Origin of the sequence: Caballeronia sp. GAWG1-1, assembly GCF_023631465.1 — a bacterium.
Taxonomy (GTDB): domain Bacteria; phylum Pseudomonadota; class Gammaproteobacteria; order Burkholderiales; family Burkholderiaceae; genus Caballeronia.
Map to the genome: position 1 here is coordinate 1 of NZ_JALQDB010000019.1, position 51063 is coordinate 51063.

The 51063-nt window shown below is 62.1% G+C and carries 49 protein-coding genes; 32 read left to right on the top strand and 17 right to left on the bottom strand.

Translation table 11 applies throughout. From position 1 onward, the window contains the following. Positions 1-118: 118 nt before the first annotated feature. On the bottom strand, positions 119-895 hold the full coding sequence (locus NCT03_RS12190) for an enoyl-CoA hydratase (protein ID WP_250465743.1): 777 nt from the start codon (positions 893-895) through the stop codon (positions 119-121). A 139-nt stretch (positions 896-1034) separates the two neighbouring features. Between NCT03_RS12190 and paaN the strand changes: the two genes are divergently transcribed. The 4 genes from paaN to paaK all read left to right on the top strand — a co-directional run bounded on the left by paaN (position 1035) and on the right by paaK (position 5452). Beyond that, entirely contained in the window at positions 1035-2744 is a 1710-nt protein-coding gene (gene paaN, locus NCT03_RS12195; protein WP_250465745.1) for a phenylacetic acid degradation protein PaaN, read from the top strand. Positions 2745-2846: 102 nt separating this feature from the next. After that, complete coding sequence (gene paaG, locus NCT03_RS12200) at positions 2847-3638, top strand: 2-(1,2-epoxy-1,2-dihydrophenyl)acetyl-CoA isomerase PaaG (RefSeq protein ID WP_250465747.1); 792 nt, start codon at positions 2847-2849, stop codon at positions 3636-3638. A gap of 58 nt (positions 3639-3696) precedes the next feature. Further along, the gene (paaI, locus tag NCT03_RS12205; protein ID WP_250465788.1) at positions 3697-4083 is read left to right on the top strand and encodes a hydroxyphenylacetyl-CoA thioesterase PaaI; all 387 of its coding nucleotides are present in this window, start codon (positions 3697-3699) and stop codon (positions 4081-4083) included. Positions 4084-4153: 70 nt separating this feature from the next. Further along, positions 4154-5452, top strand: coding sequence for a phenylacetate--CoA ligase PaaK (paaK, locus tag NCT03_RS12210; RefSeq protein WP_250492742.1), 1299 nt, complete (start codon positions 4154-4156; stop codon positions 5450-5452). Here the strand turns inward: paaK and mltA are convergent. Beyond that, positions 5449-6612, bottom strand: coding sequence for a murein transglycosylase A (gene mltA, locus NCT03_RS12215; RefSeq protein ID WP_284503191.1), 1164 nt, complete (start codon positions 6610-6612; stop codon positions 5449-5451). The two genes, paaK and mltA, sit on opposite strands and share 4 nt — an antisense overlap. Between mltA and NCT03_RS34385 the strand changes: the two genes are divergently transcribed. After that, positions 6611-6760, top strand: a complete 150-nt coding sequence (locus NCT03_RS34385) for a hypothetical protein (RefSeq protein ID WP_284503192.1) — start codon at positions 6611-6613, stop codon at positions 6758-6760. The two genes, mltA and NCT03_RS34385, sit on opposite strands and share 2 nt — an antisense overlap. A gap of 20 nt (positions 6761-6780) precedes the next feature. Here NCT03_RS34385 and apaG read toward each other — a convergent pair whose 3' ends face one another. Continuing rightward, the gene (gene apaG, locus NCT03_RS12220; protein ID WP_244826321.1) at positions 6781-7155 is read right to left on the bottom strand and encodes a Co2+/Mg2+ efflux facilitator ApaG/CorD; all 375 of its coding nucleotides are present in this window, start codon (positions 7153-7155) and stop codon (positions 6781-6783) included. Positions 7156-7450: 295 nt separating this feature from the next. Here apaG and rpe point away from each other — a divergent pair, with 295 nt between their 5' ends. The 8 genes from rpe to NCT03_RS12260 all read left to right on the top strand — a co-directional run bounded on the left by rpe (position 7451) and on the right by NCT03_RS12260 (position 14638). Further along, positions 7451-8140, top strand: a complete 690-nt coding sequence (rpe, locus tag NCT03_RS12225; RefSeq protein WP_250492743.1) for a ribulose-phosphate 3-epimerase — start codon at positions 7451-7453, stop codon at positions 8138-8140. Then, the gene (locus NCT03_RS12230) at positions 8137-8877 is read left to right on the top strand and encodes a phosphoglycolate phosphatase (RefSeq protein WP_244826323.1); all 741 of its coding nucleotides are present in this window, start codon (positions 8137-8139) and stop codon (positions 8875-8877) included. The genes rpe and NCT03_RS12230 overlap by 4 nt, the downstream gene beginning before the upstream one ends. 385 nt (positions 8878-9262) lie before the next feature. Further along, a complete protein-coding gene (gene trpE, locus NCT03_RS12235; protein ID WP_250465751.1) occupies positions 9263-10759 on the top strand; it encodes an anthranilate synthase component I in 1497 nt (498 codons plus the stop codon). A gap of 12 nt (positions 10760-10771) precedes the next feature. Beyond that, a complete protein-coding gene (locus tag NCT03_RS12240; RefSeq protein WP_244826325.1) occupies positions 10772-11356 on the top strand; it encodes an aminodeoxychorismate/anthranilate synthase component II in 585 nt (194 codons plus the stop codon). Between the two features lie 5 nt (positions 11357-11361). Further along, the gene (trpD, locus tag NCT03_RS12245) at positions 11362-12393 is read left to right on the top strand and encodes an anthranilate phosphoribosyltransferase (protein ID WP_244826326.1); all 1032 of its coding nucleotides are present in this window, start codon (positions 11362-11364) and stop codon (positions 12391-12393) included. A gap of 11 nt (positions 12394-12404) precedes the next feature. Beyond that, positions 12405-13190 (top strand): indole-3-glycerol phosphate synthase TrpC, encoded by a 786-nt coding sequence (gene trpC, locus NCT03_RS12250; protein ID WP_250465752.1) that lies wholly within the window; start codon positions 12405-12407, stop codon positions 13188-13190. A gap of 21 nt (positions 13191-13211) precedes the next feature. Continuing rightward, positions 13212-13865 carry a CYTH domain-containing protein gene (locus NCT03_RS12255; RefSeq protein WP_250465754.1) on the top strand — a complete coding sequence of 218 codons (654 nt, stop codon included), beginning with the start codon at positions 13212-13214 and terminating at the stop codon, positions 13863-13865. Continuing rightward, on the top strand, positions 13862-14638 hold the full coding sequence (locus tag NCT03_RS12260; protein WP_250465756.1) for a uracil-DNA glycosylase: 777 nt from the start codon (positions 13862-13864) through the stop codon (positions 14636-14638). The genes NCT03_RS12255 and NCT03_RS12260 overlap by 4 nt, the downstream gene beginning before the upstream one ends. A 93-nt stretch (positions 14639-14731) precedes the next feature. Here NCT03_RS12260 and NCT03_RS12265 read toward each other — a convergent pair whose 3' ends face one another. The 4 genes from NCT03_RS12265 to NCT03_RS12280 all read right to left on the bottom strand — a co-directional run bounded on the left by NCT03_RS12265 (position 14732) and on the right by NCT03_RS12280 (position 19318). Then, entirely contained in the window at positions 14732-15328 is a 597-nt protein-coding gene (locus tag NCT03_RS12265) for an FMN-dependent NADH-azoreductase (RefSeq protein ID WP_250465758.1), read from the bottom strand. 139 nt (positions 15329-15467) lie between these two features. Further along, a complete protein-coding gene (locus NCT03_RS12270; RefSeq protein ID WP_250492744.1) occupies positions 15468-17285 on the bottom strand; it encodes a M61 family metallopeptidase in 1818 nt (605 codons plus the stop codon). A 98-nt stretch (positions 17286-17383) separates the two neighbouring features. Beyond that, a complete protein-coding gene (locus tag NCT03_RS12275) occupies positions 17384-18115 on the bottom strand; it encodes a DsbC family protein (protein ID WP_244826332.1) in 732 nt (243 codons plus the stop codon). Between the two features lie 30 nt (positions 18116-18145). Next, positions 18146-19318: a UbiH/UbiF family hydroxylase gene (locus NCT03_RS12280; protein ID WP_244826333.1), complete on the bottom strand. Its 1173-nt coding sequence runs from the start codon at positions 19316-19318 to the stop codon at positions 18146-18148. 240 nt (positions 19319-19558) lie between these two features. Between NCT03_RS12280 and ychF the strand changes: the two genes are divergently transcribed. The 4 genes from ychF (at position 19559) to NCT03_RS12300 (ending at position 24311) form a co-directional block, all read left to right on the top strand. Beyond that, entirely contained in the window at positions 19559-20653 is a 1095-nt protein-coding gene (gene ychF, locus NCT03_RS12285; RefSeq protein WP_244826334.1) for a redox-regulated ATPase YchF, read from the top strand. Between the two features lie 121 nt (positions 20654-20774). Continuing rightward, complete coding sequence (locus NCT03_RS12290; RefSeq protein WP_250465761.1) at positions 20775-21098, top strand: DUF3761 domain-containing protein; 324 nt, start codon at positions 20775-20777, stop codon at positions 21096-21098. A 178-nt stretch (positions 21099-21276) separates the two neighbouring features. Further along, on the top strand, positions 21277-22944 hold the full coding sequence (gene ettA, locus NCT03_RS12295) for an energy-dependent translational throttle protein EttA (RefSeq protein WP_250465762.1): 1668 nt from the start codon (positions 21277-21279) through the stop codon (positions 22942-22944). A 242-nt stretch (positions 22945-23186) separates the two neighbouring features. Continuing rightward, positions 23187-24311: a DUF748 domain-containing protein gene (locus NCT03_RS12300; RefSeq protein WP_250465764.1), complete on the top strand. Its 1125-nt coding sequence runs from the start codon at positions 23187-23189 to the stop codon at positions 24309-24311. Positions 24312-24314: 3 nt separating this feature from the next. Here NCT03_RS12300 and NCT03_RS12305 read toward each other — a convergent pair whose 3' ends face one another. Genes NCT03_RS12305 through NCT03_RS12315 form a run of 3 tightly spaced genes read right to left on the bottom strand, consistent with a single transcriptional unit; the run spans position 24315 to position 27115 of the window. Then, entirely contained in the window at positions 24315-24938 is a 624-nt protein-coding gene (locus NCT03_RS12305) for an HAD family hydrolase (RefSeq protein WP_244826338.1), read from the bottom strand. A gap of 27 nt (positions 24939-24965) precedes the next feature. Then, a complete protein-coding gene (locus NCT03_RS12310; protein WP_284503193.1) occupies positions 24966-26795 on the bottom strand; it encodes an aminopeptidase P family protein in 1830 nt (609 codons plus the stop codon). Between the two features lie 47 nt (positions 26796-26842). Then, positions 26843-27115 carry a hypothetical protein gene (locus NCT03_RS12315; RefSeq protein ID WP_244826339.1) on the bottom strand — a complete coding sequence of 91 codons (273 nt, stop codon included), beginning with the start codon at positions 27113-27115 and terminating at the stop codon, positions 26843-26845. Between the two features lie 514 nt (positions 27116-27629). Here NCT03_RS12315 and NCT03_RS12320 point away from each other — a divergent pair. From NCT03_RS12320 to NCT03_RS12350, 7 genes are all read left to right on the top strand, one after another. Next, the gene (locus NCT03_RS12320) at positions 27630-28178 is read left to right on the top strand and encodes a galactosyltransferase-related protein (RefSeq protein WP_350030144.1); all 549 of its coding nucleotides are present in this window, start codon (positions 27630-27632) and stop codon (positions 28176-28178) included. A 162-nt stretch (positions 28179-28340) separates the two neighbouring features. Then, entirely contained in the window at positions 28341-29675 is a 1335-nt protein-coding gene (gene hemA, locus NCT03_RS12325) for a glutamyl-tRNA reductase (RefSeq protein ID WP_250492746.1), read from the top strand. Between the two features lie 94 nt (positions 29676-29769). Then, positions 29770-30852, top strand: coding sequence for a peptide chain release factor 1 (gene prfA / locus NCT03_RS12330; RefSeq protein ID WP_244826342.1), 1083 nt, complete (start codon positions 29770-29772; stop codon positions 30850-30852). Then, on the top strand, positions 30849-31685 hold the full coding sequence (gene prmC, locus NCT03_RS12335) for a peptide chain release factor N(5)-glutamine methyltransferase (RefSeq protein WP_244826343.1): 837 nt from the start codon (positions 30849-30851) through the stop codon (positions 31683-31685). Before prfA ends, prmC begins: the two co-directional genes overlap by 4 nt. Before the next feature lie 97 nt (positions 31686-31782). Continuing rightward, the gene (grxD, locus tag NCT03_RS12340) at positions 31783-32094 is read left to right on the top strand and encodes a Grx4 family monothiol glutaredoxin (protein ID WP_244826344.1); all 312 of its coding nucleotides are present in this window, start codon (positions 31783-31785) and stop codon (positions 32092-32094) included. Between the two features lie 13 nt (positions 32095-32107). Continuing rightward, on the top strand, positions 32108-32704 hold the full coding sequence (locus NCT03_RS12345; protein ID WP_250465768.1) for a UbiX family flavin prenyltransferase: 597 nt from the start codon (positions 32108-32110) through the stop codon (positions 32702-32704). Positions 32705-32813: 109 nt separating this feature from the next. After that, positions 32814-33599 (top strand): DODA-type extradiol aromatic ring-opening family dioxygenase, encoded by a 786-nt coding sequence (locus tag NCT03_RS12350; protein ID WP_250465770.1) that lies wholly within the window; start codon positions 32814-32816, stop codon positions 33597-33599. A gap of 90 nt (positions 33600-33689) precedes the next feature. Here the strand turns inward: NCT03_RS12350 and NCT03_RS12355 are convergent, their stop codons facing one another. Beyond that, the gene (locus tag NCT03_RS12355) at positions 33690-35282 is read right to left on the bottom strand and encodes an APC family permease (protein ID WP_250492747.1); all 1593 of its coding nucleotides are present in this window, start codon (positions 35280-35282) and stop codon (positions 33690-33692) included. A 476-nt stretch (positions 35283-35758) separates the two neighbouring features. Between NCT03_RS12355 and NCT03_RS12360 the strand changes: the two genes are divergently transcribed. Continuing rightward, positions 35759-35962 (top strand): cold-shock protein, encoded by a 204-nt coding sequence (locus NCT03_RS12360; RefSeq protein ID WP_016346375.1) that lies wholly within the window; start codon positions 35759-35761, stop codon positions 35960-35962. A 64-nt stretch (positions 35963-36026) separates the two neighbouring features. Here NCT03_RS12360 and NCT03_RS12365 read toward each other — a convergent pair whose 3' ends face one another. After that, the gene (locus NCT03_RS12365) at positions 36027-37301 is read right to left on the bottom strand and encodes an Hsp70 family protein (RefSeq protein WP_250465774.1); all 1275 of its coding nucleotides are present in this window, start codon (positions 37299-37301) and stop codon (positions 36027-36029) included. A 197-nt stretch (positions 37302-37498) separates the two neighbouring features. Between NCT03_RS12365 and NCT03_RS12370 the strand changes: the two genes are divergently transcribed. Next, the gene (locus NCT03_RS12370) at positions 37499-38986 is read left to right on the top strand and encodes an MFS transporter (protein ID WP_244826348.1); all 1488 of its coding nucleotides are present in this window, start codon (positions 37499-37501) and stop codon (positions 38984-38986) included. A gap of 49 nt (positions 38987-39035) precedes the next feature. Here the strand turns inward: NCT03_RS12370 and NCT03_RS12375 are convergent, their stop codons facing one another. Next, positions 39036-39629: a nitroreductase family protein gene (locus NCT03_RS12375; protein ID WP_250465793.1), complete on the bottom strand. Its 594-nt coding sequence runs from the start codon at positions 39627-39629 to the stop codon at positions 39036-39038. Positions 39630-39839: 210 nt separating this feature from the next. Further along, on the bottom strand, positions 39840-41123 hold the full coding sequence (locus NCT03_RS12380) for an MFS transporter (protein WP_250465776.1): 1284 nt from the start codon (positions 41121-41123) through the stop codon (positions 39840-39842). Between the two features lie 127 nt (positions 41124-41250). Between NCT03_RS12380 and NCT03_RS12385 the strand changes: the two genes are divergently transcribed. Next, positions 41251-41895, top strand: a complete 645-nt coding sequence (locus NCT03_RS12385; protein ID WP_409014905.1) for a TetR/AcrR family transcriptional regulator — start codon at positions 41251-41253, stop codon at positions 41893-41895. Then, positions 41892-42449, top strand: coding sequence for a DUF1415 domain-containing protein (locus tag NCT03_RS12390; protein ID WP_250465778.1), 558 nt, complete (start codon positions 41892-41894; stop codon positions 42447-42449). The genes NCT03_RS12385 and NCT03_RS12390 overlap by 4 nt, the downstream gene beginning before the upstream one ends. Here the strand turns inward: NCT03_RS12390 and NCT03_RS12395 are convergent, their stop codons facing one another. Beyond that, complete coding sequence (locus tag NCT03_RS12395) at positions 42450-43319, bottom strand: class I SAM-dependent methyltransferase (protein ID WP_250465780.1); 870 nt, start codon at positions 43317-43319, stop codon at positions 42450-42452. A gap of 389 nt (positions 43320-43708) precedes the next feature. Here NCT03_RS12395 and NCT03_RS12400 point away from each other — a divergent pair, with 389 nt between their 5' ends. After that, entirely contained in the window at positions 43709-44029 is a 321-nt protein-coding gene (locus tag NCT03_RS12400) for a DNA-binding protein (RefSeq protein ID WP_244826352.1), read from the top strand. Positions 44030-44079: 50 nt separating this feature from the next. Here NCT03_RS12400 and NCT03_RS12405 read toward each other — a convergent pair whose 3' ends face one another. Beyond that, entirely contained in the window at positions 44080-44778 is a 699-nt protein-coding gene (locus tag NCT03_RS12405; protein WP_250465782.1) for a FadR/GntR family transcriptional regulator, read from the bottom strand. Between the two features lie 253 nt (positions 44779-45031). Between NCT03_RS12405 and NCT03_RS12410 the strand changes: the two genes are divergently transcribed. From NCT03_RS12410 to NCT03_RS12420, 3 genes are all read left to right on the top strand, one after another. Continuing rightward, on the top strand, positions 45032-46156 hold the full coding sequence (locus NCT03_RS12410; protein WP_250465784.1) for a mannitol dehydrogenase family protein: 1125 nt from the start codon (positions 45032-45034) through the stop codon (positions 46154-46156). A gap of 114 nt (positions 46157-46270) precedes the next feature. Continuing rightward, the gene (locus tag NCT03_RS12415; protein ID WP_244826354.1) at positions 46271-47551 is read left to right on the top strand and encodes an MFS transporter; all 1281 of its coding nucleotides are present in this window, start codon (positions 46271-46273) and stop codon (positions 47549-47551) included. 9 nt (positions 47552-47560) lie between these two features. Then, positions 47561-49102, top strand: a complete 1542-nt coding sequence (locus NCT03_RS12420) for a UxaA family hydrolase (RefSeq protein WP_244826355.1) — start codon at positions 47561-47563, stop codon at positions 49100-49102. Positions 49103-49221: 119 nt separating this feature from the next. On the opposite strand, the gene NCT03_RS12425 is transcribed toward NCT03_RS12420, so the two are convergent. Further along, on the bottom strand, positions 49222-50862 hold the full coding sequence (locus NCT03_RS12425; protein WP_250492748.1) for an NAD(P)/FAD-dependent oxidoreductase: 1641 nt from the start codon (positions 50860-50862) through the stop codon (positions 49222-49224). Positions 50863-51063 lie beyond the last annotated feature (201 nt).

A 51063-nucleotide genomic window follows, 5' to 3' on the forward strand; every position in this document is an offset into this window, starting at 1 on the left:
CTTTGCCCGCCTCGCCTACTGAAACCACCTCCCGCTTCCTTCGCGTTCATCGAATCGCGAAGGAACGGAATTCTAGTGGGCGCCGGCGAGAATCGCAAGCCCTTTGCGTAGAAGAAACTCAACGGTGTTTGAAGACGGGCTTGCGCTTCTCGACGAACGCGGCCATGCCTTCCTTTTGATCTTCCGTCGCGAAGAGCGAATGGAACAGGCGACGTTCGAAATGAACGCCTTCCGCCAATGTTGTTTCGTAGGCGCGATTGACCGCCTCTTTCGCCATCATGACCGCTGGCAGCGAGAAAGAAGCGATGATCGTCGCGGCCTCGACGGCCTCATCGATCAGACGCTCCGCACCGACGACGCGCGACACCAAACCCGCCCGCTCCGCCTCGCTCGCGTCCATCATGCGCGCGGTCAGGCACATGTCCATCGCTTTTGACTTCGATACCGCGCGCGTCAGCCGCTGCGTGCCGCCCGCACCCGGGATGACGCCGAGCTTGATTTCCGGCTGGCCGAACTTCGCGGTATCCGCGGCGATGATGATGTCGCACATCATGGCGAGTTCGCAGCCGCCGCCCAGCGCGAAGCCGCCGACCGCCGCGATGATCGGCTTGCGAATCGAGCGGATGGTTTCCCAATTGCGCGTGATGTAGTCGCCCTTGTAGGCGTCCATATAGGAATAGCCGGCCATCATTCCGATGTCCGCGCCCGCTGCGAACGCCTTCTCGCTGCCGGTAACGACGATCGCGCCGATATCCTCGTCGGCGTCGAATGCCTTCAACGCCGCGCCCAACTCATCCATCAGCGCGTCGTTCAGCGCGTTGAGCGCCTTCGGCCGATTGAGCGTGATCAGTCCAACCCGCCCGCGCGTCTCCACCAACAGATTCTCGTAAGCCATGCACTCCTCCTTTCGATCCTCAGGTAAGCCCTAATGAAATCACTTGCTTCGCGCTATCTCGATAATGCTAACATTACCAACCAACCGGTCGGTTAATTATTCGATCCGCCGCCATCCGCCGTTCTTACTGCTCGCGACCATGACACATCCGCTCTTTACGAAACATGAGGCGACGCTCGACCAAGCGCTTGCCGCCATCGAGACACGCGGCTATTGGAGCCCGTTCGCCGAAATGCCGAGCCCCAAAGTGTACGGGGAAACGGCAGCTGCGGATGGCGAAGCCGCGTTCAAGGCGCATCTCGGCAAGACGTTCGAGCTCGACCAGCCCTCGACGGGAGAGACGGTCGGTGACGAACGATCGCCGTTCGGCATCGGGCTTGGCATCAAGTATCCCAAGTCTGATCCCGACGCGCTCATTCGGGCCGCTTCCGAAGCGCAATCTGCGTGGCGCGCCGCTGGACCGAAAGCGTGGGTCGGCGTGAGTCTCGAGATTCTTTCGCGACTGAACCGCGCGAGCTTCGAAATTGCGCAAAGCGTGATGCATACGACCGGTCAGGCATTCATGATGGCCTTTCAGGCGGGTGGCCCGCACGCGCAGGATCGCGGGCTCGAAGCCGTGGTCTATGCGTGGGACCAAATGCGCCGAATCCCTTCCGAAGCGCATTGGGAAAAGCCACAAGGCAAGAATCCGCCGCTCGCGATGCAAAAGCGCTTCACCATCGTTCCGCGCGGCACGGGCCTCGTGCTTGGCTGCTGCACGTTCCCGACGTGGAACGGTTACCCCGGACTGTTCGCCGATCTCGCGACCGGCAACGCGGTCATCGTCAAACCGCATCCGGGTGCGATCTTGCCGCTTGCAATCACTGTTCGCATCGCGCGCGAAGTACTGCGGGATGCGGGCTTCGATCCGAATGTCGTCACGCTGCTCGCCACCGCTCCGAATGACGGCCCGCTCGTACAAGAACTCGCCGTGCGGCCCGAAATCAAGCTGATCGACTTCACGGGCAGCACGCAGAACGGCACCTGGCTCGAACGCAACGCGCATCAGGCGCAGGTCTATACGGAAAAAGCGGGCGTCAATCAGATCGTCATCGATTCCGTGGACGATCTGAAGGCAGCGGCACGGAACATTGCGTTTTCGCTCGCGCTCTATTCCGGCCAGATGTGCACGGCGCCTCAAAACATCTACGTGCCGCGTGAGGGTATCCGCACGGCTGACGGACACGTGAGCTTCGACGATGTTGCGAAAGCGCTCGCCGTTTCCGTCGAAAAACTGACCTCCGACCCGGCGCGCGCCGTCGAACTGACCGGCGCGATTCAAAACGATGGCGTCGTCAATCGCGTAGCCCAAGCACGCGAACTCGGCGCGGTTCTCCTCGATAGCCAGACGCTCGCGCACCCGGCCTTTCCCGAAGCGCGAGTGCATACGCCCCTCATGCTCAAACTCGACGCGCGCGCCGATGAAGCTAGCTTCACCAAGGAATGGTTCGGCCCGATCTCCTTCGTCGTGGCGACGGACTCGACCGCGCAGTCGCTGGAACTTGCCGGCTCGATCGCGCGAGAACACGGCGCGCTGACCTTCGCCGTGTACAGCACGGACGACGCAGTGATCGAAGCGGCCTATGACGCAGCCATTCGCGGCGGCGTCGCCCTGTCCATCAATCTGACGGGCGGCGTTTTCGTCAATCAGACTGCGGCGTACTCGGACTTCCATGGCACGGGCGCGAATCCCGCGGCCAACGCTGCGCTGTCCGACGCGGCTTACGTCGCCAATCGCTTTCGTGTCGTGCAAAGCAGAGTCCATGTTGCGCCGAAGGCCGCGACTGCGGAAGCTAGCCAAACGGCATAGGCAAAAGCGACGGTGCAAAAGGCCTATGCCATTCGGCCGAATGGCAAGGGCTCGGACGCACGGCTAGTATCGATTCGAACGATTGGTGATTGAGGAGACGCCATGTCCGGGAAGTCCGTCCTGTTTCATATCGATGCAACGACGCGCGTCGCAACGGTGACGCTCAATCGTCCCGACAAGCTGAACAGCTTTACCCGCGAGATGCATATCGAGCTGAACGACGCGTTGAACGAAGTCGAAGCGAGCAACGCGCGCGCGGTCATCATCACCGGCGCGGGACGCGGCTTTTGCGCGGGTCAGGATCTGGCCGATCTCGACTTCACGCAAGGCGCCACGCCCGATCTCGGCGAGCTGATCGAGGCACACTTCAACCCGCTCGTGCGACGTCTTCAGGCAATGCCATTGCCGATCATCGCCGCTGTCAACGGCACGGCCGCCGGCGCCGGCGCGAATCTGGCGATGGCGTGCGATCTGGTCATTGCCGTGCGCTCGGCCAGCTTTATCCAGGCGTTCGTGAAGATCGGTCTCGTGCCCGACTCAGGTGGAACGTGGCTTCTGCCACGACGTGTCGGCGAAGCGCGCGCGCTCGGGCTCGCGCTGACGGGTGAGAAGCTCGGCGCGGAAAAAGCGCAAGCGTGGGGCATCGTTTGGCGCGTGGTGGAAGACGCCGACTTGACCGACGCCGCGACGCAACTGGCCGCACAACTCGCGCAGCAGCCCACGAAGGCGATAGCGGCGATCAAGCAGGCGCTTCGCGCGAGCGCCAACAACACGTTCGATCAGCAACTCGACCTCGAACGCGATGTTCAACGCGAGTTGGGCGCGTCCCACGACTTCATGGAAGGCGTCGCCGCGTTCAAGGAAAAGCGCGCACCGCGCTTCGAAGGTCTGTGAGAGCCGCAAGGAGAAACCCGTGACGCCTCAACAACTGGCGGAAGCGACCGCCAAGGCAATGTATGAAGCAGACGCCTGCACGCGCTCGCTCGGCATTGATCTCGTCGAAATCAGGCCTGGCTATGCGCGGCTGCAGATGAACGTGCGCCCCGACTTCCTGAACGGCCACGCGATCTGTCATGGCGGCTTGATGTTCACGCTTGCCGATTCCGCATTCGCCTTTGCATGCAATTCGTACAACCTCAGCACGGTCGCGGCGGGCTGTACGATCGAATTTCTGCGTCCGGTTCAAGGCGGCGATCGACTGACCGCCGAAGCGATCGAGCAGACTTTGAGCGGCCGCGCCGGCATCTACGATATTCGCCTGACCAACCGCGAAGGCGAAACGGTCGCGATGTTTCGCGGCAAGTCCGCGCAGATCCGCGGCAACGTCATACCAGTCTGACTGGACCGACCCGAGCAGGCGGACGCGCCAAACATGGCCCCGCTGCATGGCGAGCATGAAGGAGACAACGATGACCACGACGCTGCCGCTCGAGCCCATAGAAAAGGCGAGCCGCGACGAACTTCTGGCGCTGCAACTCGACCGTCTGAAATGGACGCTCAAGCACGCCTATGAGAACTCGCCGGTGTATCGGCGCAAGTTCGATGCAGCCCACGTACACCCGGAGGACGTGCAGTCGCTCGCCGATCTCGCCCGCTTCCCGTTCACGACGAAAAAAGATCTACGTGACAGTTATCCGTTCGGCATGTTCGCCGTGCCGCAAGAGCGAATTTCGCGAATCCACGCTTCGTCCGGCACGACCGGGAAGCCGACTGTTGTGGGTTACACGGCGTCCGATATCGACATCTGGGCGAATCTCGTGGCGCGCTCGATCCGCGCAGCCGGCGCGCGACGCGGCGATAAGGTCCACGTGAGCTACGGCTACGGTCTCTTCACGGGCGGCCTCGGCGCGCACTACGGCGCCGAACGCGCGGGACTCACGGTAATTCCCTTCGGCGGCGGTCAGACCGAGAAGCAAGTGCAACTGATACAGGACTTTCGTCCGGACATCATCATGGTGACGCCGAGCTACATGCTCTCCATCGCGGATGAACTCGAGCGGCAAGGCGTCGATCCGGCGAGTTGCTCGCTGCGTCTCGGCATCTTCGGGGCGGAGCCGTGGACGAACGACATGCGTCGCGCGATCGAGGCGCGCATGGGTATCGACGCGGTCGACATCTACGGGCTTTCGGAAGTGATGGGGCCAGGCGTGGCTTCGGAGTGCGCGGAAACCAAGGACGGCCCGACGATCTGGGAAGACCATTTTTATCCCGAGATCATCGACCCGGAAACGGGCGAAGTGTTACCGGATGGCGAATTCGGCGAACTCGTCTTCACCTCGTTGACGAAAGAAGCGCTGCCGATCATCCGCTATCGCACGCGCGATCTCACACGGCTTTTGCCGGGCACCGCGCGCACGATGCGCCGCATGGAAAAGATCACCGGCCGCTCGGACGACATGATGATCGTGCGCGGCGTCAACGTGTTCCCCACGCAGATAGAAGAGTTGCTGCTCAAGCGCCCCGTGCTCGCGCCGCACTACCAGATCGTACTGACGAAGGAAGGTCCGCTCGACGTCCTGACGCTGAACGTCGAGCCTTGCCCCGAATCCGCGCCCGATATCGTCGCGCTCGACGGCGCCAGGGACGCGCTCACTTACGACATCAAGGCGCTGATCGGCGTCAGCGCTATCGTGAATGTGCTCGCGGTGAACGGCATCGAGCGTTCGGTGGGCAAGGCGCGACGCGTCGTCGACAAACGCGCCCGCTAGGAATTCGGCAGCAAGAGCCACATCCGGCCGCCCTGCTTCATGCGGCCGGCAAGATCGCCGGCATCGTCGCCCAGGCCCCAGAAGTAGTCGGCGCGCACGCCGCCCTTGATTGCGCTGCCGGTGTCTTGAGCGAAGACGAGGCGGTTCATCGGCTGATTGCTGAGCGGGCGCGTGGTCTGGAGGAACACTGGCGTGCCGAGCGGGATCGCGGACGGATCCACGGCGATCGAACGTTCGGGCGTCAGCGGCACCCCCAAGGCGCCAACCGGGCCGTCGCCGAGACTCGCGGACACCACGTCGGCCGACGGCATCTCGCGGAAAAACACGAAGCGCGGATTCACGTCGAGGAGCGCATCGACGCGCGCGGGGTTCGCCTTCGCCCACGCCTTGATGCCCTGCATGGTCGCCTGCACCGGCGTGATTTCGCCGCGATCGAGCAACTCCTTGCCGATCGACCGATACGGCTGGTTGTTCGTGCCGCCGAAGCCAACGCGCATCACGCTTCCGTCTTCCATGACGACGCGTCCCGAACCCTGAACCTGCAGGAAGAACGCTTCGATCGGGTCGTCGACCCAGACGAGTTCGTTGCCAGTCAACGCGCCCGAACGTTCGAGCTGCGCGCGCGCAGGCAACGCCGAGCCTTGCTTATAGCGATACGGCCATCGATAAAGCGCGTACTGATAGATGCCGTGCCGCGTACGCGCGCCGCGCAACAACGGCTCGTAGTAGCCGGTTACGAGGCCGTCGAGCGTGCCGTCGGTATTCGCGAGCTGATAAGGCGTGAAGTAGCTCTCGAAGAAGCTGCGCGCCGCCGACATGTCCAGATCGTCGAGCTGCTGTGCCGCCGCGCATGCTCGCTGCCACGGCGCCTGACGCGCGAGACGGCTGCAGTTCTGACGCAGCGCGGCCGTCGCGCCGATGAGTGAATCGTCCTGCCAGCCCGGCACTTGCTGCCAGCTCACCGGCGAAAGACGCGAAGCCGCGCGCTGTCCCGTGATGATCGGCACGCCAGTCGGTGCATTCGCGCCTGGCTTCGTATAAGAGCCGCCTCCGCACGAGGCGACGAGGACCGCGGTTGCAATCGATGCGGCCAGCGCCGCCACGCGCGCGGCTGACCGCGTGAAACGCATACAATGCTCGTTCTTGATGGGAACCGCCATGTCTGATCTGTTCGACGAATATCCAATGCTGGTTTTCGGGCTCGAGGCGCTGGTTGCGCTCGGCTTGCTGATTTTTATCGTCGTGTGGACGAATTCGGGCAAGAAGAAACACCAGAACCGCCAAAACGACGCTGCGAAGCGCCGCTGATTGCCACTAAAACTCCGCGTTCAATGCAGGGTGCGCGGCATGTGCAGCGCGAACTCCGCGACCGGCGCTTCGAAGCGCTCGCCATCTTCCGCCACGCAGAAATAGGAGCCGCGCATCGTGCCCACGGGCGTCGCGATGACGGCCCAGCTCGTATATTCGAAGCGCTCGCCCGGCGGCAGAAGCGGCTGATGCCCGACCACGCCGAGCCCTTTTACTTCCTGCACGTGATCGTCGCTATCGGTGATGATCCAGTGACGCGAGATCAGTTGAGCGGTGACCTGACCCGTGTTACGGATCGTCAACGTGTAGGCGAACGCGTATTGACGGTTGTCGGGATCTGACTGGTCCGGCAGGTAGCGCGTCTCGACCGCGACGCTGAATTCGTACTGGCTCATCGTTGTTCCAATTCTATTCGTCGCTGCGCCGCCATTTAGCGCGCAGGTGCCTCATTGTTTCATCGCTTTGCTTCCACTGGTCAAGCATTCTGCTTTATGCAATTCACACTCGCAATACGAATTGCGTGCTCGAGTCAAATCCAAAACTCGCGCCATTTCATTCCGAGTAGCACGTATTAGGCCGTTCAGCCGGGTAACGTGCTGAAAAAACGCGGGTTAGAATCGGTGTTCCAGACATCGAGCCTTAATCCGGCAATGCTTTCGCCGGACGCGGGCCAACTCACTCCACACGTCCATGAAGCAATTCCATATCGCTCCTAGCATCCTGTCCGCCGACTTCTCGCGCCTTGGCGAAGAAGTCCGTAACGTCGTCGCGGCCGGCGCCGACTGGGTTCACTTCGACGTGATGGACAACCATTATGTGCCGAACCTGACGATCGGCTCGGTGGTGTGCGAGGCGCTTCGCCCGCATGTGGACGTGCCCATCGACGTGCATTTGATGGTGCGCCCGGTCGACCGTATCGTGCCGGACTTTGCAAAAGCCGGAGCTAATCAGATCAGTTTCCATCCGGAAGGTTCGGATCATATCGACCGGACCTTGTCGCTCATTCGCGATCACGGCTGCAAGGCGGGCCTCGTGTTCAATCCGGCCACGCCGCTCATTTATCTGGATCACGTGATGGACAAGGTCGATCTCGTGCTCATCATGTCGGTGAACCCCGGCTTTGGCGGACAGTCGTTCATTCCTGAAGCGTTGAACAAGATTCGCGAAGCGCGCACGCGTATCGACGCTTACCGCGAGCGAACGGGCCGCGATATTCATCTCGAAGTGGATGGCGGCGTGAAGGTGGAGAACATCGGCGAGATCGCGGCGGCGGGCGCGGACAGCTTCGTCGCGGGCTCGGCCATCTTCGGCAAGCACGACTACAAGCAAGTAATCGACGCCATGCGCGCCGAACTTGCCAAAGTGGGGAACGCGCAGTGAGCGAACTCACCACCTTTTCGATACGACCCGCGCGACCGATCCGTGCGGCCATCATCGATCTCGACGGCACCATGGTCGATACCGCCGACGACTTCGTCGCCGCGATCAACGGCATGCTCGTGCGCATCGGTCTGGAACAGCAGCCGGTCGCGCGCGATGAAGTCGTGGGTTACGTCGGCAAGGGCTCGGAGAATCTGATCCGCAGCGTGCTCGCCGTGCGCCTGCCGCGCACCGAAGCCGCCGCGCAATTCGACGACGCCCTCGCTATCTATCAAAGCGAATACGCGAAGATCAACGGCCAGTACTCGGCACTCTTTCCCGAAGTGAAGGAAGGTCTGGAAGCCATGCGCGAACTCGGCATTGCGCTCGCGTGTGTGACCAACAAGCCGCATCGGTTTGCGGTGGAGTTGCTGGCGCACTTCGGCATTGCCGAGTATTTCAAGGTCATTCTTGGCGGCGATTCGGTCGCGCAGAAGAAACCCGATCCGCTTCCCATGCTCACCGCGTGCGAGCGGCTCGACGTGCTGCCGCGCGAAACCGTAGCGGTCGGCGACTCCGAAAACGACGCTCTCGCGGGCCGCGCCGCGGGCATGGCGACGCTCACCGTCCCCTACGGCTACAACCACGGGAAAGATGTGCAATCGGTGAAATCCGATGGTATAGTTTCCACGCTGCGCGCCGCCGCAATGGCCATTTCCACTACGCTGGCGCCGCCCAATACCACACTGACTGAATAGTCCATCTCATGTTTCTCAACAGAAAACGGAGTCTGAGCAGCATCGACCGGGGAGCCTGGCCCTGGCGTCGCTGGTCGCGCTAACCTCGCCTGAGGTACGCTGAAGCCATCATGTTCGAGCACGCTTCAGCATCCGTTTTTTGTTTCGCTGCGTATTCCCGCGCCGTTTCCTTTGACTTGTCGCACCGCTTGCTTCGGAACCATTCCGGCGCAACGCACGATAACCGCGTCGTTCTTCAAGACGTCTCTCCTTGCGAGAAACGCCCGCGAAAACGCGTGTCGTCGCGCACCGTTCGACAGCATGGACAACCGGCCGATCGCAGTGCCCCGCTTGTCCCGATGCCGCGCTCAATCAAAAGAATGCGCGGCACGCAAAGGATCGCAACATGACCGAACTCGAATTCCAATCGCTGGCGAACGAAGGCTATAACCGCATTCCGCTCATCGCAGAAGCGCTCGCCGATCTCGAAACGCCCCTGTCGCTTTATCTCAAGCTCGCGCAGTCCGAGCGCAATGGCGCCAACTCGTTCCTGCTGGAATCCGTCGTGGGCGGCGAGCGCTTCGGGCGCTATTCGTTCATCGGCCTGCCGGCGCGCACGGTGGTGCGCGTACAGAACGGCGTGTCGCAAGTCGTGACCGACGGCAACGTCACCGAGACCGATGAAGGCGATCCGCTCGCGTTCATCGAACGCTTCCAGAAGCGTTTCAAGGTTGCCATGCGTCCTGGTTTGCCGCGCTTCTGCGGCGGCCTGGCAGGCTACTTCGGTTACGACGCGGTGCGCTATATCGAGAAAAAGCTCGCGCATACGGCGCCGCACGACGATCTCGGCCTGCCGGACATTCAGCTGCTGCTGACCGAGGAAGTCGCGGTCATCGACAACCTCGCGGGCAAGCTCTACCTGATCGTCTATGCCGATCCCACCAAGGCCGAGGCGTATGCCAAGGCGAAGCATCGGCTGCGCGAACTGCGGGCGCGTCTGCGTGCTACCGTCCAGCCGCCCGTGACGTCGGCGAGTGTGCGCACCGAAACGTTCCGCGAGTTCGCTAAAGAGGATTATCTGAACGCCGTGCGACGCGCGAAGGAATACATCGCGGCGGGCGAACTAATGCAGGTGCAAGTCGGCCAGCGGCTCGTCAAGCCGTTCCGCGACAACCCGCTCTCGCTGTATCGCGCGCTGCGTTCGCTCAATCCGTCGCCGTACATGTACTACTACAACTTTGGCGGCGACGTTCACGTGGTCGGCGCATCGCCGGAAATTCTCGTGCGTCAGGAACAGCGCGCGGGCGAGCGCATCGTGACCATACGTCCGCTTGCCGGCACGCGACCGCGCGGCAACACGCCCGAGCGCGACGCCGAACTCGCCACCGAACTGCTGAACGATCCGAAGGAAGTCGCCGAGCACGTGATGCTGATCGACCTCGCGCGCAACGACGTGGGCCGTATTGCGCAGACCGGCTCGGTTTCGGTGACGGACAAGATGATCATCGAAAAGTATTCGCACGTTCAGCACATCGTGAGTTCGGTCGAAGGCACGTTGAAGCCCGGCATGAGCAACTTCGACGTATTGCGCGCGACCTTTCCCGCCGGCACGCTTTCCGGCGCGCCGAAAGTGCGCGCGATGGAATTGATCGACGAACTCGAACCCGTGAAGCGCGGCTTGTATGGCGGCGCGGTCGGTTATTTGTCGTTCAGCGGCGAAATGGATCTGGCGATTGCCATTCGCACCGGCCTCATTCACAAGGGCAATCTCTATGTGCAGGCAGCGGCGGGTGTCGTTGCCGACTCGGTGCCCGAGTCCGAATGGCAAGAGACGGAGAACAAGGCGCGCGCCGTGTTGCGTGCCGCCGAGCAAGTGCAAGATGGCCTCGACAGCGACTTCTGAGGAGAAAAGACCATGCTGCTGATGATCGACAACTACGACTCGTTCACCTATAACCTGGTCCAGTACTTCGGCGAACTCGGCGAGGACGTGCAGACGTTTCGCAACGACGAAATCTCGCTCGATGAAATCGCCAAGCTCAATCCTGCACGCATCTGCCTGTCGCCGGGACCAAGCAATCCGCAGCACGCGGGCATCACGCTCGACGTACTGCGCGAGTTCTCCGGCAAGCTGCCCATTCTCGGCGTGTGCCTCGGCCATCAGGCCATTGGCGAAGCGTTCGGCGGACGCGTGGTGCGCGCGCAGACCATCATGCACGGCAAGGTGAGCGCGATCGAAACCGACTGTAAAGGCGTGTTCTCCGACCTGCCAAAACACTTCAACGTCACGCGCTATCACTCGCTGGCGATTGAACGCGAGTCTTTGCCCGACTGTCTCGAAGTGTCCGCATGGACGCCTGATGGTGAAATCATGGGCGTGCGCCACCGGGAACTCGAAGTGGAAGGTGTGCAGTTCCATCCGGAATCCATTCTTTCCGAGCATGGTCACGCGCTGCTCGAAAACTTCGTGAAAAACACGGCATCGGGAAAGCGAGCGTGACTGCCATGACGATCACCGCACAAGAAGCGCTGCAACGCACGATCGAGCATCGCGAAATCTTTCACGACGAAATGCTGCATCTCATGCGCACCATCATGCGCGGCGAGATGTCGCCGGTGATGGCCGCTGCGATCATCACCGGCTTGCGCGTGAAGAAGGAAACCATCGGCGAGATCGCGGCCGCCGCGACTGTCATGCGCGAGTTCGCCAATCACGTCGAGGTGGCGGACAACTCCCATTTCGTCGATATCGTCGGCACGGGCGGCGACGGCTCGCACACTTTCAACATTTCCACGGCATCGATGTTCGTTTCCGCCGCCGCCGGCGCTAAGGTCGCGAAGCACGGCAATCGCGGCGTGTCGAGCAAGTCGGGCAGCGCGGACGTACTCGAAGCACTCGGCGTGAATATCGATCTAACGCCGGAACAAGTCGCCGCCTCGATTGCCGAAACCGGCATGGGCTTCATGTTCGCGCCGAACCATCATCCGGCAATGAAGAACATCGCGCCCGTGCGCCGCGAACTCGGCGTGCGGACCATCTTCAATATTCTCGGGCCGCTGACCAACCCGGCGGGCGCGCCGAATCAGCTGCAGGGCGTGTTCCATGAAGACCTCGTCGGCATCCAGGTTCGTGTGATGCAGCGGCTCGGCGCAAACCACGTGCTTGTCGTGTACGGCAAGGACGGGATGGACGAAGTGTCGCTCGGCGCCGCGACCAAGGTCGGCGAATTGAAGAACGGCGAAGTGAACGAGTACGAGATTCATCCCGAAGACTTCGGTCTTCAAATGGTCTCGAACCGCTCGCTGAAAGTGCAGGACGCGCAGGAATCGAAAACCATGCTGCTCGGCGCGCTGAACAACAAGGCGGGTGTGGCGCGCGAGATCGTCACGCTGAACGCGGGCGCGGCGCTCTACGCGGCCGACATCGTCGATTCGATCGCCGAGGGCATGGCCGCCGCGCGCGAAGCCATCGCCAGCGGCGCGGCGCGCGAAAAGGTCGAAGCTCTCGTGCGCTTCACGCAGCAATTCACCAAATAACGGACATCACCATGAGCGACATTCTGGATCGCATCATCGCGGTGAAGCGCGAGGAAATTCGCGCCGCCGAACAAAGCGCGCCGCTCGAAGAACTCAGGCTCGAAGCGAGCGCGCGCGACTTGCGCGATTTCGTCGGCGCGCTGCGTGCGAAGCATGCTGAAGGCCGGGCCGCGGTCATTGCGGAAGTGAAGAAGGCGAGCCCTTCCAAAGGCGTGCTGCGCGAGCACTTCGTGCCGGGCGAAATTGCACGCTCCTACGAGCAAGGCGGCGCCGCGTGCCTTTCCGTGCTCACCGACGTGCAGTTCTTCAAAGGCAGCGTCGCGTATCTCGAAGAAGCGCGCGCCGCGTGCAGCCTGCCGGTGCTGCGCAAAGACTTTATCGTCGACCCTTATCAGATCATGGAAGCGCGCGCGATGGGCGCCGACTGCATTCTGCTGATAGCCGCCGCGCTCGAACTTTCGCAGATGCAAGATCTCGAAGCCTATGCACATTCGCTCGGACTCGCGGTGCTGGTCGAAGTGCACGACGCCGACGAACTGCGAGACGGGCTCACGCTGAAAACGCCGCTCATCGGCATCAACAATCGCAATCTGCGCACGTTCCAGACAACTATCGATACGACCATCGGCATGCTCGAAGCGGTGCCGGACGACCGCATCGTGGTGACGGAATCGGGCATTCTCTCGCGCCACGACGTGGACCGGCTGCGAGCGATGCACGTGCATACGTTCCTCGTCGGCGAAGCGTTCATGCGCGCCGACGATCCGGGCACGGAACTCGCGCGAATGTTCTTCTGACTCTAAAGACGGGACCGAATTTTGGGCATCGAACAGGAAATCAAGCTCGCGCTGCCGCCTTCGCAGCACGACGACGTGGCGCGCTTTTTCGACGAGCGCACCGGTGCGGGCAAGCCGATGGAACTGGCGAACGTCTATTTCGACACGCCGGATTGCGCGCTCGCCAAGGCGAAGTCCGCATTGCGCCTGCGCCGCACGCCCGACCAGTGGCTTCAGACGTACAAGGTGCTGGGCGAATCGAAAGCCGGCTTGAGCCGTCGTCACGAATGGGAGATGCCGGTGGCGGGCGAATCGCTTGAAATCGATGCGCTCCTCGTTTCCTGCGAAGACGAAGCGGCCCGCAAGGCGTTGCAGGACGCCGCGCCGAATCTGATCGCCCTGTTTCGCACGGACTTCCGGCGCATCGTGTGGGACATCGAGCGTGAAGGCTCGCAGATCGAAGTCGCGCTCGACGCCGGCAAGATCACGGCGGACGTGGATGGCGAAAACCATCACGCGGAAATCAGCGAGCTGGAACTCGAAATCAAGTCCGGCGACGCCCAAGCGCTCTCCACGCTCGCCGCCGAATTGCGCGGCGCGTTTCCCGAACTCGACCCGGAAGATTTGAGCAAGGCGGAGCGAGGTTATCGGCTGCGCGAGCGTCCGGAAAGCGCGGTAGACGACGCCGAAGCATGAACCAGCAGCCTTCTCTTTTCGACGAGCCTCGCACGCACGCTAGCGGCTTCATCACGCTCGAAAGCCAGTTCGAAGCGCTGCCCGCTGAATGGCGGCGGCATCTAAAAGCATTTATCGACAGTCCGCGCTATGCGTCGTTGTGCGCTTTCGTGGATGCCGAGCGCGCCGCCGGCAAGACCGTTTATCCCGCCGATGTTTTCCGCGCATTGCGCCTCACCAGTCCTGGCGAGGTCAAAGTGGTGATTCTCGGTCAGGACCCTTATCACGGTGAAGACAAAGGCGCGCCGCAAGCGCACGGGCTTGCGTTCTCCGTGCCCGCTCCCGTGCGCCCGCCGCCTTCGTTGCGCAACATCTTCAAGGAAATCGCCGCGAGTCTGGATATCGTCGCGCCTGCTCACGGCTGCCTCGATTCGTGGGCGAAACAAGGCGTGCTCTTGCTCAACACGTCGCTGACCGTCGAGCGCGATAAAGCGGGAAGCCATGCCAAGCGCGGCTGGGAACAGTGCACGGACACGCTGATCCACGAAATTGCCGAGCGCCACGATGGCGTCGTGTTCATGTTGTGGGGCGCGCACGCTCAGGCAAAACGCGCGCTGATCGACGGCACGGGAAAGGCGCATTGCGTGCTGGAAGCGCCGCATCCGTCGCCGTTGTCGGCGCATCGCGGGTTTCTGGGGTGCGGGCATTTCGTCGCCGCGAACGAATATCTGAAGCGGCATGGGCGCGAGCCGATCGACTGGCGCTTGCCCGCCGAGGCACAGTTGCTCGCCTGAACATCCGCATCAATGCAACGCAATGCAATGCAAAGAGCCCGCCGCGGTCCGAAGACCGGGCGGGCTCTTTTACTTCGGCGTCGAGCTTAAGCCTTACAGCGCCGCGATCGAATCGCGTGCCGAAGCGAGCGCTGCACTCGCGGCCTCCGGCCCCATCGCCAAGCCTTCGGCGTAGATGAAGTTCACGTCCGTCATGCCGAGGAAGCCCAAGAACGTCTTGAGATACGGCGTTTGCGAGTCGTTCGGCGTGCCTGCGTACTTGCCGCCACGCGCCGACACCACGAACACCTTCTTGCCCTTCACCAAGCCTTCGGGGCCGGTCGCGGTGTAGCGGAACGTGATTCCGGCCCGCGCGATCCAGTCGAAATAAGCCTTCAGTTGCGACGACACGCCGAAGTTATACAGCGGCGCCGCGATCACCACGATGTCGGCCGCTTGCAGTTCGTCGATCAGCGCTTCGCTCTTCGCGTTGATGGCGACTTGTTCCGGCGTGCGTTGTTCGGCGGGCGTGAAGAACGCGCCGAGCGTGGCGTCGTCGAGGTGCGTGAGCTGGTCGGCGAGCAGATTGCGGACGACCACGTTCGCGCCCGGATTGCTTTGTTGCAGCTTCGCGGTGAGTTCGTCGGCGAGCAGCGTCGATTGAGCGCCTTGCGAGCGGGCTGCGGAGTTGATCTGGAGAATCGTCGTCATGATGGCTTCCTTGATGGAGGAGCGGGAGCCGTCGGCGCCCGCGTTGGAAGCATTCTTCGTTGTTCGGCGTTCCGGAAAAAGCCGTCCGGCCGTGAAGGATCGTTGCACCAGTAGGACAATCCCCGGTGGGCGCAGCCTTTCAGCCCTTCAGCCAGCGCTCGCGCCATTGTTTCGACGGTCCGCGCCCGTCGATAGCCGTCAGCACGTAACGCGACACTTCGGGGCCGTCGAGCTTCACTTCGGTACGACGCAGTTCGTCGCGGCGAAACGCGTGTACTTCGACCTTCGCACCCGGCAGATAACGCGACAACAGCGCCTCCAGATTCGATCCCGTCACACGCAAACCATCGATGGCCACGAGAACATCGCCCGCCGAAAGCCCCGCCTTCTGTGCGGCGCTGCCGTCGTGCACGACCGCCAGCGTGCAATCCGCGCTGCCCCGCACGCGCACGCCGAGCGACGGCTTGCCGGCCGTGCCGCTCGTCGGCAGATCGGGCGCGAGTGCTATGCCGAACGGCTCGAGGAGCGCGTCGAGCGGCAAGTCGCGCGTGCCGCGCACGCCGTCGCGGAAGAGCGAGCGCAGATCCGCGCCGGTGGCCTCGGCGAAGAGCGCTTCCACTTCGTCCTCGCGGATGCCCCGTGCCTTGCCGAGATAGAAGTCGCGTCCGTAGCGCTGCCACAAGAGACGCATGACATCGTCGAGCGACTTACGGTTGTCCGTCTGCGCGCGGATCGACAAATCGAACGCGAGCGCGACGAGCGAACCCTTCTGGTAGTAACTGACGATGGCGTTCGATGCGTTCTCGTCGGCGCGGTAGTACTTCACCCATGCGTCGAACGAACTCTGCGCCACCGACTGCTTGAGCCGCCCGCTTCCGCGCAACACGCCGCCGATGGTCTTGCCGAGCATCGAGAAGTAATCGCTCGCGGAAATAAGGCCGGTGCGCACGAGGATCAGGTCGTCGTAATACGACGTGAAGCCCTCGAAGAGCCACAAAAGCGACGTGTAATTTTCCTGCGACAGATCGTACGGCGCGAACGCCGCCGGCTTGATGCGCTTTACGTTCCACGTATGGAAGTATTCGTGGCTGCAAAGGCCAAGATACGTGCGATAACCTTCGCTGACTTCGGGTCGGCCAAGCACCGGCAAGTCGCCGCGATTGCAGATCAGCGCCGTGGATGCGCGATGTTCCAGCCCGCCGTAACCATCGCTGACGGCGACCGTCATGAACACGTAGCGATCCACCGGCGCTTTCTTCGTGCGCGGTTCGAAGAGCGCGATCTGCGCTTCGCACACGCGTTTGAGGTCCGCCGCGAGCCGGTTCATGTCGAGCCCGATCACGCGTCCGGAGATCACGATGTCGTGCTTCACGCCATGCGCGGTGAAGCCGCCGAGCGCGAATTCGCCGATCGTCACCGGATGATCGACGAGTTCGTCGTAATTCGCGGCCTCGTACGCGCCGAAACCATGGCGCTTCGTGCCACGCGCTTCGGCAAGCGCCGTGGCGACGCGCCAGTTGCGCAGCGCTCCGCCCTGCGGCGCTTGAATATCGACGATACACGGCGCAGCCGACTGCCCCTCCACCGCGAGAAACACGCTCGTGCCGTTGAAGAAGCCGACGCTGTCATCCAGATGCGCGGCGCGTACCGACATGTCCCACGCGTACACCTCGTAACGCAGCGTGATGGGGCCATCCGCCGGCGCGGCTTGCCACGCGTGCTTGTCGATTTTTTCGATACCGATCTTGCGCCCTGCCGCGTTGAACGCCTGCAACGTGACGATATTGCGTGCGAATTCGCGAATCATGTAGCTGCCCGGAATCCACACCGGCAGCATGAAGCGTTGTCCCGCCGGGTCCGGCGCGGCGACCGTGAGCGTGACTTCGAAGATATGCGCGGCCGGATTCTTCGGAACGATGCTGTAGCGCACCGGTCGATCGAGCGTAGTCGTTGCCATGTCGTGTCCTTTGTTCTTGTTGTGGGCGCGCGGTCGGTGCGCCTTTGAAACCAAAAGAGGCGCCTCTCATGCGCCTCTCGTCGTGGGTTCGGGCCGCCTCAATGCGCGGTCGAAAGTTCCTTCTCCAGCCGGTCGGCGGGAACGGCGCCTGGCAAACGGCGGCCGTCCGCGAGGAACACGGTCGGCGTGCCGCTCACGTTCATCGTGTGACCGAGCTTCAGGTTCTTGTCGATGGCGGTGGTGTCGCACGAGGCGGCCGTGGTCGGCGCCTTGCGGTCCAGCATCCAGCCTTCCCAGCTCATCGCGCGATCTTTCGAGCACCAGATCGACTTCGACTTCGCGGTCGAATCCGGCGAGAGCACGGGATACAGGAACGTGTACACGGTGACGTTATCGATGGACTTCAAGGTCGATTCGAGTTGCTTGCAATACGGGCAATTCGGGTCCGAGAACACCGCGATCTTGCGGCTGCCGTTGCCCTTCACCACTTTCACCGCGTTCTCGAAAGGCAGCTTCGCGAAGTCGATCTTGTTGGTCTCGGAGAGCCGCGCTTCCGTGAGATTCTTGCTGCTGCGCGTATCGACGAGATCGCCGATCAGCACGTAGTTGCCGGTGGCGTCGGTATAGACGATCTGCGAGCCGAGGTTCACTTCATAGAGCCCTGGAATGGGCGTCTTGTCGACACTCTTGATGTTCGCGTCGCCCATGCGCGATTCGAGCGTGGACTTGATCTTGTCGGTGGTCTGGTCGGCCTGCGCCGTACAGCCGAGACCAAGTGTCACGGCGAGTGCCGCGGCCGCTGCGAGTGCCGTTCGAAGTGTGCGTTTCATGTTCTTTTCCTGTATGTGCCTGGCGTGTCTTTAACCGAGCGCGGCCGAAACCAGCCAGCGCTTGACGAGTGGCTGCGCGCCCACGAGCGCCATGCCGGTATTGCGAACCGCGCGCGCAAGCGTGCCCGGCACCGAGAAAAGCCGTTGCAAGCCGTCTGTCGCCAACATGAGTTTTTGTATGTCTTCGCGGCGCGCGCGTTCGTAGCGGCGCAGCAAAATGGGATCGCCAAGATTGCGAAAACCTTCTTTATTGGCGATGACATCCGCGAGCGCGGCGACATCGCGCAAACCGAGGTTCATGCCTTGCCCGGCTAGCGGATGAATCAGATGCGCGGCGTCGCCGATAAGCGCGACACGTGGCGCGATCAGCTTGTCGACCGTTTGCAACGCGAGCGGGAAGCCTTGCGCTGGCGTCACGCATTCGAGCGTGCCGAGCATGTTTTGCGTGGCCTGTTCGACTTGTGCCGCGAGTTGCGCGGGATCGAGCGCGAGGAGTTCGTCGGCGTGTTCGGTGCGCGCGGACCAGACGAGTGAGACGTGATCGCCCGGCAGCGGCAGCAGCGCGATGATTTCCGAGTCGCGGAACCATTGGTAGGCGGTTTCGCCGTGTGGCCGCTCCGCCTTGAAATTCGCGACCACGCCCGTTTGCCGATAATCGCGCCGGTCGACCTTCGCGCCCATTTGCGCGCGCACCCAAGAATGCGCGCCATCCGCGCCGACGATCAGATCCGCTTCGAGCGTCTCGCCGCTTGCAAGCGTGACGTGCGCGGCATCGTCCTCGACCGTCATGCCCTGCGCGCGCGATTCGAACCACGACAGACTCGGCTGGAAGCGCAGCGCGGCGTCGAGCGACTGTTCGATCAGATTCGACTCGACGATCCACGCGAGCTGCGGCACGGAGGCCTGGAACGCGGAGAAGTGCAGTTCCGCGTGCGTGTCGCCGAACACGCGCATGTCGAAGACGGGCCCGAGCCGCGTGCGATCGAGCGCTTGCCAGACGCGCAGCCGTTCGAGCAGCGTCTGCGAACTCGACGAGAGCGCGTAGATGCGCGAATCGAACGCGGCGCCCGCGGGCAAGGCGGCAGCTTGCGGCGCGAGCAACGCGGTGCGCAAGCCGGATTGCGCGAGCGCGAGCGCAGCGGTCTTGCCGACGAGCCCGCCGCCGACGACAACTGCATGAAAGGTCAGGGGATGCGAAGTCATCTGGCCATTATAGCCGTGAGGATTGCAGCGTATTTGGCGCCTGCGCGGCGCTGCGGCGGGCCGTCGCGGAAGGCGGCGCGAAACGCCGCTGCCCGGCGCGGCGGTACAATGGCGGTTTGCCTGGCCGCTCGACGCGGCCGTTGCGCTGGCGGGCGTTTTTGCCAATTCAGCCTTTGCCCGGCGCGCGACTTTTGACGAAACCCGCGCGGCCTGCGCCGTCTCACCAGTTCGAAGGATTCCATGAGCCTCCAATGCGGCATCGTCGGCTTGCCTAACGTCGGCAAGTCCACTCTATTCAATGCTTTGACCAAGGCGGGTATTGCCGCCGAGAACTATCCGTTCTGCACCATCGAGCCGAATGTCGGCGTGGTCGAAGTGCCGGACGCGCGCCTCACCGCGCTCGCCGAAATCGTGAAGCCCGAGCGTATCCTGCCGGCCGTCGTCGAGTTCGTGGATATCGCGGGTCTCGTCGCGGGCGCGTCGAAGGGCGAAGGTCTCGGCAATCAGTTCCTCGCGAACATCCGCGAGACGGATGCGATCACGCACGTCGTGCGCTGCTTCGACGACGAGAACGTGATCCACGTCGCGGGCAAGATCGATCCGCTGGACGATATCGGCGTCATCAACACGGAACTCGCGCTTGCGGATCTGTCGACGGTCGAAAAGGCGCTCACGCGCTATTCGAAGGCGGCGAAGTCGGGCAACGACAAGGAAGCGGGCAAGCTCGTCGCCGTGCTCGAAAAAGTGCGCGCGCAGCTCGACGAGGCCAAGCCGGTGCGTGCGCTTTCGTTGAACGAAGACGAGCAGGCGCTCATCAAGCCGTTTTGCCTCATCACGGCGAAGCCGACCATGTATGTGGCGAACGTGAAGGACGACGGCTTCGAGAACAACCCGTATCTCGACGCCGTTCGCAAGCATGCGGACGCGGAGAACGCGCCGGTCGTCGCGGTGTGCGCGGCAATCGAAGCGGAAATCGCCGATCTGGACGACGCGGACAAGCAGGACTTCCTCGCCGACATGGGCATGGACGAGCCGGGTTTGAACCGCGTGATCCGGGCGGGTTTCAAGTTGCTTGGCTTGCAGACGTACTTCACGGCTGGCGTGAAGGAAGTGCGCGCGTGGACCATTCATATCGGCGATACGGCGCCTCAGGCCGCTGGCGCCATCCATACCGATTTCGAGCGCGGCTTCATTCGCGCGCAGACCATCGCGTTCGATGACTACGTCGCGTTCAAGGGCGAGCAAGGCGCAAAGGAAGCCGGGAAGATGCGGGCCGAAGGCAAGGAATACGTCGTGCACGACGGGGACGTGATGAACTTCCTGTTCAACGTTTGAGCGCCGTCAAGCGTCAAGAATCGTCAAATCGTCTTGCATGAAAAAGCGGAGTGCCCGATAAACGGGGCTCCGCTTTTTTCATGAGCGGTACCCGATAAAAATAAAGGGAGACAAAAAGAAGATGAAAGGACCCGCGTTTCTGCGTTCGCTCGCTCTCACGTGTTGCATTGCATTGTCCGCGAGCGTCATCCCTTGCACACCGGCGCACGCGTACGCGACCAGCGCGAACGCGAACAACTTCAACCCGCAACCTGACGAAAACGACCTCGACAGACATGGCCATTACGTCAACCGCGACGGCAACGTAATCCATGCGCCCTCTCGCTCGCGTTCGGGCGCGGTACCCGAAGGCGCGACCGCGCAGTGCCGCGACGGCTCGTACAGCTTCAGCCGCCACCACGGCGGAACGTGTTCGCGGCATGGCGGCGTGGCGCGCTGGCAATAGCCTGAGCACGCCCGAAGTACAATGACATTCGATCCCGCGCGGCACACGCGCCGGGAAGCGCGTCATCCCGCGCCGACGATTCGCGTCGAATGCCGATAACGCGGCGTGCGCGTCCCGCACGCAGCCGCCCGCGCCCGGCGTTCGCACTCTTCACCACACCATTACAGACAACATCGACATGGCCCAATACGTCTTCACCATGAACCGCGTCGGCAAGATCGTCCCGCCGAAGCGTCAGATCCTGAAAGACATCTCACTCTCGTTCTTCCCCGGCGCGAAGATCGGTCTGCTCGGTCTCAACGGTTCGGGCAAGTCCACACTCATCCGGATCATGGCGGGCGTCGATAAGGACATCGAAGGCGACGCCACGCCGATGCCCAATCTGAACATCGGCTATTTGCCGCAGGAACCGCAACTCGATCCGCAACAAACCGTGCGTCAGGCAGTCGAAGAAGGTCTCGGCGATGTCTTCCAGGCAACCAAGATGCTCGACGAAATCTACGCCGCTTACGCCGAGCCCGACGCCGACTTCGACAAGCTCGCCGCCGAGCAGGCGAAGTACGAAGCCATCCTCGCGACGAGCGACGGCGGCAGCCCCGAGCAGCAACTCGAAGTCGCCGCCGATGCGCTGCGCCTGCCCGCGTGGGACGCGACCATCGAACATCTTTCGGGCGGCGAAAAGCGCCGCGTCGCGCTGTGCAAGCTCCTGCTGCAAAAGCCCGACATGCTCCTGCTCGACGAACCGACCAACCACCTCGACGCCGAATCCGTCGAATGGCTCGAACAGTTCTTGACGCGCTATCCGGGCACCGTCGTCGCGGTCACGCACGATCGCTACTTCCTCGACAACGCCGCCGAATGGATTCTCGAACTCGACCGCGGTCACGGCATTCCATGGAAGGGCAACTACAGCAGCTGGCTCGACCAGAAGGAAGAGCGCCTGAAGCAGGAAGAATCGAGCGAATCCGCCCGCCAGAAAGCCATCAAGAAGGAACTGGAATGGGTGCGCCAAAATCCGAAGGGACGTCAGGCGAAGTCCAAGGCGCGCATCGCACGCTTCGAGGAACTCAACAGCCAGGAATATCAGAAGCGCAACGAGACGCAGGAAATCTTCATTCCCGTGGGCGATCGTCTCGGCAATGAAGTCATCGAGTTTAAGAATGTCAGCAAGGCGTATGGCGACCGGCTGCTGATCGACAACCTCAGCATGAAGATTCCGGCGGGCGCGATCGTCGGTATCATCGGGCCGAACGGCGCGGGCAAGTCCACGCTGTTCCGCATGCTGACCGGCAAGGAGCAGCCGGATTCCGGCGAGATCGTGCAAGGGCCGACGGTCAGGCTCGCCTATGTCGATCAAAGCCGCGACGCGCTTGGCGCCGACAAGACCGTGTTCGAGGAAATCTCCGGCGGCGCGGATGTGCTCACGGTTGGCAAGTACGAAACGCCGTCGCGCGCGTATATCGGCCGCTTCAACTTCAAGGGCAGCGATCAGCAGAAGCTCGTCGGCAATCTGTCGGGCGGCGAACGCGGACGTCTGCATCTGGCGAAAACGCTGATCGCGGGCGGCAACGTCTTGCTGCTCGACGAACCGTCCAACGACCTCGACGTCGAAACGCTCCGCGCGCTCGAAGACGCGTTACTCGAATTCGCCGGCTCGGTCATGGTGATCTCGCACGATCGCTGGTTCCTGGACCGTATCGCCACGCACATCATCGCGTTCGAAGGCGACTCGCACGTCGAGTTCTTCGACGGCAACTATCAGGAATACGAGGCCGACAAGCGCAAGCGGCTCGGCGAAGAAGCCGCGCGGCCGAAGCGTCTGCGCTACAAGCCGATCACGCGCTGACCCTTTGCGTGAACGGATGAGACGAGGAACGCGCGCGCCTATGCGCGCGCGCGCACCGACATCGGACACGAATGCGGCGACTGTCTGAGGCACGTCGCCGCCAGTCTTCACGGCGTCTTTGCGACACGCTAGCGGCGCGACAGAGGCTGAAAAGTACGCGCTCACTTAAAAAAACGATGCACGCGAAATGGCTTACCGCCGAGTGAGCCTCAGGCAGAACCAGTATTCGGGAGACATTGCAGATGGCGCGATCGAAAGCGCAACGGGGAGCGCTTTGGGCAGTCGGAATCGTCGTGGCGATCATCGTCGTGGCGGTTGGCGGGTGGCTCTTCGTCGCGCATCAGATGAAGGAGCGCATTCTCGAAACGCTCGGGCCGAACGGCTCGGCCGAAGAAATCGATGTCGGCTTCGGCCACGTCACACTGTCGCGCGTGCGTCTGCGCGGCCCGCAGGACTGGCCCGCGAGCGACGCCATGCGCGCCGAGCGCATCGTGCTCGACATCGACATGCACGAAGCGCTGCGAAACCGCGTGCATCTGCATGGCGTGAGCGTGGACAACTACTATTTGTCGATCGTGCGTTCCGCCGATGGCCGCGTGCAGATTCTGCCCGGTCTCAAGGAAACCGCGCGCGTCGCCGACGCCAAGCCCGACGCGAAGGAAGACGCGCGCGCGCAGGAAGAGAAGCTCATCGATCGCGTGTCGTTCGAACGCGGCTCGATGGAGTTCTTCGATTCATCGGTGCAAAAGCCGCCGTATCGCGTGTTGATCAGCGATTCGCGTGCGACCATCGACCATCTGCATCTCCCCGCGCTCACCGACCGCACCAATCTGTCGATGTCCGGTTCGATCAAGGGTCCGTCGCATACGGGAACGGTTTCGTGGGGCGGCTGGATGGTCATCGCCAACAAGGATTCGCAGACGCGCGCCGTGCTGAGCGGCGTGGATATCGCGTCGCTCGACCCTTATCTGCTGAAAAAGGCCGGCGCGCGTGCGGCGGTGACGGGCGGGACCATCGACCTCACCGTGGACGCGAACATCCACGATTACCGCATTCACGCGCCCGGCACGCTCACGCTGAATCACTTGCAGATCAGCGACACCGGCAACGGACTCGACACCTTCCTCTCCATTCCGACGAAAGCCGCTGTCGCCGCGCTGAAAGACCGCAAGGATCAGATCAAGCTCGACTTCGTGCTCGACGGCGATCTGCGCGATCCGAAGTTTTCGCTGCAGGAAAGTCTGTCGAAGAAACTCGCCGCCGGTTTTGCGAAGGCGCTCGGTGTGAGCGTCGAAGGCGTGGCCAAAGGCACGGGCGATACCGTGCGCGGTATTGGCAACGCGCTCAAGAGTCTGCTCGGTCAGTAAGCGTCAGATAGGCACGGCGAGCGCGCGCAGCTTCGTTTCGGTTTCCATCGCGCCCGTGTAGTGGATGCCGTGCCAGCCGAGATCCGTCGCGGCCTGCGCGTTCTTCGCGTTGTCGTCGATGAAGACGAGTTCGTGCGGCTGAATGCCCGGCAGATGCTTTTCGATCTCCGCGCGCATCAGCGCGAAAATCTGCGGGTCGGGCTTGACGATTCCCACGCGCCCCGAAACGATGATCTCGCGAAACCGCCGCAACACGTCGAAGCGTTCCCACGCATACGGGAACGTTTCCGCCGACCAGTTCGTCAGGCCAAATAGCGGCACGCCTTCCGCGTCCAGCCGGTCGACGAGCGCCACGCCCTCTTCCAGCACGCCCGACACCATCTCGTGCCAGCGCGCATAGAACGCGCGAATCAGCGCTTCGTGATCGGGATAGCGCGCGATCAGTTCGGCGGTGCCTTCTTCTATGGTCTGCCCGCCGTCCTGCTGCACGACCCAATCCATCTTGCAGACGTTGTCGAGAAACCAGCGGCGCTCGGTTTCGTCCGGAATCAGTTGCCGGTACAAATACTCGCGATCCCAGTCGATCAACACGCCGCCGAAGTCGAATACGACTGCCTTGATGGTCATGGTTTTGCTGCTCCTTCTTGTTTCGGATCAGATAGCCTGCGTACGTTTTTCGAGCCACGCCAACGCCGTGCCCGACACATGCGGCGACACGCGCCGGCGCACTTCCTCGTGATACGCGTTGAGCCACGCGCGCTCGTCCTCGCGCAGCAAGGCCAGGTCGATGCAGCGGGTATCGATCGGGCAGAGCGTGAGCGTTTCGAAGTCGAGGAAATCGCCGAATTCGGTCTTGCCCGCGCTCCGGTTCAGCACCAGATTCTCGATGCGAATGCCCCACTTGCCCGGCCGATAGATGCCCGGCTCGATGGACGTGATCATGCCCTCTTCCATCGCCGTCCAGCTTTCGGCGGGCGCGTAGTGCGAGATGACCTGCGGGCCTTCATGCACGTTCAGAAAGTAGCCGACGCCGTGCCCGGTCCCGTGCCCGTAGTCCGCGCTGGCTTCCCAGATCGGCGCGCGCGCGATGGAATCGAGCATTGGCGAACGGATGCCACGCGGAAAGCGTGCGCGCGACAGCGCCATCGTTCCTTTCAGCACGATGGTGAAATCGCGCTTGTGCTCGGCCGTGATCTCGCCGACGGGAACCACGCGTGTGATGTCCGTCGTGCCGCTCACATACTGTCCGCCCGAATCGATCAAGAGCAAGCCATTGCCTTCTATCACCGAATGCGACGCTTCGGTTGCGCGGTAGTGCGGCATCGCGCCGTTGGCATTGAAGCCCGCGATAGTGCCGAAGCTCAGCGTCACGAAGCCCGGACGCCGCGCGCGCGCCGCCGTGAGCTTTTCGTCGATGGTGAGTTCCGTAATGCGCTCGCGGCCCAGCGCATTTTCGAACCAGGCGAAGAATTCGGCGAGCGCCGCGCCGTCCTGTTCCATCGTCGCGCGGATATGCTCGGCTTCCGCCGCCGTCTTTTGCGACTTCGCGAAGGTGGACGGATTCACGCCTTCCACGATCGTCACCGCCGAGGGCACTTGCTCCAGCAAACCATGCGTGATGCGGCGCGGGTCGATCAGGAGCGTGGCTCGGGCGGGTAGCGCGGCGAGTGCGCGGGGCGCATCGGCGTAAGGCGCGACGCGCACGTTGTCGCGCGCGAGCGATTCCTCGAGCTCGGCCGACACCTTGCCATCGGCGATGAAGATCGTCGCGTCGTCAGTGCCGATCAACGCATGCGCGACGAACACGGGGTTGTAGCTGACATCGCCGCCGCGCAGATTGAAGATCCACGCGAGATCGTCGAGCGTGGACACGAAGTGCCACTGCGCGTCTTTTGCGCGCAAGGCTTCGCGCACCTGCGCGAGTTTGTCCGCGCGGCTCACGCTGGCGTGCGGCGCGGCATGTTCGTAGATGGGCGCCTCAGGCAAACCGGGACGCGTCGGCCAGATGGAATCGAGCAGATCGACATCCGTGCGCAGTACGATGCCGCGTGCCTTCAGCGCATCCGCAAGCGAGCGCGCCGCCGCCACGCCGAGTACGGCGCCATCGACGCCGATGACATCGCCCGAATCGACATGCGCCGCCAGCCATTCGACGTGCGGCGCGGTTTGCTGGCCGCCCATCATCTTCATGAGCACGATGCCGGTGCCCGCCAGTTGCGCCTCGGCTTGCGTCCAATAGCGGCTGTCCACCCAGACGCCCGCGAAATCCGCCGTCACCACGAGCGTGCCGACCGAACCGGTGAAGCCGGACAGCCATTGCCGCCCTTGCCAGCGCTCCGGCAGATATTCGGAAAGATGCGGGTCTGCCGACGGAATCAGCACGGCGGCAAGATTGTCGAGCGCCATCTGGCCGCGCAGCGATTCAATGCGCCGGGCGAACTCGGCTGCGTCGGGAATGGCGGAATGTGCGATGCGGTCGTTCATGAAGTCACCTGCATGGAATGCGTGAGGAAGCGCCGGCGAGCGCGGATTTAGCGACGCGCGGCAAGGCCGACTGTCACCGTCACGACGACGAGCGCGAACACCGTGCACGCGAACCATTCGAGCGTATCGCCGTCGTGATACAGGTTGATGATATTGCCGAACATGCGCGCGACGATTATCGCCAATATGCCCGCGACGATGGCCGTCCAGATTCGCCCCGCCGCGCCTGTGCCCACGCGCCCCGCGCGCCGCAGCGGATGCAGCCACCAACCCGTCGCGCCGATTACCGCGCCCAAAAAGATCAAGCCCGTCCAGCCCATCAGCTACCGCGCCCCTTTGATTGCGATCGAACCGGCGCCGCGCGCCGTTAGCGGTCGAGTTTAGGGGGCCAGGTTGGCGATGGCAAGTGCGTTTCCTTGAACGATTTATGCGACTAAGCTTAAAAATGAAAATATGCCGGGCCGGTAAAATGACCGCTTTAGCCACGCTGATTTAAGGGCGATACTCTAACGAGTCACTGCCCAAGTTCGCGGCATCGATCGAATAGGTTTACAGCGGAAAATAAAGCACCATGATTGAGAAAAGCCTCATATCGCTAAACGGTCTGGAATTCGTGATGACCTACCGCGGTTCCACGCTGGAGCGGCGTGAAAATCTGCGCGGCATATTGCGCCATCTCGATTCGACTTTTCTGACTACACGGTTTATCTCATCGAAGCCGATGCCACGCCCACCTTCCACTGGTCGGGCCTTGGCGACGAAAAGATCAGGCATGTCTTCGTATGCGACAACGGCCCCTTTCCAAAGGCGCGCCTATGCAATCTGGGCGCGCGAATGTGCACCGGCGACATCATTTGTTTCCATGACGCGGACATGATTTCCAACCCGGATTATCTGCCGCTTTGCATCAACGCAATTCGTCATGGAACGGCAAGCGACGCACTTTGCCCATTCACGAACGTGATTAACGTTACGGGTGTTTATCGCGATGCATTCATTGCTTCCGGAGATTACGCAATACTAAAACCGTTTCTCGAAAGCGACCGGCCCGAAGAAATGGAAATTCTCTATGCGAATACGCCGGGCGCCATCGTGCTCATAAAACGCTCGGATTACATGCGCGTTGGCGGCTACGATCCGCGCTTCATTGGCTGGGGCGGCGAAGATGACGACCTGCTCACGCGCGCGGTGCGGCTCGGCGTTCGTTGGCATTCCGTGCCCGATGCAAACGCGTCGCTGTTCCATCTGCATCACGACAATACTTCGCGGCACGCGGCCATTGCCGCCGCCGAACGAAATCGCGAAGCGGCTGCCGAGACGCATGCATTGTCGCAAGAGGAACTCGAAGCGCGCGCCGCCGAGCTGGCAAAGTACTTCGATTGAGCGCGGCGCTGCGTCCTGGCGTCGCACGAGCGTGGGGCTTCGCGCCAGCTGCAAGCGGCGCGAGCGAACACCAGCCATCCCCTATGCCGCCTATAAATGAAGAGATTCGTAAAACGCTATAATATTGCGCTATCTGAAAGGCCATCGGCTTAGGCCCATTACATGCAGCTCCTCACGATCGGAATCAATCACCACACTGCGCCTGTCGCCTTGCGCGAACGCGTGGCGTTTCCGCTCGAACAGCTGAAGCCCGCTCTGGGCGCGCTGAAGGACATCTGGCTTGGGCCGCTCGCCAAGGTTTCGCCCGAAGCGGCGATCCTCTCAACCTGCAATCGCACCGAACTTTACTGCGCCACCGACGACGCCGCCGCGCGCGACGCTGCCATTCAGTGGATGTCGAAGTACCACAATCTCCCGGTCTCGGAACTCGCGCCGCACGTCTACGCGCTGCCGCAGTCCGAGGCCGTGCGCCACGCCTTCCGCGTCGCCTCGGGGCTGGATTCCATGGTGCTCGGCGAAACGCAGATCGTCGGACAAATGAAGGATGCCGTGCGCACCGCGTCGGAAGCGGGCGCGCTCGGTACTTATCTCAACCAGTTGTTTCAGCGCACCTTCGCGGTGGCCAAAGAAGTGCGCTCCACGACCGAGATCGGCGCGCAGTCCGTTTCCATGGCCGCCGCCGCCGTGCGACTCGCCCAGCGCATTTTCGAAAACATTTCGAGTCAGCGCGTGCTTTTCATCGGCGCGGGCGAAATGATCGAACTCTGCGCCACGCACTTCGCCGCGCAAAATCCGCGCGAACTGGTGGTCGCAAACCGCACGGCCGAACGCGGCGAAAAGCTCGCCGAACGTTTCAACGGCCGCGCCATTCCGCTTTCCGAGCTGCCCACGCGCATGCACGAGTTCGACATCATCGTGTCGTGCACGGCGTCGACGCTGCCTATCATCGGGCTGGGCGCGGTCGAACGCGCGGTGCGCGCGCGCCGGCGTCGGCCAATCTTCATGGTCGATCTCGCCGTGCCGCGCGATATCGAGCCGGAAGTCGGCAATCTGCAGGACGTGTTCCTTTATACCGTCGACGACCTCGGCGCGATCGTGCGCGAAGGCAATGCGTCGCGGCAAGCTGCCGTCGCCCAAGCCGAAGCGATCATCGAAACGCGTGTGCAGAATTTCATGCAGTGGCTGGATGCGCGCAGTATCGTGCCGGTCATCCGCCACATGCATACACAAGCCGACGCGCTGCGCCGCGCCGAAGTCGAACGCGCGCGCAAGCTGCTCGCGCGCGGCGACGATCCCGCCGCCGTGCTCGAAGCATTGTCGCAATCGCTCACCAACAAGCTCATTCATGGTCCGACGCACGCGCTCAATCGCGCGACCACGGAAGAGCGCGCCCAGCTCATCGACCTGATGAGCGGCTTCTACCGCCACGGTTCGTCCGACAAGCCGCAAGACGACACGCCTTCGGCGCCTGAATCGTCGCAGTCTCCGGACCGTTAGCGGCTTTCCTCGCTGTTCTCCAATGCCGCGCGGCGCTGACGCGCAGGCATTTCTGATTCCACAATTCTCCGGAGCATCGCTCCAACTCCGCCCGATGAAAACGAGCATGCAAAGCAAGCTCGACCAGCTTGCAAAACGGCAGGTCGAACTCAACGAATTGTTGAGCCGCGAAGACGTGACCGCCGATATGGATCAGTATCGGAAACTCACGCGCGAACATGCGGAAATCAGTCCGGTCGTCGAGCAGTACGCGCTCTGGCGTCAGGCGCTCAACGACGAAGCGACCGCGCAGGAATTGCTGTCCGATCCGTCGATGCGGGATTTCGCCGAAGAGGAAATCGGCGAAGCGCGCGAACGCATGGCGACGATCGAAAGCGATCTGCAGACCATGCTGCTGCCGACCGATCCCAACGACGAGCGCAATATCTTCATCGAAATTCGCGCAGGCACGGGCGGCGACGAATCCGCGCTGTTCGCGGGCGACCTGCTGCGCATGTATCTGCGCTATGCGGAGCGCAACCGCTGGACCGCCGAAACCATGTCCGAGAGCGTGTCCGACTTGGGCGGCTACAAGGAAGTGATCGTGCGGATTGCGGGCCACGGCGCCTTCTCGCGGCTCAAGTTCGAGTCGGGCGGGCATCGCGTTCAACGTGTGCCGGCGACGGAAACGCAGGGGCGCATCCACACGTCCGCGTGCACGGTCGCGGTCATGCCGGAAGCCGATGAAATCAGCGAAGTGGTGATCAATCCGGCGGATCTGCGTATCGATACCTTCCGCGCGTCGGGCGCGGGCGGGCAGCACATCAACAAGACCGATTCGGCCGTGCGCGTCACGCACTTGCCAACCGGAATCGTCGTCGAATGTCAGGACGACCGCTCGCAGCACAAGAACAAGGATCGCGCGCTGAAGGTGCTCGCCGCGCGCATCAAGGACAAGCAGTATCACGAGCAACACGCGAAGGAAGCGGCGACGCGCAAGAGTCTGATCGGGTCGGGCGACCGCTCCGAGCGCATTCGCACCTACAATTTTCCGCAAGGGCGCATGACGGATCACCGCATCAATCTGACGCTCTACAAGCTCGAATACATCATGGACGGCGATATCGACGAACTGATCGGCGCGCTCGTGAGCGAGCATCAGGCGGAATTGCTCGCGGCGCTCGGGGAAACCGAGTGACGACCGCAGTCGATCTGCTGCGTGCGTGTGCGCTGCCGGCGCTCGAAGCGCGCGTCTTGCTGATGCACGTGCTCGGCTGGCGACGCACGCAGCTCATCACGCGCGACCGCGAAGCGCTTGGCGCCACCGCGGTTAGCCGCTTCGAGGCGCTCGTCGCGCGCCGTGTCGCGGGAGAACCGATCGCGCAGCTGACGGGAACGCGTGAATTTTTCGGGCTCGAATTCGACGTGACGCCCGATGTGCTGATTCCGCGCCCGGAAACCGAATTGCTGGTGGAAACGGCGCTCGACGCCATCGCGAATACGCCGAACGCGCGCGTGCTCGATCTCGGCACGGGAACCGGCGCCATTGCGGTTTCGCTTGCGCATGCACGGCCCGACGCGCGCGTGTGGGCAGTGGACCGCTCAGGCGCCGCGCTGGATGTCGCGCGTCGCAATGCAGAACGGCTGCTCGATCCGGCGCGCGCGGGCGGGCCGCTCGCGTTCGTCGAAAGCGACTGGACCGCGAAGGTCGATCCTTCGCTGCTCTTCGAAGCCATCGTGAGCAATCCGCCGTATATCGCAAGCGACGATCCGCATTTGCAGCAAGGCGATCTGCGCTTCGAGCCGCGCGACGCGCTCACCGATGACGCCGACGGTTTGTCCTGCATCCGGACCATTATCGAGCGAGCGCCGTTTCTGCTTGCGCGCCGTGGCGTGCTGTGGCTCGAACACGGCTACGATCAGTCCGACGCCGTGCGCCGACTGCTCACGGCGCGCGGTTTCACCGATGTGCATTCGCTGTGCGATCTGGCGGGAATCGAGCGCATCAGCGGCGGCGTTTTCAATGCCTGAGCGCGGCGGGCGAGCCAGGCAGCGGTCAGCCCGGAATAGCGAAATCCGCTATCATTTCAACACTTAGTCCCCACCGACATCAAAGCGCAGGAACATCATGGAAACGCAAGAACGCATCAAGCAACTCGTCGATCAAAACGCGGTCGTCCTCTTCATGAAGGGCACGGCGCAGTTCCCGATGTGCGGTTTCTCCGGCCGCGCCATTCAGGTGCTGAAGGCGTGTGGCGTCGATCAGATCACGACCGTAAACGTGCTCGAAGACAACGAAATTCGTCAGGGCATCAAGCAATTCTCGAACTGGCCGACCATTCCGCAGCTTTACGTGAAGGGCGAGTTCATCGGCGGCTCGGACATCATGATGGAGATGTACGAATCCGGCGAACTGCAACAGCTCTTCGCCGCTGCCTGAAGTCATTTTCGAAGTGAACGCGCCTGCCGCCCGACGACGGCTCATCGTCGCCATCACGGGCGCCACGGGCGCAATTTACGGCGTGCGTCTGCTTGAAACGTTGCGCCGTTTTCCCGGCGTGGAAACGCATCTGCTCGTTTCCAGCGCCGGCTGGCTCAATATCCAGCACGAGCTGGAACTCGATAAATCCACGGTTCACGCGCTCGCGGACGTTGTTCATAACGTGCGCGATGTCGGCGCGAGCATCGCGTCCGGCTCGTTTTCCACGGAAGGCATGATCGTCGCGCCGTGCTCCATGCGAACGCTGGCAAGCATCGCGCACGGACTCTCCGACAATCTCATCACGCGCGCGGCGGATGTCGTGCTCAAGGAGCGTCGCCGTCTGGTGCTGCTGGTGCGCGAAACGCCGCTCAACCTCGCGCATCTGCGCAATATGACCGCCGTGACGGAAATGGGCGGCGTGATTTTTCCGCCGCTGCCGGCGTTTTATCAGAAGCCGGCGAGCATCGACGAGATGGTGGATCACACCGTCGCGCGCGTGATCGATCTGTTCCAGATCGCATCGCCGGCCGCCGCTGCATGGGAAGGGATGCGCGGCGAAGCGGACTGAGCGTCGCTTCGATTGCAAACGCCGACGACACAATTCATTGCTTCGCCAGCCGTTTATTTCCGCTAATACCGGCCGTACATTGGTGGCATCCAACTCAATGCGCGACGCCATGACTTCCCTCCCCTCCGTTTTCGTTTCCCACGGCGCGCCGACGCTGCCTATCGACCCGTCGATGCCTTCCGGCGAATTCGCCTCGCTCGCTGAAACGCTGCCGCGCCCGCGCGCCATCCTCATGCTTTCGGCTCACTGGGGCACGACGCAACCCGTTGCGAGCATCGCCGAGCGGCCGGAAACCATCCACGATTTCTACGGTTTTCCGCGCGCGCTCTATGAACTGCGCTATCCCGCGCCCGGCGCGCCCGATCTCGCCCGCAACGCCGCCGCGCTGCTCGGCAAACACGGCATTGCTGCGAGCACGACGGAGCACGGCCTCGATCACGGCGCGTGGGTGCCGCTTCTGCTCATGTTTCCCAACGCCGACATCCCAGTCGCGCAACTTTCCATTCAACCGCGCCTCGATGCCGCGCATCACTTTGGTATCGGCCGGGCGCTGCGCGATTTGCGGCGCGACGGCGTGATGATCGTCGGTTCCGGGCAGATCACGCATAACCTGCGCATGGCGGATTTCGGCGCGCGTCCTGAAGATGCCGATCCGCGCGTCGATGAGTTCACGCAATGGTTCGAGGCGCGTCTTGCCGATCGCGACATCGACGCGCTGCTCGACTATCGCGCCCGCGCGCCGCACGCCGCGCTGATGCATCCGACCGACGAGCATCTGCTGCCGGTATTCGGCGCACTAGGCGCTGCGGCGGATGACTATCAGTTGCGCATACAGTCGCTCGGCACTTTCCAGCGCGCGCTCGCCATGACGAACTACGTGTTCGCGGACGCCTGAGGCCTGAACGTACGAGTCGAGCAGGAAAGAACGAAGCCCGCCTGATTGCTCAGGCGGGCTTCGTTTTACCGCTTCTCGTCGACGATCTGTTTACGCGCCGACTTCGTGCTGAATGTCTTCGTGCGCTTCGCGTTCATCCAGATAGTCCGTCCTATAACCGGTGTGTACGCCCCAGAAGTAAAACACGAGCGCGAGCACGGCGACGAGCGCCATGTCCCAGCCATACGGCAACACGCCACTTCCGCCGAATTCCTTGCTGCCGATGAGCGACATGACGGCCATTGTCGGCAGATACGCCACCAGCCACCACGCGGCTTTCAGATCGCGGCCCCATCCCGCGAAGCCGGTCTTGCCCTGGAAGTAGAAGTACACGGGCAGCGCGACGACCATCAACAGAATGATTTTGCCGGTCAGCGGCCACTTTGCCCAGTACAGGACGAGCGACGCGCAGACGAACGCGAACGGCGCGACCAAGCCCATTAAGGGCAAGCGGACCGGTCGTTCCAGATCCGGCGCGGCGCGGCGCAGCGCCATCAGGCTCACAGGCCCGGTGAGATACGAAATGACCGTCGCCACCGAAATCACCGCCGCCAGCGTGCCCCAACCCCGGAAGAAGAACAGGAACACGAACGCGACGAACAGGTTAAACCACATCGCGGGACGCGGCACGCCGTAGAACGGATGCACGTTGCCGAATATCTTCGGCATCGTGTTGTTGCGCTCCATCGCGTAGATCATGCGCGTGGTCGTCGCCATGTAGGTGGTGCCGGTGCCGCTCGGGCTCACGAAAGCATCGACATAAAGAAGCACGGCGAGCCAGTTCAAATTCAGCGCCAGCGCCAGTTCCGCGAACGGCGACGCGAAGTTGAAATGCGACCAGCCCTTCGCGACATCGGCGGGATTGACCGCGCCGATGTAGGCCACTTGCAGCAATACGTAGATCACGAGCGCGATCAGAATCGAGCCGATCACGGCGAACGGGATGCTCCGCGACGGATTGCGCGCCTCGCCCGCGAGATTGACCGGGCTTTGAAAGCCGTTGAAGCTGAACACAATGCCGCTCGTCGCCACCGCCGTCAGCACGGCCGGCCAGCCATAGGGCGCGAAGCTCGACACCGTGCCGAAGTTCTCGGAATGGAACCCTGTATAGATGAGGCCGGCGATGGTCAGGCCGGGAATCAGGAACTTGAAGACAGTGATTGTCGAGTTGGCGCGCGCGAACACCTTCACGCCCCAGTAGTTGAGCATGAAGTACACGACCACGAGCAGCGCCGAGAGGATCAGCCCTGAAGTCGTGAGCGTTTCGTTCACGAAGAGCGCATGCGCCCATTCATAGGGCCACGTGCTCATATATTGAATGGATGCCTCGGCCTCGATCGGAATGACCGAGACGATGGCAATCCAGTTCGCCCACGCGCTGATGAAACCGACGAGCGCGCCATGCGAATAGCGCGCGTAACGCACCATGCCGCCGGATTCGGGAAACGTCGCGCCCAACTCCGCGTAAGTAAGAGCGATCGCCATGATGACGACCGCGCCGATCACCCACGCGACCATGGCTGCGGGACCGGCGATCTTGGCCGCTTTCCACGCGCCGAACAACCAGCCTGAACCGATGATGGAACCGAGGCCGGTAAGCATGAGTGCTATCGGCCCGATATTTCGTTGTATCGAACTCTTCACATTGTTCTCCAGTGTCTCTCGCCTTGCGCTTGGAGGTCAGGCGCACGAATGCACATCCGCCGCGCGCGATGCCGGCCTACGGTCCGGTGATAGGGCGATTTTGGTGCAACCTTGGCAGGTTGGCGCGTAGTGTAACGGTTGCACCTTTCGAATGCAGCGAAGGATTGTCAGCTTTCATCAGTTTTTGCGCGATGAAAGCTACCACACGGCGGTGATAGACAGTTGGCAGTGAAATTATGAAAGATTCGTAAGATACGTTGCGATATCTCAAAAAGTCCCTGCGCGGCAGTCGGATATTATTTGACCGCGAAAACGATTAGCCGTATAAACCTTCTTGCAGGATTTCAAGTGGCGAGTGACTTGTGGTTCTTTCGTAGTTCGCCATCGCGGTACTCCGGTTGGTCCCATTGCCCCTTCCTTGATCTTCATGCACCCTTGGCTTCGGCCTCATTCATCAATTTTTTGGAATAAGTAACATGGAAACCGGTACCGTCAAGTGGTTTAATGACGCAAAGGGCTTTGGCTTCATCACCCCGGATGGCGGCGGCGAAGATCTGTTCGCACACTTCTCGGAAATCCGCATTGAGGGTTTCAAGACACTTCAAGAAAACCAAAAGGTTACCTACGAAGTGAAGACTGGCCCCAAGGGCAAGCAAGCAGCGAACATCAAGCCGGCGTAAGTTTTTATCCGGCTTAGAGAAAACCCCGCCTCGGCGGGGTTTTTTGCATTTGGAACGAGCGCGATCAGGTAAAGACGCGTTGCGCGTAAATACCGAGACCCGTCGCCACGCTGGCAAGTCGATCGCCGAATACGGCTCGTGCGCCGGGAAAAGCCGCCGCGAGCGCATCGGACAGAAAGCGCAAACCGGTGGTGCCGCCCGTGAAGTACACGGCGCCGACATCCGCGTTCGCCACGCCCGCGCGTTTCACCGTTTCCAGCGCCGCTTCGACGATACGCCGCGTCTCGTCCGCTCCTGCTTCGATCAGTTGGGCTTCGTCGAATGCGACGCGCAGCGCTTCCTCCACCTCTTCCATGTCGATCTCGGTTACGCCGCCCGCCGCCACGTCGATCTTCGCTTCCTCAGCGTGCGCGGTCAGCGCATGACCAAGCCTGCGATCGACGACGCGCATCAGCCGGTCATGCAGACGCGGTTCGGGGTAAAGGTGGCGCATCAGTTGCAATTCGCTCACGCGCTTGGGCGTGTAGACGGTATTGATCAGATGCCACGTCGCCAGATCGAAATACACGCGGTTCGGCACTTCGCGCCCTTGCGGATCGAGCGTCTGATAACCGAGTTCGCGCAAAACGGTCGTCAGTTCGACGCGCCGGTCGAAATCTGTGCCGGCCACGTGCACACCGTGATGCGCGAGGACATCGCTTTTTCGGTCTAGCTGGCGAGCGCGCTCGGGCCCCACGCGAACGAGCGAGAAGTCGGACGTACCGCCGCCGATATCCGCGACCAGCACGAGCCCTTCCTGCGTCAGGCGCGCTTCGTAATCGAATGCGGCGGCGATCGGTTCGTATTGAAAGTGAATCTCGCGCAAGCCGATGGCGTGCGCGCACGCTTCGAGTTGCGACTGCGCAAGGCGGTCGGCGCGCGGATCGTCATCGACGAAAAAGACCGGACGGCCGAGAACCGCGCGATCGAGCGGACTTGGCGAGACCGCCTGCGCTTTCTGCTTCAGATGCTGCAGAAAAAGCGTGATGACGTCCGTGTACTTGATGGCGGAGCCGTCGCCGAGATCGGTGCTAGTGTCGGCGAGCGGCGAGCCGAGAATGCTTTTCATCGAACGCATGAGGCGGCCGTCGAAGCCGTCTATATACGATTCGAGCGCGGCGCGGCCATAGGACTGGCTGTTTTCGTCCGTGTTGAAGAAGACGGCCGTCGGAAGCGTGGTTGCCTCGCCCTCGACGGGAGCCAGCCGGATCGAATGGCCACCCTGCGTCTGCGCCTGAATCGCGGCAGGCACGGCGACGGCGGAATTCGACGTGCCAAAATCGATCGCACAGTAGGTCATGGACATCGAGGCAGCGTTACGAGGCAACGCCGCATTCAAAAGTGGACAGGGTTTGTAGCATGTTCGGCGGCATGCATCAACCGCATTCGAACCCGTCTGGAACCGCCACGACGCTTCAACCGGCGCGGAATGCAACTTGCTCGCCAAAGCGGCAATTTATTCACTGTTGCGCGCGCGGATGCAGCGGGCACGAGCCAATGAACGACACTACCTTACCGCAGGAAAATCGTTCGACCGCGAGCGCCAGCGATCGATCCGACATCATAGAAACCGATTTACCGGGACGGCTCGACCGTCTGCCCTGGGGCCGGTTTCATACGTTGATCGTATTCGCGCTCGGCATCACGTGGCTGCTCGACGGGCTCGAAGTCACGCTCGCGGGCGCGGTGGCGAGCGCATTGAAGTCGAGCCCGGCGCTGCACTTCAACAACACGGATGTCGGCATCGCCGGCAGCGCATATATTGCGGGCGCGGTGGTCGGCGCGCTTGGCTTCGGCTGGCTCACGGACCGGCTTGGACGACGCAAGCTCTTCTTCATCACGCTCTTTCTCTATGTGGCCGCGACCGCCGCAACCGCGTTCTCATGGGATCTCGCAAGTTTCGTGCTGTTCCGCTTTCTGACGGGCGCGGGCATCGGCGGTGAATACACGGCCATCAATTCCACGATCCAGGAATTCACGCCTGCACGCTTGCGCGGCTGGACCGATCTCGCCATTAACGGCACGTTCTGGATCGGCGCGGGCATTGGCGCGGCCGGTTCGCTCGTTTTGCTCGATCCGGGCCTGATGCCGCCCGATTGGGGCTGGCGCGGGTGCTTTCTGATCGGCGCGGCGCTCGGTCTCACCATTCTCTTCATGCGGATGTGGGTGCCGGAAAGTCCGCGCTGGCTCATCACGCATAACCGCGTCGATGAAGCGAAGCAGATTGTCGAGGACATCGAAGCGCATTTTCGCAAGCACGGCGTCGAAATACCGAACACGCCGATCAAGCCGCTGCGCCTAAAGATGCGCGAGCACACGCCACTTTCGGAAGTCGCGCACACGCTGTTTCATGTGCATCGGAGCCGCTCGCTGGTCGGCCTCATGTTGATGACCGCGCAGGCGTTCTTCTACAACGCAATCTTTTTCACTTACGCGCTCGTGCTGACGGACTTCTATCACGTGCCGGGCGATCACATCGGCTGGTACGTGCTGCCGTTCGCGGCGGGCAACTTCCTGGGCCCCGTTCTGCTCGGCAAGCTATTCGACGTGCTCGGCCGACGCCGGATGATCGCCTTCACTTACGCGATCTCGGGCGTGCTGCTCACGATCAGCGGATGGATGTTCATGCACGGAATGCTTTCCGTGACCACGCAGACGATAGCGTGGATGGTGATTTTCTTCTTCGCGTCGGCGGCGGCGAGTTCGGCCTATCTGACGGTCAGCGAGACGTTTCCGCTTGAGATTCGCGCGCTTGCCATCGCCGTGTTTTATGCGTTCGGTACGGCGCTCGGCGGGATCATCGGGCCGGCGCTGTTCGGGCAACTCATCGATACGCATCAGCGCGGCGCGGTGTTCGTCGGCTATTTGATCGGCTCGGCGCTGATGATCGCGGCCGCCGTCGTGGCCGGCATCTGGGGCGTGGCGGCGGAGCGCAAGTCTCTGGAAGATGTTGCGCGGCCGCTGTCATCGGCGGATGAGGGGTGATGTCGTACACATCCGCAGTCAAGCGCACCCGCGCCGCGTAAGCCTGGCTTCACTCGAAACTCTTTCCCCACGCGCCTTCGAACGACGTCTCGCCCAGCGCCTTGCGTGCTCGCGGCGCGGCCTCGCGTTCGCGCAGCGCGTCGTCGAGAAGATTCGCGTCGCCGTGATGACCGACTGCGACCATCGCGATGATCTCCACCTCCGGCGGAATCTCGAACGCCGCGCGGAACGCGTCGCGATCGAAGCCGCCCATCTGATGCGTCGCGAGCCCGAGCGCGTGCGCCTGGAGCACGAGCGCCATCGCGGCCGCGCCGGTGTCGTAGAGCGCGGTGCGGCTGACACCCTTCGGCGTGAGCGTCGACGCAGTCACGCAGACCAGCACGGGCACGCGAACATTCCATGTCCTATTGGACGGCGCGAGCGTTTCGAACGCGCGCTGGAACGCGGCTTCGTCGCGATGCCGATCGAACGCGATAAAACGCCAAGGCTGCAAATTGCTCGATGAAGGCGCCCAGCGCGCCGCTTCGAGCAGGCTATGCAGATGCTCGCGGCTCAGCGGCGCGTCGGAGAACGCGCGCGGGCTCCAGCGGCCCGCGAGTAGTTCGTGGATATCGACTTCGGTTGCGGCGGGTTTGGAGGTCATCATTGGAATCCTTCAGCGAATGGAAGAAGCGAGGCCTGCCCATCACGATAACGGCTTGCAGCAGTCAACCGCACAACGCTACCACTTCAATTCAGCACCGTTGCCTCGCGCCGCCCTCAAAAGCGCAAACGGCGCGCATCGGCCCAATGCGCGCCGTTCAAGTATCGAACGACAAGGATAAGTCACGGACTCACACGTCCGCAGAAGCGCTCAAGTGGCGGCGACGCCCATCGACCGCCCCGCGCGATTGATCCGCAGCACCGTAACGGCTGCGACGAGGCAAAGACCGCCGGAGATCATCGTCGCCACGGTGTAGCTGCCGAGGCTCGACCGCAGCATGCCGCCGCCCAGCGCCGCGAACGCCGCGCCGAGCTGGTGCCCCGCCACGATCCAGCCGAAGACGATCGGCGCCGACTCCTTGCCATAGACATCGGTGGCGAGGCGCACCGTCGGCGGCACGGTTGCGATCCAGTCGAGCCCGTAAAACACCGCGAAAAGCGGCAAGCCGAAGAAGTCGATGCCAAACGCATACGGCAGATAGATCAACGACAACCCGCGCAGGCCGTAGTACCAAAACAGCAGCAGGCGCGCGTTGAAGCGATCCGAAAGCCATCCGGAAAGCGTCGTGCCGAACAAATCGAAAATGCCCATCGCCGCGAGCAAGGTCGCGCCTTGCACCTGCGTCATGCCGTAGTCGGAGCACATCGCGATCAGATGCGTGCCGACATAACCGTTCGTGCTCGCGCCGCACACGAAAAAGCTGAAGAACAACAGCCAAAAATCGCGCGTCTTGCTCGCCATGCCGAGCGTGCCGAATGCGACCTTGATCGGATTTTTCGGCGGCGGAATGACGGCGGGCGGCGCGTCCGGGCTTTCGCCGACGGGTCGCAGCGCGACATCCGACGGACGCTCCGGCAGCAGCCACGCGACGAGCGGCACGACGACTGCGGTTGCTATAGCCACGACGAAAACCACCGGCCGCCAGCCGTGATGCTCCGACAACGCCGCGAGAAACGGCAGAAACACGAGCTGCCCGGTCGCCGAACTGGCGGTGAGAATGCCCATTGCAAGCCCGCGATGCGTCGTGAACCAGCGATTTACCACCGTCGCCGAAAGCGTGAGCGCCGCCACGCCCGTCGAGCCGCCGACCATCACGCCCCAGATTACGATCATCTGCCAGGGCGCGGTCATCATCGAGGAGAGGCCGACGCCTGCGGCCAAGGTCGCAAGCGCGGCGAGCAAGGTCGGACGCACGCCGAATCGCTGCATGGCGGCAGCGGCGAACGGTCCGGTCAGTCCGTAAAGCGCAAGGTTGATCGAGATGGCGAGCGAAATGGTTCCGCGCGACCAGCCGAACTGTTTTTCGAGCGGCAACATCATCACGCTCGGCGTCGCGCGCGTGCCGGCCGCCGCCAGCAACACCAGGAAAACGACGCCCACTGCGATCCAGCCGTAATGCACGCGGCCGCCAAGCCGTCTCGCTACCCAATTCATCGCTGCTCCGTTCCGTGAATTTCGTGTTTTACGCGCCGTGACGTTACCGACCTGTCACATCAGAGTTGCGAGCTTAGTTACCGATCGGTAACATGTCAAGACCCAAGCAATATTCAAGGATGCGACTGTGACACGAACTCCCGCCGGCCAGCCGAAAACCCCTGCTCGCCGCAGTGTGCGAACCGACGGCGTGCAGGCTCGGGAACAATTGCTCGATGCCGCGCAGGAACTGTTTTATCGCGAAGGCATCCGCGCGATTGGCGTCGATGCCGTCGTCGAACGCGCGGGCGTCAACAAGATGAGCCTGTACCGGCGCTTCGCTTCGAAAGACGAACTCGTCACCGCGTATCTGCAGCGCATGGACGAAAGATTCCGCAAGCGCTTCGAGGCAAGCGTCGAGAAGCATCCGGGCGCGCCGGCCGAGCAACTCGTTCAATCGCTCGAGGATCTCGTCGGGCGCGCGTCGGCGCCGGATTATCGCGGCTGTCCGTTTCTCAACATCGCGTGCGAATTCGGCGATCCGGCGCATCCCGCGCGGCAATCCGTCGAGCGCAACAAGCACTATCTGATCACGCGGCTCACCGAGATTTCGGCTGCTGCGGGCGCCGCCGATCCCGTCGAACTGGCAGAATCGCTGGCGTTGCTCGTCGATGGCGTCTACGCGACGAGCCAGACTTACGGTCCCGGTTCGGGGCCGATGCGCGCGGCGCCTCGCATTGCGCGCACATTGATCGACGCGGCCTGTAAGCCGCTTATTCAGGATGCACCATGAACGACCGTAGCACCCGCGAAGAAAATGTGATCGCGGCCACGCGCCACTGGCTCACCCGCGCTGTCATCGGCTTGAACCTGTGTCCTTTTGCCAAGAGCGTGCATGTGAAGGGACAGATTCGCTATGTCGTGAGCGACGCGCGCGGCGTGGAAGATGTCGTCGCGGAACTCGCGGACGAACTGCGCCTTTTGCGCGAAAGCGATGCAAAAGACATCGACACGACGCTTTTCATCACGCCGCACGCCTTTGCGCACTTCACCGATTACAACGACGCGCTGTTCTTCGCCGACCGCTTGTTGAACGACATGGGCCTTGCCGGAGAACTGCAGATTGCGAGCTTTCATCCGCAATATCGCTTCGAAGGCAGCGAGCCCGACGACATCGAGAACTTTACGAATCGGGCGCCGTATCCCATCTTTCATTTGCTGCGCGAAGCGAGCATCGACCGCGCAGTGGATGCCTTTCCCGACGCCGCCGATATCTACGAACGCAACATGGAAACGCTGCGTCGCCTCGGTCACGAAGGTTTCGCGGCGTGGATGAAAAGCGACTGATCAGTGCGCGAAGAAGCGCTCGCGCAACTCGTCCAGCCCGAGCGTTTCGAGCACATCCGACAGCCGTTGCGCGGGCCGGGCGCGCGGCAAGTCCTTGAACTGAGCGATGATGAGCTCGTTTTTCATCGAATGTTCCCAGCCTACGAGTTCCGTCACGCTGACCTGATATCCGTGAGATTCGAGCTGCAGGCAGCGCAGTACATTCGTAATCTGGCTGCCGAATTCGCGCGTATGCAGCGGATGCCGCCACATCTCCGTCAGCACGTTCTTCGACAGCGCATGCCCCTTGTTCTTGCGCAGCACTGACGCGACTTCCGCCTGACAACACGGCACCACGACAATGTACTTCGCGTTCTTCTGCAGAGCGAACTGGATGGCGTCGTCCGTTGCGGTATTGCAGGCGTGCAGCGCGGTCACGACATCGATGGAATCCGGCAGCAGATTCGATTCAATCGATTCGGCCACCGACAGATTCAGAAACGACATTCCCTCGAAATCCAGCCGCTTCGCCAATTCCTCCGATTTTTGAACAAGATCCTCACGCGTCTCAATACCGTAGATGTGTGACCGATCGCGCAGAGTCTTGAAGAACAGATCGTAGAGAATAAACCCAAGGTAAGACTTCCCCGCGCCATGGTCGACAAGCGACACCGAACCCTGGCGTTCGTGAACGTCGGCAAGCAGCGGTTCGATGAACTGATAGAGGTGATAGACCTGTTTCAGTTTGCGGCGGCTGTCCTGATTCATCTTGCCGTCGCGCGTGAGGATATGAAGTTCCTTCAGCAGTTCGATCGACTGACCTGGACGGATTTCGTGCTTTGTAGTGGGGTCGGGGGTGCCCGGAGCCGACGCGGAGGACTTCTTGGCCATCGTGAAAGTGACGTGGAAATTAAAAAACGAGGCTAGTTTGCGCCGAATGTGCGCTAACCGCTGGTTCTGCCGACTCGAAAGGAGAAGTTTACCCAAAAGCGCGAAGACGCTCTTGTTCCGCCCAAGTCGACCGGCGATGCAAGACGGCTAGAAAACGCTTGGAACACTTCGTGCATTGTCCGGTATGCGAATCTGGCCGGGACGATGCATAGCGTGGGGAAGAAGCCCGGCGCGCCAATGCAGCAAGGAAGAGCAACAAGCAGGTAGCAAAGCCACGCCTCGACAACGCAGTACGCGTCGTCACCCGCGAGCGGCTTTCGTTACGTAACACCTAACACTCAGCGCGGCGATTGCGACTCGCCGGCGCCATGAACATGGAGAGGACGGCGATGGACGCGATCCCCGACAAGAAAGCAGAAAAGCAGTTTCAGGAGATGCTCGCGGCGCTGACCACGATGCCCGCCTGGAGCGAGAAGCAACAACTCGAACTTGAAATGGCTCGAGAGATTTCGGTGGAGATGCTGCGTCTCGCCGAATCGATGCGCGACGGCTCCACGGATATCGAATCGTGTCTGACCATGCTGAAGTACGCCAAGGTGATGGACTTCGTCCTGACCACGCTCGCCTCGCGCCGCGAGATCGCGCCGCAGACACTGCGCGTGATCTTCAAGCTGGCTGGCCTGAAGGTCGATGAAGCGTATCCCGGCTAACGCGGGCTAACTTTCGAGAGAACCGGTTCGTCTTTGAAGGCGCGCCGGTTTCAGCCTTTGCGCCGTGTCATCAGACGCTCGGCCGACTTGCGCATGTGCCGCTGCATCGCGGCTTGAGCCTGCACCGCGTCCCGCGCTTCGAGCGCCTCGAGAATCTCGAGATGTTCGCCAAGCGCGGCCGCCCAGGTTTCCTCCCCCTCGAAATGTCCGCGTAACGTGGATGACAGCGGACTATGCCGTTCGTCATAGAGACTGCCCACTGTCCTGACCAGCACGTCGTTGCCCGACATCTGCGCGATCGCAACGTGAAACGCGCGGTCGGCGCTCATTGGCACTTGTCCCGCTTCGACTTCGCGCGCCATGGTCTCGTAGACGGCGCGTAGCGTCTTCAATGCCTTTGGCTTGGCAAACGGCGCGACATTCGCGGCAATCGCGCCTTCGATCACGCTGCGCGCATTCATGATCTCGATCGGGCTCTCGCCCAGTTCCGCCTCGGTGGCGGGCGGCTTCGCCACGGGCGTCGCGCAGATATAGACGCCCGAGCCCATGCGAATCTCGACTCGCCCTTCCAGTTCCAGCGCAACCAGCGCCTCACGCACCGAAGGCCGCGACACGCCCAACGTCTGCGCGAGTTCGCGTTCGGAGGGCAACCGGCCGTTCGGCGCAAAGTCCTGCTGTTCGATCAGAGCGCGCAGCTTATCGGCGATCTGAAGGTAGAGGCGACGCGTTTCGACTGGTTTGACACTCACGTGCACACTCCTGCATGTCTCGGGGAAAACGTGGATTGTAATCAGCGGAAGGGTTGACGCACCGTACGAAGCGCGTTCGACCATTTTCAAACGCTTACAAGTGGCTTGACCAATTCCAATTCGAGCCACTAGTATGCATTTCGGTAAGGCCAGATGGGCCATATTTTTTACGGCTGTCTGGAACCGTTCCCAACGACAAAACCCCCTATGTACTTCGCCGTCGCATCGAGCGATGGCGCGATAGCCGCCCGACATGACCAATCCGATTCTCCAGTTCGGCACGAGCCGTTTTCTGCAAGCGCACGTCGACTTCTTCGTGGCCGACGCCGCGCGGCGCGATCCTGCGAAAGCGCTCGGCAAGATCACCGTCGTGCAGACCACGTCGAGTCCCGACAGCCGCGCGCGCGTCGATGCGCTGCGCGCCACGGGCCGCTATCCGGTACGCATTCGCGGACGCGAGCGCGACGCGACCGTCGACACCACCATCGAATGCGATTCGATCACCGAAGCGCTGCACGCCAACGACGACTGGCCGCTGTTGCTAGAACGCATGGAACGCGACGTGAAGGTGATCGTCTCGAACACGGCCGACACGGGTTACGCCCTTTTCGACGAAGACACGGCCGACCTGCTCGATGGCGCGCGTACGCCGCGCGGATTCGCGGCCAAGCTCGCCGTGCTGCTGCACGCACGCTTCAAGGCGAGCGCGGCGCCGATCACGCTGTTGCCGTGCGAACTCGTCTCGCGTAACGGCGACACCTTGCGCGACCTCGTGCTCGACTTGGCACGCAAATGGAATGCGGACGACGCGTTCATCGCTTACTTGTCGAACGATTGCGTCTGGGTGAATTCGCTCGTGGACCGCATCGTGTCGGAGCCTATCCTGCCGGTCGGCGCGATTGCCGAGCCTTACGCGTTGTGGGCAATCGAGCGGCAAGCGGGCATGACCTTGCCGTGCGAACACGAAGACATCGTCGTCACCGACGACCTCGCGCACTACGAGCGCCTGAAACTGCTGCTGCTCAACCTCGGCCACACGATGCTCGCGGAAATCTGGCGCACGCGCGGCGGCGCGCCCGACATGACCGTGCTCGACGCGATGCGCGATTCCGCGTACCGCGAGCCGCTCGAAGCCACCTGGCGCGACGAAGTGCTGCCGGTGTTTGTCGCGCTCGGCAAGGGCGACGTGGCAAGCGACTATCTCGCGAGCGTGCGCGACCGCTTCGAGAACCCGTTTCTCGTGCACAAGCTCGCGGATATCGCGCGTAATCACGACGAGAAGAAAGTGCGGCGTTTTCAACCTGTGGTCGATTTCGCTGCCGAACTCGAACTCGATATCGAACAAAAGCGCCTGCGCGATGCATTGAACGCGCATTGAGAACCGCCAAAGAACGCGGACTCCGTCACACCGTTTTTGAATCACGGCTCACCGCGTCGGCATGGCGGTTTGGGCCGGCAGAAATGAAATGCCATCATCCCGAGGAGACAAACGATGCGCAAAATGCGTTGGGTAGTGATATTTCTGGCCTTTCTGGCCATCGCGATCAATTACATCGATCGCGCGAATCTGGCCGTGGCTGCACCGCAGATTGAAAAGGCGCTCGGCATCGGGCCGGCGGAAATGGGCTTCATCCTGAGCGGCTTCTTCTGGACCTACGCGCTCATGCAGATGCCTTTCGGCTGGTTCGTTGACCGCGTGGGCGCGCGAATCGCACTGCCGCTTGCGGTGGGCTGGTGGTCGGTGTTCACGGCGCTCACCGCCACCGCGACGAGCGTCGCGGGCATGTTCGGCTGCCGGCTGATGCTGGGCGTCGGCGAAGCGGGTGCGTATCCGTCGTGCGCGAAGCTCGTCGCGCAGTGGTTCAAGCCGCAGCAGCGCGCGTTTGCCACCAGCATCTTCGATAGCGGCTCGCGTGTCGGTTCCGCGCTGTCGATTCCTGTCGTTGCGCTCATCATCAGCTCGGTGGGCTGGGAAGCGTCGTTCGTCATCACTGGCGCACTCGGCGCGGTGTGGATCTTGGGCTGGTTCCTCATTTACCGTAATAAGTCGCTCGGCGACCTCACCGGTCCCGTGGATGTCCCGCCGCAACCGGTCGCGCCGAAGAACAAGGTCTCGTGGGGCTCGCTCTTCAAGTACCGCACGCTGTGGGGCATGATGCTCGGCTTCTTCTGCCTGAACTTCGTGATCTACTTCTTCATCACCTGGTTCCCGAGCTATCTCGTGCAGACGCATGGCTTCTCGCTCAAGTCGCTCGGCACGCTCGGCATGATTCCGGCGCTGATGTCCATCCCGGGCGGCTGGCTCGGCGGTGTCGTGTCCGACTCGCTCTTCAAGCGCGGCTGGAGCCTCACGGCGGCGCGCAAGACCTGCATGGTCGGCGGCATGCTGCTGTCGTCGGTCATCACGCTCTCGGCGTTCACCACGAACATCTACCTGATGCTCGGCTTTTTCGGCGTTGCATACGGCAGCCTCGCGTTCGCCGCGGCCAGCATCTGGTCGCTGCCGGGCGATGTTGCACCGACGCCGGGACACGTCGCGTCCATCGGTGGCATTCAGAACTTCGCGTCGAACCTGGCGGGTATCGTCATCACGACGTTCACGGGCGTCATGGTCGAAATGACGAAAGGCTCGTTCACCATTCCGCTGTGTGTTGCAGGCGGCTTCTGCTTTCTCGGCGCGTTCAGCTATCTTGTGATTGTCGGCAAGATCGAACCGCTCAACCGCGCCGAAACGGAAGCCCTCGCCGACAAGCGCGCTCCCTCCACGATCTAAGAAAACATCATGTCCACCACATCCACCGACCATGCGGTCATCCGGCTGCATCCCAAAGACGATGTCGTCATCGCGACACGTCAGCTGCTCTCCGGCGCGCGCATCGCGTCGGAGGATCTCGTCGTCATGGGCCTGATTCCGCCGGGCCACAAGATCGCGACGCGCGCCATCGCCGCGGGCGAGCCCGTCAAGCGCTACAACCAGATCATCGGCGTGGCGAAGGACGCCATCGCACGCGGCCAGCATGTCCATACGCAAAATCTGTCGATGGCCGAGTTCGCGCGCGAGCACGAGTTCGGCATCGACAAGCATCCGACGCCTTTCGTCGATGAACCCGCGACGTTCATGGGCATTCGCCGCGACGACGGCCGCGTGGCGACGCGCAATTTCGTCGGCGTGCTGACGAGCGTCAATTGCTCGGCGACCGTCGCGCGCGCGATTGCTGATCACTTTCGGCGCGACGTTCATCCGGAAGCGCTGGCGGACTACCCGAACGTCGACGGCGTGATTGCGCTCACACATGGCTTGGGATGCGGCATCGACATGCAGGGCGATGGCCTCGCCATCTTGCGTCGCACGCTGGCCGGATACGCGGTGCATCCGAATTTCTATTCGGTGCTCTTCGTCGGCCTGGGATGCGAGACCAATCAGATTTCCGGCGTGCTCGAAGCAAGCGGACTGAAAGACGGCGAGCGTCTGCGCAGCTTTACGATTCAGGACAGCGGCGGGACGAGAAAGACGATCGAGCACGGCATCGCATTGGTCAAGGAGATGCTCACGGAAGCGAATCGCGTCAAGCGCGAGCCGGTGCCGGCGTCGCATCTGATCGTCGGTTTGCAATGCGGCGGGTCGGATGGCTACTCGGGCATTTCGGCGAATCCGGCGCTCGGCGCGGCCGTCGACAAACTCGTCGCGCATGGCGGCACGGCGATTCTCTCCGAGACACCGGAGGTTTATGGCGCGGAACATTTGCTGACGCGGCGCGCGGTCAGCCGTGAAGTCGGCGAGAAACTGCTGACGCGTATCAAGTGGTGGGAGGACTATTGCGCGCGCAACGGTGCGGCGATGGACAACAATCCGTCGGCGGGCAACAAGGTCGGCGGGCTGACCACGATTCTCGAAAAGTCGCTTGGCGCGGTGGCCAAGGGCGGCACGACCAATCTCGTCGAGGTTTATGAGTACGCGCAGCGCGTCGACGCCAAGGGCTTCGTGTTCATGGATTCACCCGGCTACGATCCGATGTCCGCAACGGGTCAGGTTGCTTCGGGCGCGAATCTCATCTGCTTCACGACCGGACGTGGTTCGGCTTACGGCTGCGCGCCTTCGCCATCGCTCAAGCTCGCGACGAACACCGCGCTCTGGGAGCGGCAAGAAGAGGATATGGATATCAACTGCGGCGGCGTGATCGATGGAACGGCGAGCATTGGGCAACTCGGCGATCAGATTTTTCAGATGATGCTGGACTGCGCGTCGGGCGTGGCATCGAAGAGCGAACTGCACGGGTATGGGCAGAGTGAGTTCGTGCCCTGGCAGGTGGGCGTGGTTACTTGAGGTTTTTTGATGCGGATGAAAGGGCGCAACGGTGACGATGCGCCCTTTTTCGTTTTTGAGGCAATGGGCGTTGGTTATGTCTCTTCGACGTTTGCATGGATTGCAAATGAGTCGCGACGTTACCGGACGGCCGCCTCATGTTCCGCCATCATCCTCAACGCGACGGCCTCCGCGACTTCGATTCCGTCGATCGCCGCTGAATAGATCCCGCCCGCATAACCCGCGCCCTCGCCCGCCGGATACAAGCCTTCGACATTGACGCTTTGGTAATCGTCATTATTGCGGCGCACCCGCAGCGGCGACGACGTGCGCGTCTCGACGCCAGTGAGAACGGCGTCGTGCATCGCGAAGCCGGGGATCTTCTTATCGAGCTCAGGCAGTGCTTCTCGGATGGCTTCGATCACATAATCGGGCAACGCGGTGCTGAGATCGGTCGGCTTGACGCCTGGCTTGTACGAAGGCACGACCGATCCAAGCGATGTCGAAGCGCGCCTCGCGATGAAGTCGCCCACAAGCTGTGCAGGCGCGCTGTAATCGCCGCCGCCCAGTTCGAACGCACGCTCTTCCCACATGCGCTGGAAGGCGATGCCCGCGAGTGGACCGCCCGGATAATCTTCCGGCGTGATGCCGACGACGATACCCGCGTTCGCATTACGTTCCGCGCGCGAGTACTGGCTCATGCCATTGGTCACGACTCGGCCGGGCTCCGACGTCGCCGCGACAACCGTTCCGCCAGGACACATGCAAAAGCTGTAGACAGCGCGGCCGTTGCTGCAATGGTGGACGACTTTATAGTCCGCGGCGCCAAGCCGTTCGTGACCGGCAAATTTGCCGAAACGGCTCCGATCGATAATGCCCTGCGGATGCTCGATACGAAACCCGAGCGAAAACGGCTTCGCTTCCAGGAAAACGCCGCGATCGTGCAACATCTGGAAGGTGTCGCGCGCGCTATGTCCGACGGCCAGCACAACGTGATCGCAACGCAGCGTTTCTCCGCTCGACAGGCGTAGACCGCGCACCTTGCCATCGTCGATGTCGATATCCTCGACGCGCTGCTCGAATCGTACTTCGCCGCCGAGTTGATGAATATTCGCGCGCATCTTTTCGACCATGCTGACCAGTCGAAACGTGCCGATATGCGGCCGGCTCAGATACAGGATGTCTTCAGGCGCGCCCGCTTTGACGAACTCGTCGAGGACTTTGCGCCCGTAGTGCTTCGGATCCTTGATTTGACTGTAGAGCTTGCCATCGGAGAAGGTGCCAGCGCCGCCTTCACCGAACTGCACATTGGATTCCGGGTTAAGCTCGTTTCGGCGCCACAGACCCCAAGTATCTTTCGTCCGCTCGCGCACGGCTTTTCCACGCTCGAGGATGATCGGGCGAAAACCCATTTGCGCGAGAATCAGCCCGGCAAACAGCCCACACGGCCCCATGCCGATGACGACGGGGCGAAGCTGGCTCGATGCTTCAGGCGCCTTGGCCACGAAGTGGTAAGCCATATCCGGCGTAATGCCGACATGCGGATGCGGCCGGGCCTTTAGTCGCGCGAGCACCGACGCTTCATCCGCCAACTCCACATCGATGATGTACGTAAGCTTGATGTCGGCGCGCTTGCGTGCATCGTGCGCGCGGCGAAAGACATGGAAGCGCACGAGTTCGCTTGACGTCACGCCGATTTCTCCAAGGCGCGCGATGACCGCAGGCTTGATGGCCGAATCAGGATGATCGAGCGGAAGCTTGATTTCGCTTAAACGTAGCATGGGAACTCGAATGGCAATCGGCTGCGCAATGTTTTGCTGATTTTATCGCGCGATCAAGGCGTGCACGGCTGATCGAATCCGGCAGATCAGCCAAACGCTGCAGAAATGCAAAAACCCCACCTGTTTGGGGGTGGGGTTTTTGTTGCTGCATGAGGAGCCTGACGATTACCTACTTTCACACGGGAGATCCGCACTATCATC

Excerpts from the sequence above, each read along its gene's own strand:
- trpE (WP_250465751.1), top strand. The coding sequence starts at position 9,263 with ATGACCGAACTCGAATTCCAATCGCTGGCGAACGAAGGCTATAACCGC.
- NCT03_RS12395 (WP_250465780.1), bottom strand. The coding sequence starts at position 43,319 with ATGGCCAAGAAGTCCTCCGCGTCGGCTCCGGGCACCCCCGACCCCACT.
- hemA (WP_250492746.1), top strand. The coding sequence starts at position 28,341 with ATGCAGCTCCTCACGATCGGAATCAATCACCACACTGCGCCTGTCGCC.
- NCT03_RS12350 (WP_250465770.1), top strand. The coding sequence starts at position 32,814 with ATGACTTCCCTCCCCTCCGTTTTCGTTTCCCACGGCGCGCCGACGCTG.
- paaI (WP_250465788.1), top strand. The coding sequence starts at position 3,697 with ATGTATGAAGCAGACGCCTGCACGCGCTCGCTCGGCATTGATCTCGTC.
- NCT03_RS12360 (WP_016346375.1), top strand. The coding sequence starts at position 35,759 with ATGGAAACCGGTACCGTCAAGTGGTTTAATGACGCAAAGGGCTTTGGC.
- NCT03_RS12365 (WP_250465774.1), bottom strand. The coding sequence starts at position 37,301 with ATGACCTACTGTGCGATCGATTTTGGCACGTCGAATTCCGCCGTCGCC.
- paaN (WP_250465745.1), top strand. The coding sequence starts at position 1,035 with ATGACACATCCGCTCTTTACGAAACATGAGGCGACGCTCGACCAAGCG.
- mltA (WP_284503191.1), bottom strand. The coding sequence starts at position 6,612 with ATGGCGGTTCCCATCAAGAACGAGCATTGTATGCGTTTCACGCGGTCA.
- NCT03_RS12390 (WP_250465778.1), top strand. The coding sequence starts at position 41,892 with ATGAACGACCGTAGCACCCGCGAAGAAAATGTGATCGCGGCCACGCGC.
- paaK (WP_250492742.1), top strand. The coding sequence starts at position 4,154 with ATGACCACGACGCTGCCGCTCGAGCCCATAGAAAAGGCGAGCCGCGAC.
- NCT03_RS12240 (WP_244826325.1), top strand. The coding sequence starts at position 10,772 with ATGCTGCTGATGATCGACAACTACGACTCGTTCACCTATAACCTGGTC.
- NCT03_RS34385 (WP_284503192.1), top strand. The coding sequence starts at position 6,611 with ATGTCTGATCTGTTCGACGAATATCCAATGCTGGTTTTCGGGCTCGAG.
- grxD (WP_244826344.1), top strand. The coding sequence starts at position 31,783 with ATGGAAACGCAAGAACGCATCAAGCAACTCGTCGATCAAAACGCGGTC.
- NCT03_RS12420 (WP_244826355.1), top strand. The coding sequence starts at position 47,561 with ATGTCCACCACATCCACCGACCATGCGGTCATCCGGCTGCATCCCAAA.
- trpC (WP_250465752.1), top strand. The coding sequence starts at position 12,405 with ATGAGCGACATTCTGGATCGCATCATCGCGGTGAAGCGCGAGGAAATT.
- paaG (WP_250465747.1), top strand. The coding sequence starts at position 2,847 with ATGTCCGGGAAGTCCGTCCTGTTTCATATCGATGCAACGACGCGCGTC.
- NCT03_RS12300 (WP_250465764.1), top strand. The coding sequence starts at position 23,187 with ATGGCGCGATCGAAAGCGCAACGGGGAGCGCTTTGGGCAGTCGGAATC.
- NCT03_RS12260 (WP_250465756.1), top strand. The coding sequence starts at position 13,862 with ATGAACCAGCAGCCTTCTCTTTTCGACGAGCCTCGCACGCACGCTAGC.
- NCT03_RS12275 (WP_244826332.1), bottom strand. The coding sequence starts at position 18,115 with ATGAAACGCACACTTCGAACGGCACTCGCAGCGGCCGCGGCACTCGCC.
- NCT03_RS12315 (WP_244826339.1), bottom strand. The coding sequence starts at position 27,115 with ATGGGCTGGACGGGCTTGATCTTTTTGGGCGCGGTAATCGGCGCGACG.
- NCT03_RS12310 (WP_284503193.1), bottom strand. The coding sequence starts at position 26,795 with ATGAACGACCGCATCGCACATTCCGCCATTCCCGACGCAGCCGAGTTC.
- trpD (WP_244826326.1), top strand. The coding sequence starts at position 11,362 with ATGACGATCACCGCACAAGAAGCGCTGCAACGCACGATCGAGCATCGC.
- NCT03_RS12290 (WP_250465761.1), top strand. The coding sequence starts at position 20,775 with ATGAAAGGACCCGCGTTTCTGCGTTCGCTCGCTCTCACGTGTTGCATT.
- rpe (WP_250492743.1), top strand. The coding sequence starts at position 7,451 with ATGAAGCAATTCCATATCGCTCCTAGCATCCTGTCCGCCGACTTCTCG.
- NCT03_RS12425 (WP_250492748.1), bottom strand. The coding sequence starts at position 50,862 with ATGCTACGTTTAAGCGAAATCAAGCTTCCGCTCGATCATCCTGATTCG.
- NCT03_RS12400 (WP_244826352.1), top strand. The coding sequence starts at position 43,709 with ATGGACGCGATCCCCGACAAGAAAGCAGAAAAGCAGTTTCAGGAGATG.
- NCT03_RS12305 (WP_244826338.1), bottom strand. The coding sequence starts at position 24,938 with ATGACCATCAAGGCAGTCGTATTCGACTTCGGCGGCGTGTTGATCGAC.
- NCT03_RS12370 (WP_244826348.1), top strand. The coding sequence starts at position 37,499 with ATGAACGACACTACCTTACCGCAGGAAAATCGTTCGACCGCGAGCGCC.
- ettA (WP_250465762.1), top strand. The coding sequence starts at position 21,277 with ATGGCCCAATACGTCTTCACCATGAACCGCGTCGGCAAGATCGTCCCG.
- NCT03_RS12410 (WP_250465784.1), top strand. The coding sequence starts at position 45,032 with ATGACCAATCCGATTCTCCAGTTCGGCACGAGCCGTTTTCTGCAAGCG.
- NCT03_RS12190 (WP_250465743.1), bottom strand. The coding sequence starts at position 895 with ATGGCTTACGAGAATCTGTTGGTGGAGACGCGCGGGCGGGTTGGACTG.
- apaG (WP_244826321.1), bottom strand. The coding sequence starts at position 7,155 with ATGAGCCAGTACGAATTCAGCGTCGCGGTCGAGACGCGCTACCTGCCG.
- NCT03_RS12375 (WP_250465793.1), bottom strand. The coding sequence starts at position 39,629 with ATGACCTCCAAACCCGCCGCAACCGAAGTCGATATCCACGAACTACTC.
- NCT03_RS12320 (WP_350030144.1), top strand. The coding sequence starts at position 27,630 with ATGTGCACCGGCGACATCATTTGTTTCCATGACGCGGACATGATTTCC.
- NCT03_RS12380 (WP_250465776.1), bottom strand. The coding sequence starts at position 41,123 with ATGAATTGGGTAGCGAGACGGCTTGGCGGCCGCGTGCATTACGGCTGG.
- prfA (WP_244826342.1), top strand. The coding sequence starts at position 29,770 with ATGAAAACGAGCATGCAAAGCAAGCTCGACCAGCTTGCAAAACGGCAG.
- NCT03_RS12265 (WP_250465758.1), bottom strand. The coding sequence starts at position 15,328 with ATGACGACGATTCTCCAGATCAACTCCGCAGCCCGCTCGCAAGGCGCT.
- NCT03_RS12270 (WP_250492744.1), bottom strand. The coding sequence starts at position 17,285 with ATGGCAACGACTACGCTCGATCGACCGGTGCGCTACAGCATCGTTCCG.
- NCT03_RS12280 (WP_244826333.1), bottom strand. The coding sequence starts at position 19,318 with ATGACTTCGCATCCCCTGACCTTTCATGCAGTTGTCGTCGGCGGCGGG.
- ychF (WP_244826334.1), top strand. The coding sequence starts at position 19,559 with ATGAGCCTCCAATGCGGCATCGTCGGCTTGCCTAACGTCGGCAAGTCC.
- NCT03_RS12415 (WP_244826354.1), top strand. The coding sequence starts at position 46,271 with ATGCGCAAAATGCGTTGGGTAGTGATATTTCTGGCCTTTCTGGCCATC.